Source organism: Alishewanella sp. HH-ZS (assembly GCF_001704375.1).
Classification (GTDB): Bacteria; Pseudomonadota; Gammaproteobacteria; order Enterobacterales; family Alteromonadaceae; genus Alishewanella; species Alishewanella aestuarii.
Genome location: NZ_LZEJ01000026.1, coordinates 1 through 44,480, shown reverse-complemented (window position 1 = coordinate 44,480; position 44,480 = coordinate 1). Strand labels below are relative to the sequence as shown.

The following is a 44,480-nucleotide window of genomic DNA, read 5'->3' as shown; positions in this document are numbered from 1 at the left end:
ATGGGCGCATTCTTGGAGGTGCAAATCCTCCCATAAGCTGGCTACAGCGAATGAAGTGAAGCGCAACTGCAGAACGGCGACGGACTGTGGGGAGGAAGCGTGGAGCGAAACTGCGAGCCGATGAACAAGAATCGGATATGAGGCGTGACTGAGCAGGGCGAGCAGGCATAATTCTGCGAAGCTCTTGTAGCCAAAGCTTTGTGACGTAAATCCGGCGGTTGTGCAGTGAAGGAATGCGTTCTTACCTGGGGAGATCTCGCCTCATGCCTGAAAGGGCGACGTAGTGATACGGAGCGAGAAGTCAGCAGAGGCCGTAGTAGTGGATAACACGAAGGGCCGAACGAGAAGGAGTGTGAAACGCGTTGTTGATGAATAACGTCATGCATCAGATGTCCAAAGAGTTGAAGCGAGGTAAGCAAAAGCAAGGTGAAACCTTGTTGATGCCTACCCGTGATGAAACGGTATTCCCGCAACAACAGTTCAAACACACAGGGCAAAGCTTGCTTGAGCAGGCGCTTGCGAGGGAGAACATGCGCTTAGCGTGGCAACGCGTTAAAGCGAACAAAGGTAGCGCCGGAGTAGATGGTCTGACGATAGCACAGACGGCAGAGCACCTTAAGGTGCAGTGGCCGGCTATCAAAGCGCAGCTGCTAAACGGCAGTTATCGTCCACAACCGGTACGCCGGGTCGGTATCCCGAAGAGTGATGGCACCGAGCGCGAGCTGGGTGTCCCAACGGTGACGGACCGACTCATCCAACAAGCGTTACTTCAGGTACTGCAACCGAAACTGGACCCACAGTTCAGTGAGCACAGTTATGGTTTCAGACCTGGCAGACGGGCCCAGGGCCCAGAGCGCGGTATTAGCCGCGCAACGTTATGTGCAGGAAGGCTACCAGATAGTCGTTGATGTTGACTTGTCGAAGTTCTTTGACCGGGTGAACCATGACATTCTGATGGACCGACTGAGCAAACGGCTGGACGATAAAAGCGTACTGCATCTTATCCGGGCTTATCTGAACGCCGGCATCATGGCTAATGGCGTGGTGATAACGCGCCAAGAAGGCACACCACAAGGTGGACCGCTCTCGCCGTTGTTGGCGAATGTGCTACTGGATGAGGTTGATAAAGCCTTAGAGCAACGCGGCTATCGGTTCGCCCGTTATGCAGACGACTGCAATGTGTATGTCCGCAGTCAGAAAGCAGGAGAGCGGGTGATGGCGTGGCTGCGCAGGCTTTATGGGAAGCTGCGTTTGCAAGTGAATGAAAGCAAAAGTGCGGTAGGCAGTGTGTTTGGTCGTAAATTCTTAGGGTACAGCCTGTGGCGAACCCGAAGAGGCGAGGTTAAACGCGCGGTATCTGAAGCGGCACTGATGCGTTTCAAAACACGGGTAAAGCAGTTAACACGCCGACAGACAGGGCGCAGCCTAAGTGAAGTCATTGCTGGGTTACGTCGCTATATGCTGGGATGGAAAGGCTACTTCGGGTTATCCCAAACGCCTTACATCTGGCAGAGGTTAGATGAATGGATAAGACATCGTCTGAGGGCTATACAGCTAAAGCAGTGGCGGCATGGCAAACGCGCCTATGACATGGTGCGCAAGCTTGGCGGCTCAGAGAGTGTCGCCAAACGGATTGCCGGAAACTGCCGCAGCTGGTGGCGAAACAGCCAGATGTTACTCCATACGGTACTGACGATAAGCTACTTCGACAGGCAAGGCTTGGTGCGACTCTCCTGACCTCAACTTCTCGAACCGCCCGGTGCGGACCCGCATGCCGGGTGGTGTGGCAGGGGCCAGTCAGTTACACTGACTGCCCCTATGCCGATTTGCGCTTTATCCTAACAGTTACGCTGTTGTCAGCCTTTGCCGGATTTCATTTGCACAAGCATCGCTGGATTTTCAGGTTAATTTAATCTAAACACTGTGGCTTTTTCATCTTAGTCAGACCGTTTTGTTCATCGCAGCGCTTTAATATGCACAGCAGTTAACAACAAACTTGGTGCCTGCGGAGTCGGGCCTGACTAAAAAGGTAAAACGATGAAAACAGCAAAATTATCATTCTTTACTGCCAGTTTTTTACTGGCCGCCGCAGTGCAGGCGGCACCCGGTTATAAAAACGTCATTACCGAAGCTGAACTGCAGGCCGCACAGCAGGCCTGGGGTGAGGCGCTGATCAGTATTAGTCAGGCTTATCAGCAAGGTGGTCGCGACCAGGCGACCAGTCGGGCTCGCGAGGTACTGGATGCGGCTTATGGCTATAACCTGGGCTCGGTATTGTTTAAACCGACGCTGGCCAGCGGTGAGCAGACTTTCCGCACCAGCTACGATGGCGCCCTGGCATACTTTGTCGGCGGTAACAGCGCCTTTGCTGATGACAGTGGTTTTGCCCTGAAAGGCTGGCAAGGTTATCAGTTCCGCAATGCGGCGGTGCACATTAACGGCGATCTGGCGTTGACGATGGGGCATGTGATGCTGACCAATGCGGCCGGCGAGGTGACCACTGTCGACAAAACCTGGGGTTTTAAAAAAGATGACCAGGGGGCGCTGCGGATCGTGTTACATCATTCCTCCCTGCCTTTTAGCGCAAACTAAAGGCAACAACATCCCCTCCTGAGTTCCCATCATGGCTTTTGGCTGGTAAGGCGCCTCTGCTTACCAGCCTTTTTTCGTCCCAAAAGACCACCGCCCGTGACAGCAAACGTCAACACGCCCTAAGGTTTACTCGGCCTGCAGGCAATAGCCCAGACCGCGCCGGGTGTGTAACAGTTTTTGCGGATGGTGCTCGTCCACTTTTTTGCGCAGCCGGGCCATATACACATCCACGATATTGGTCAGCGGATCTTCGTTCAGCCCCCAAACATTGGTCAGGATCCGCTCGCGGCTGTAAACTTTACCGCTATTGGCCATCAGCAGCTCCAGGATCGCCAGCTCTTTGGCGGTAAGCAGTAAATCACGGCCAGCCCGCTGCACCCGCATAGTGTCTAAATCTAACAATAAATCGGCAACCTGCAGCTGACGGCTTTGTACCGGGCTTAAGCCCCGTTTGGCCAGACTTTCAATCCGGGCTAATAATTCCTCGAAATGAAACGGCTTGCCGAGGTAGTCATCTGCGCCACAGCGTAGACCTTTTACCCGCTCTTCAACTTCCGATAACGCCGATAGCATCAGGATGCGGGCATTAACCTGCTGGCTGCGCAATTGCTGGCACAGGGTCAGGCCATCCACCTGCGGCAGCATGCGATCCAGCACGATAATATCCGGCTCGAACTGACGTACAGCCTCCAACACATCCCGACCATTGGTAATTACCTGCGTCAGATAGCCCTCAGCCTTCAGGCCGCGGGCCAGAAAAGCGGCAACCTTATCATCATCTTCAACGATCAGAATCTTCATCATTCACTCCCGGAAACAGCGGTAAGGTTAGCGTTACGCAGGTACCACGTGGTTGGTTCGCTGACAGGCGGATACTGCCATCATGAGCTTCCATAATATCTTTAGCAATACAAAGGCCGATACCCAGGCCATCCGGCCTGGCCTGTCGGGCGGCAGCGCTGCGGTAGTGACGGGCAAAGACCTGGGCGATTTCATCCGGCTGGATCCCGATACCCTGATCCGCCAGCGTCAGCTGTAACTCGGTCTCAGTAGCACAGAATTTCAGACTCAGCGCCGGACTGTCTTTGGCATATTGCCGGGCGTTATCGACTATGATGCGTAGCACGGCAGAAAACTTTTCGTCATCGACCAACAGGTAAAGTGGGTCGGCCGTACGACCTGAAATATCAGTATGCAGTGGCACAGCGGCGGGTAACCATTGCTGTATCGTGCTGATACTTTGCTGAATAAACTGTGCCAGCGGTTTGGTATGCAGCTGTACCTGACGCAGGCGATCCTCACCGCGTGCCAGCAGCAGTAAGTCGTCAATCCGGCGGCTAAGTTGCTGACTGGCACTGAGGATCCGGCCAAAGGCGTCCTGATAGTCGCTGGTGCTTTTCGGCTGACCGCGTAAGCTGATTTCGGCCTCGCCCTGAATACTGGTCGCCGGTGTTCTCAGCTCATGGCTAATGTCCGCCAGCAGTTGCTTTTGCCGGTACTCGGCCTGATGTAACTGGTCCAGGGCCTGCTGTAACTGACTGGTGCGTTCGGCAACCAGTTGCTCGGCCGCCAGCTGGCTTTGCTTTTCGCGTTTGGCATAGTCCGCAATATAGCCGGACATCAGATTAAACTGGCGCGCCAGTTCAGCAAATTCGCCCGGGCCCTGCTCAGCAATGCGGTATTCAAAATGCCCCTGCTGCAGCTGTTTCGTGCCATCCAGTAACGATTGCAGCGGCCGGCTTAGCGCGCGCGCCAGATAAAAACCCAGCATAATCGCCAGTACCAACCCCAGCAGACTAATTAAAATGGTGGTGCGTTTGACACTTTGTACTGCACTCAGGGCATCGCTTTCGGTGCTTTGGGCCCGCTGGCGTTGTCCGACTATGGCTTGTTGCAGCAATTCTGCCAAATCGGTGTCCTGGATTTTATCAAATAAACTGATTAGCGCTGTCCAACGTTCGGCATCATCTTTGTAGCGGGCAATTTCGCGGGTTTTCAGCGCCTGCTCCAGAGTTTGCAGATTGGTTTGCAACAGTGAAATCACCTTAACCTGTTGCATAGTGTGTTGTAAGTCTGCTTCCTGACTGTGATACAGCTGATCGCGAATGGCCAGCTGCTCCAAAGTGCTCAGTTGCTGCTGCATCCGGTTGAACAGGGTATCGCGAAACTGGGTATTGGCGTCGTCCGTTAGCAGATATTCGGCCAGCCAGACTTTTAGCCGCTGTTTATCTGCCCTCAGCGAAATAAATTCCGCCAGCATCTGGTTGGCAACCCGGTTGCGTTCAGTATGGAACTCGGAATTTTGCTGCGCCCAAAACGCCATGCCTGCCTGCAGCAGGATAATGCTTAGCAGTACACAGAGCGAGACTGCCAACTTTCGTAGAAACATGCTGCGCTGCCTATCTGGTCAAGTGAGCGACCAGTATAGAGCTTTCAGCGAGGCGGATCATGAAAATCAGGTTAACGTGCTCAGTCTTGCCAAACCGGATCCAGTGTCAGTAGCAGGCGTGGTTCAGCCAGTGCCGGCGAGCGATGGCTAATGGCATAGGTGGCCATATTTTCCCAGCCACTGCCTTTAAGCAGTGCAACATCAGCCTGCTGTAGCTGCTGCACCCGGGCGTTGTTGTAACGCCAGATCGGCGATAAAGTCGTCCTTACCCGGCGCATCCTGTAATTGCTGTCGCAGGGCGGCCTGGTCGAGTTGCTGGCCAATAAACACCAGTTCCTGCCGGCAATCGCCAAAGGGATCATGAAATTGCGCCAAAATTGCAGCCTGCGATTCGGCATCGTCCGGCCACTCGTCGCGCGGCACGGCTTGCCAGAACAATCCGGCCATGCCATAGCGGGCAATGCCACCGGCCTGATGCCATTGCCAGGCGTAATCGGGGGTACTGGCTAACCAAAAATAACCTTTGGAGCGCAGTAATTTGCCGGTTGGCCAATCCTGATGTAAAAAATCATAAAAGCGCTGTGGATGAAACGGCCGCCGCGCGACAAAACTAAAGCTACTGATGCCATATTCTTCGGTTTCTGGCGTATGTTCACCGCGTAGCTCCTGCAACCAGCCCGGCGCCTGCGCTGCCTGCTCAAAGTCAAACAAGCCGGTATTGATTATCTCCGACAGCGCTACCTTACCCTGTTCCGCTAGCAATTGTTTGGCTCTGGGGTTGAGCGATTTTAAGATGGCTTGTAATTGTGCCAGCTGCGCCGCATCGACTAAATCGGTTTTACTGATCACCAGCACATCACAAAATTCGACCTGCTCAATCAGCAAATCGGCAATACTGCGCTCATCCTCTTCACCCAGGCTTTCCCCGGCACTGGCCAGATCGCGGGCTTCCTGATAATCCTTTAAAAAGTTAACCGCATCCACCACGGTCACCATGGTATCCAGCCGGGCGATGTCTGACAGCCGGCTGCCGTCTTCATGTTCAAAGGTAAAGGTTTCGGCAATCGGCAGTGGCTCGGAAATCCCGGTCGATTCAATCACCAGATAGTCAAAGCGCCCCTCTTGCGCCAGTTTGCCAATTTCCAGCAATAAATCTTCGCGCAGGGTGCAACAAATACAACCATTGCTCATCTCGACCAGCTTTTCTTCGGCACGGTTCAGGCTGACTTCTTTATTAACCTGGGCGGCATCAATATTGATTTCACTCATATCATTAACGATCACCGCAATGCGCAGACCATCGCGGTTATGCAGAATATGGTTTAGTAACGTGGTTTTACCGGCGCCGAGAAAGCCAGATAATACCGTAACGGGTAAGTGTGACATGCTATGAAAACCTGCAAAATGCTGTAATGTTATAATGTAGCAATTATGGCTCGAATACGAGGTATGTCTACAGCAAATAGATTTCGGGATGACTCTATGCAGTAACGTGTTAACAAAGTCAGAGTAAAGCTATAACGTAATGAATTTTTTTTAGGCAGTAATTAACGGATGGTAACTTATAAAATTGAACATAATGCTTGCATTTTAAGATTACAGGTGTAATCATTTGGTGATTACGGTTGTAATCTATAGGGTCATCTATGTTAGACATCAGCAATGCTGAACTGGCTTTAATGCAGGTTATTTGGCAGCGTTCGCCGTGCTCCGCCGCCGAAATAGTGCAGCAGTTACAGCAACAAAAAGAATGGCATGAAAAAACGGTAAAAACACTGCTTAACCGCCTAGTCAATAAAGGCGCACTGGCCTATGAAACTCAAGGCCGAGCATATTTGTATAGCCCGCTTATTGCAAAAACGGATTATCAACAACAGGCCAGCGGCAACTTTGTACAAAAACTGTTTGCTGGTCGAATCGCTCCGCTGGTTGCTAGTTTTGCCCACAAACATGAGCTAAGCCCAACTGATTTAGCAGAATTAAAACAACTGGTCGCTAGATTAGAGCAAGAAAAGTATGAGGATGAATCATGATGTCCTGGCTTTGGCATAGTAGCTTGTTGCTATTACTGGTGTTACCCCCCTTAATGCTGAGTCATAAATGGTTACTCAATAGATTGGGAGCCCGTAGTTGCTATTTGCTTTGGTTGGTTATACCGGTGGCGCTACTGTTGCCGCTGCTACCAAGTTTTACCTGGCATCAAGCTGCCAGCCTACCCTTGATTGAAACCCTACTAGTAAGTTCACAACATTTACAGCAAAACCTGCAAGTTCCCGGTTGGCTTAGCATGCTTACCTGGTTATGGTTGCTAGGGGTGATATTGGTAACTTTAGGCTTTGGCATTAGTATTTGGCAATTACACAAACAACTGCGGCAATGTCGTCATGTACAACACTCAAATCTAAATTATTATTTTAGTAAGCATCACTTGGGTCCAGCGATATTTGGTGTGCTTAGGCCTAGCCTGATTATACCGTCAGATTTCAAGCAACGTTTCAGTCGCGTCCAACGGCAGCTTATTTTGCAGCACGAACTGGCACATTGGCATCGAGGCGATTTACACGCTAATTTGCTGGCTAGTTTATTACTTTGCTTATTCTGGTTTCATCCGTTGCTATGGCTAGCTTATCGTCGTTACCGTGCTGACCAGGAACTGGCATGTGACGCGTATGTGCTTGAGCGTTACCCAAATTCCACAGCAACTTGCTATGCCAATGCGTTGCTTGCGGCTATGCAGCCGATGCCAAGCTCAGCTGCGGCTCTTCAACCTTTTTGTAATCAATATGGAGCAGTCTACGTTATGAAAGAGCGACTGCAACAACTTAAACAACGGCATAGTTCTAGTAAAATCCCCGCGTTATTAATACTTAGCATCATGTGTGCGGTATCTGTGCTCTGGCAACAGCCCGTTCAAGCGGATACGGCGGGCACGTTATCCAGCAATAGCCCAAGCCCTGTTGTACGTATTTACCCAAGGTACCCAATTCAAGCCGCGCAAGAGCGCATTGAAGGTATGGTACAGCTACGTTTTAATGTAGAAGCGGATGGGTCAACTAGCCAAATCGAGGTGATTCTCTCACAACCTGAGGGTGTTTTTGAAAAAGAGGCGATTCGAGCATTAGCACAATGGCGTTATCAACCTGCTGCTGATGAGCTGCCTAATCAAGGTGTGAAGGTACAATTGGATTTCGTTCTTGATTGAGATCCAGAGGGTTTCACGTTATTAACGTTGAAATGTAGATTGCTGCAACAATTCATCGACTCATCACCATCCTCATATAACTTTTTAGCCAAGGCCGATAATGAACGCAAACGTATGTGCAAAATTACAATGCATCACCCTTTGGCTGCTGCTGATCTTGATAACATTGATGACTGGTTGCGCTACCAACACGATCTATCTTCACACCTATGATATTGAACAGGAAGACATAGACAAAATAGTGACGTCTCTGAAAGAGCAAAAGTTCGAAGTGGAAGTTTTAGATCGTAACCCTCCAATACTAATACTAGGGAGTTTTATTATCTATTCCCGAGATTCAGATGATAATGGACCGCTGGTGAAGATTTTAGACACTATTGGCGAGCATGGTTACCATATTAATCTTATTGCTAAAAACAGAGTGAGGAATCACTACTACACCAAAAAAACGAATATTGGCCTGTATTTGATAAACCCACTCGCTAACTTACTTACCGCTCAACAGCAGCTGGGAATCGATGCAGCGGTTAATCTAACGGATATGGTTTTCTCAAGTGTAAACTGTACTTCACTTTTTTCTTTGGAGTTTAGAAAAGACAATACAGCGGTTATCCGCCAGACTATACCGAACAGTAACGACATGGTGACATTTAAATGGCTACAAGCCGAAGATACAATCTCCATGAATGTTGATGGTAAAGAAATAAAATACAATTTAGAGAAAAACTACAAAAGATCGGGAAATAGAACCGATCTGCTGTTAACGCTTGCTACAGGTAACGCAGTAACCCTAGGCATAACCGAACCATTCGCTTGCAAATATGAAAGCAAGATCCACCTTATTGATTAATAGCCAATGTTAAATCTTGGCACGAGCAGGCGAATAGGTACTGCAAATAATCTCTCGCCAAATGACAGGACATGCTCACCATCATAAAATACCTCTCCGGCAGCAAAGCACTCGCCGTTGGCGTCTTTTAATTTGCTTAAACCTTTGAAGTCACTTTGAGTGATTGTCGCTGCTGATTTAATTTGGCCGTTCAATTGAAAATAGTGGCTTGTCCAAATGAAAATGAAGGCTCGACTATTTGAAAGTGGCGGTGCGTCTATTTGAACGTTATGCTTTGATGTATAAACAATAATCGAATAAGTACTTTGCCAAGGGAACTGGAGCAGCAGATATGAATTAAGTTAGGTGGACTCCGCTTCACACTGTTAGGGACATAACATTGAGCGGTCAGCATTCTGACGGCGATCTTAACCCAATCGCTCTTTCAGCCGAGTCACAATATCCCGGCGTTCATGGATGATACCGATAATCACTGGTTTGGGGGATGCACCCTGTATATAAAAAATATAGTGGTATCGGTATTTTGCCACTAAAAGGTGAGGGAAAGTGCTTGAGAAAGATCTACCTGGTCGCGCTTTGGTAGCAATGGCATGGAAGGCCTCTTTAAGGCCGTCCCGGTACTGTTTCAGCATGTCGCTGCCCCAATGGTCCAGGGTATAGCGTGCCACTTCCAGCAGGTCTTGTTCTGCGTCGGCGGTAAGCACATAGGGCAGCATTGTTGTTAACCCTTTTCCCGTTCAGCCTCGGCAAAAATCTCGTCAACCGTGCGGGTGGCAAACTTACCCTGTTCGGCAGCCTGGATGCGCGGCGCCAGAAAGGTTTCCAGCGCTTTCAGGGCGCTTTCTTCATCACCATTAGGCAGTGTGCGCTCAAGTACATAGTCCTTGATGGATTTGCCTTGCAGGGCTGCGGCGGCTTTCAGGCGCTGATGCTGTGCCGGGGTAACTTCGATGGAAAGGCGCATGGGGAGCTCCTCGTCGCGATAAGGGACTTATGCCAAGTATAGGTTGGCTGTAGCAAATGTTCAATAGTAGACATTTGTTGTTTTGTTGGCAGCCAGATGAATATGGTTATTGTGCTGCCGTAAGATAAATTCAGTGCCCAGTGCTTTAATCCCGCCAACATTGATTTGTATAGCTCTTTGTAATAGCGGGTGAGTAAAGACAGGGTAATTAGATTAGTTATTGAGTCTGTTTGGCTTTTCTTTTAGGTCTGCCTGTTGATGTGATTATTGGTGTGAATGCCAAGGTGTTTGCTCAGGCGCAGGGCGTACCCTTTGTTAATGCAGCAGGTGAAGCCCTGACGCCGGCAACAATGCATTACTATTTTACTTTTGTTTCAACTTTTGTATTGGCTGCCGTTGGCGCCTAGGTGACTAAAATCATCTAATAACTCCGTTTTCTATGGGGTTATGATAGATAGATTTAGCGGTAAAGCACTGCGACAAATTGTCGCAGTGCTGGAACTACTCGGTGTGAGCCGCAGGGGACGTTGAAGGGAAGGTGCTTACTGCCTTGTTTGTCTTAATTGCTGTCCAAGCTGATAAAACTCACTTTGCGTTGACCAATTTGGCCATTGCCCGCTATTGGCTAGATCTTCCAGTACCAAATAATGCAGCTGAGTGTCTTGCAGTAAGGCACCAAAGTCCCAATCCGGGGTAAAGATATCATCCGGCGTATGGTAGCGCGCCTGAGTGGCTTGCAAAGCCGCTTCACCTACCGCTTTTCCACCCTGCAGGCTGTCGGTTCCCGGCCCCATAAAGAGTCCTGGAATACCGACCTGGGCAAAAGCAAACTGATCTGAACGGTAGAAAAAGCCTTTTTCAACTTCAGGATTGCCTATCACCACCCGTTGCTGCTTAGCGGCCTGAAATCTGACAACATCATCCAGCTCGGATTGTCCTAAACCGATGATCCAGATATCACGGGTTTCGGGCACTGGGAGTAGGGCATCGATATTAATGTTAGCGACAATCTGTGCTAATGGCACTGTGGGATTGGCAACATAGTGCTTGGTACCGAGCAAGCCTGATTCTTCCAGCGTGATCACTAAAAACAGCACTGAGCGCTCAAAACCGCCCTGAGCAACGGCTTGCTCTGCGATAGCTAACAAGGCGGCAACCCCACCGGCGTTATCAATGGCGCCATTGTAAATCGCTAGCGCCCCATCCTCTTTTGGAATGGCTCCGAGGTGATCCCAATGCGCGGTTACCACTAACCATTCGTCTGCACGGCTTTTGCCGGGTAAGGCAGCTAACACGTTATTCGAGCGGCCGGTCTGCACATCTAGCTTGATGCTGGCACTCAGCTGATGGCCTTCCAAGGCGACCGCCTGAAAACCTGGTTGGGCGGCACGGGTCTTCAGCGCCTGAAAATCTAAACCGGCGCTGGCGAATAACTGCTCAGCACCTTCAGTAGAGAGCCAGCCGATCACCGGTGTTTTGGCACTTTGATTATTGGCTAAATCAAATTGGGCGCGCTGCATCATATTTTGCACCACATTAAAGCCATAACCGGCAGCTGCGGTATCGTGCACAATTAAACAGGCTGCGGCTTGTTGCCGGGCACATTCTTCATATTTGTAGGTCCAGCGGCCATAGTAGGTCATCTCCTCGCCTTTAAATAAGGCGGGATCTTTACTGGCAAAGCCTGGATCATTTACCAGCACGATAACCGTTTTACCTTTGGCATCCAGTGCCGCGAAATCATGCCATTGATACTCGGGAGCAACCACGCCATAGCCGGCAAACATAATATCGCTGGCACTCAGATTTACCTCTGTTTGCCCGGTACGGGAGCTAACCACGATATCTGTGCCTACCTGCGGTTGCCAGCCATTAGCACTGCCGGTTAAACGGACTTGCGGCTGACCGATATTCGTGACCTGCATATAGGGTACAGCCTGAGTAAAGCTGTCATTATTACCGGCTTGTAAGCCCAGTTGTTGGAATTGTTGTACCAGATAATCGACGGTAAGAGTTTCGCCCTCGGTACCCGGCTGGCGGCCTAAAAAGGCATCACTGGCCAGTTGTTGGATATGCCGGCTTAACTGCTCAGCCTGAAATTCAACCTGTGCTGTACTTTGATGGCCATCGGCATTTTGCGACAGGCTGGGTTCGGGGGCTTTGCCGCAACCGGCAATGATTACAACCGCACTAAGTAGTGGTAGTACAAAATGTTTTTTCATCAAAACTCCTGCTCAAAGGTTTCTGCAAAACGAAAGGCTTGCCCTTGCGGCTGCCCCTGCACCTGATCACTGTGCATCACCAGTTTGCCGTTAATTAGGGTAGCAATAGGCCAGCCGGTTACTCTTGTACCATGATAGGGCGTCCAACCGACTTTACTGGCAATCCAGCTGTTGTCGATCTGACGTTGTGCCGCTAAATCAACCAGCGTTAAATCGGCATCATAGCCCACGGCTAGCCGGCCTTTGCCGATTAAACCAAAGATCCGTGCCGGATTGCTGCTGATTAAATCAACCAATCTTAATAGACTCAGGCGCCCGGCAGCAACGTGATTCAACATTATCGGCAGCAGAGTTTGTACCCCGGTCATACCGCTTGGAGAATCCGGATAGCTTCTGGCTTTCTCTGCCAGTGTATGGGGGGCATGATCGCTACCGAGGATATCGACAGTGCCATCGCTGATCCCCTGCCACAGCGCGGCTTGATGCCAGGCTTCCCGTACCGGCGGATTCATCTGTGCCAGGCTGCCTAATTGCTGATAGCAATCCGGTGCCACCAGTGACAAATGATGAGGCGTGGTCTCCACCGTAAGCCAGTGTTTAAAGGCTGCCAGATACTGCATTTCCTCCGCGGTCGACACATGCAGGATATGCAGCGGGCGCCTGGCTTGCTGGGCCAGTGCCACAATTCGTTGTGTGGCCAGGAAGGCACTTTCGCTATCGCGCCAGACTGTATGATTACGAACATCATTAGCGGTTAACGGCTTGCGTGCTCTTAAGCGCGCTTCATCCTCGGCATGGATCGCTACCCGCCGCTTACCATCCTGTAAAATGCTTAACAAGAGTTCATCTTGCTCTGCCAGTAAGTCGCCAAAGGAGCTCCCCATAAATACCTTAATACCGGCACAGCCCGGTAGCTGCTCTAATTGGGCTAATTGCCCCAAATTTGCGGCGCTGCCACCGATATAAAAGGCATAGTTGCAGTAGCTGTTTTGGGCCGCGATATCGAGTTTCGCTTGCAGGCAAGCGGCAGACAAGGTCAGTGGATTGGTATTCGGCATCTCGAAGAAGCCGGTAACGCCGCCCAACACAGCGCCTTTACTGCCGTGCGCAATATCTTCTTTATGGGTTAAACCCGGTTCACGAAAATGCACCTGCGTATCGATAGCGCCGGGTAATAGGTGCAGACCAGTGGCGTCCAATTGTTCGGTAAAGGTCCAGCCGCTGGCGCCGATAGCGGCTATCTTACCAGCAACCACCGCCAGATCTGCCTGAATGATGCCGGCCGGTGTGACCAGCTGTCCATTCCGAATCAAGAGATCGGCATGTTTTTGCTGTATTTGTTTAAGAAAAGCACTTGCCATCAAATTGCTCCTTAATAGGGAGGGGGAAGCGGCAAACACGCTGTTTCACCGCCTTGGGCTTAAAGCAAAAAGGTTTCTATGGTTCTGGCCAGTGTTTCCCGCTCGATATCATAGGTAATAAATACCAAACGGGTTTGCCGGTCAGCGTCAGGCCAGGCAGTTAAAAAGGCCGCCGGATGAAAGATATGTTGCACCCCATGGATCACCACAGGGCCGGAATGCCCCACGACATTAACAATGCCCTTCACCCTGAGCATATTCGAGCCCATTAACTGCATCAGGATATTAAGCCAGCTATCCAAGCGAGCGGGCGTAATGGCTTGTGGCAGCGTAAAGCAATGCGCCTTGATATGATCATTATGGCGGTTGGGGTCATTCTGGCCAAGCGTGGTACTGGGCGCGCTGAGACTGGCAAGTTGCCCCGGCACAGTGTCACTCAGGCTGGTCAGTGAAAAGGCGGCACTGTTTAGCCATTGCCGCAGCGGGATAGTGCTTTGCTGAGGCTCAATATGGTCAAGACTCAGCAGCGCTTGTGGTTCTAAGTTGCCTTGCTGGATGGTTCTGATCTGAGCGGTCGGATTAAGCTGCTTTAACCGTGCAGTAAGCTGTGCCAGCTCTGGTGTTGGCTCAGCTTGTAAATCGGTTTTAGTCAGTAGCAACAAATCTGCTACTGCCACCTGCTTTTGTGATTCCGGATGCCGGTCCAGGGTTGCGGCAGCATGCAGGGTGTCGAGTGTGGAAATAACACCTTGTAGCCGGTATTTGGAGGCGAGGGTAATATCCGTCATCAGGGTATGCATAATAGGTGCTGGCTCAGCCAGGCCCGTGGTTTCAATAATCACCCTATCGAAACTGCGCTCGCCCTTGCGGGAGAAGCGCCAGTGAATATCACGCAAGGTTTTAGCCAGATCGCCTCGGATGGTGCAGCATAAGCAGCCACTGGCCAATTCGATAATCGTATCGTCACTGGCATGGCTGACCAGTAAATGATCCAGGCTGACAGTGCCAAACTCATTAATAATAATCAGGGTTCTGGCCAGCTCTGGCTGTTTTACCAGCTGGTTTAATAAGGTGGTTTTGCCACTGCCTAAAAAGCCAGTCAGTAAAAATACCGGTAAACGGGTGTTATTCGTCATAAAAATGTTTCTCAGCGCCTTCGTGCAGTAGTTTGATATCGGCGCAGTATTCCGAGACCGGCCTGATAAATAAGCGCGCCAAACCAATAGGCTCACCCGTTTCCAGGCAGTAACCGAATTCCTTGCGGGCGATGCGCGTTAGCGCCTGATCAATTTTTGGTAATAGCTTACGCTCGCGATCCATAATGCGCAGGCTAAGCCTCGACTCTTCTTCATATTGCGCCCGATCAACTTCATCACTAAGCTCTGGTGGGCTACTAAGCTGCTGTTTTAGTTCATCGACATGCAACATAGTGCGTTGTTTTAAATCGAGTAAATACCCTTTAAAAAATTCGAGTTGTTCTTCATTCATATAGTCTTCGTCTGGCGAGGCGAGCAGCCTGGCATGCTGCTCTGCGCGTTGGCTCAGATATTCGGCAGTCATATCTTTACTCCTGTTGCAAGCCGGGCAACTGCATCGTGGGGATGCAAGCTGTCCTGATGCTTGAATTCAATTGAGAACATAGGAAATTGCGTGCTGGGTAAATCAATACCTTGCATACCCACATAATCTAAATCGTTCCCAGGGTTGCTAAGGTGAGCCGAGGTGATCTCAATTAGCGATGAAGGGCTGATTTCAGAGGATAGTTGCAACATAGTACGGTCTGCGAGCTGAACAATAATGTGATATCATCACATTATTGTTCAGGGCCAAGCACTTTGCGCAAATTAGCGCTTACTCCAGCTTGCACGGCTAACAAGCTTATAGCCCTGGTTTTTCTGGTGTTAATCGAACAGAGCTTGCAGCGCATTGCGCTGCACTTTAGTATGCGGCAACTCTTAGAAGGTGAATAAATTGTGATGTTTAGACTAGCCAAAATCTCGTTAGCCGTCGTGACGGTGCTGGCACATAGCCAGGTTGCGTATGCGGAGCAGTCAGAGGCCATTGCTTCAGAGGCTGCTGCTAAAGTGGAACGTATTGAAGTGCGCGCTTCAGGTTTAAAGCGCGAAGTGGTCGAAATGGCCGGTCCGGTTTCGGTATTAAGCGGTGAAGAGCTGCTGCGCCGCACCGACGTCAGTATTGGCGAAACGCTAAAATACGAAGTGGGCGTACATGCCAATTATTATGGCCCGGTGGCCTCGCGGCCGGTAATTCGCGGTCTGGATGGTGCACGGGTGCAGGTGGTGCATAACGGCATGGGCACCGGCGATGTGTCGCGGGAGGGACCGGATCATACTATTACCGCCGATGCAGTAACGGCACAGCAAATCGAAGTACTACGTGGCCCTGCCACTTTGCTCTATGGCAGTGGTGCCATAGGTGGTGTGATTAACGTAGTGGATAATCGTATTCCACAGCAAATTCCGCAACAGAGTGACACTATCCTGCAAACCCGTTTTGGTACTGCCGCCAGTGATCGTAGTTTAAGCTTTGCCCATGATAATGGCGCAGAGCAGTTTGCCTGGCACCTTGATGGCAATGTGCGTAAAGGCAATGACTATCGCGTACCTTTATATCAAAACGATGAGGGGGATAGCAGTAAGCGCTTGCAAAACTCCTGGTCGGAACATCAGGTGCTGAATATCGGCTCCAGCTATATTGCCGAGCAAGGCTTTGTTGGTGTTAGCTATGGCATCATAAAAACGGAATACGGCTTACCGGAAGGCCCTGCTGCAGAAGAGGAAGAAGGTGAATATATTAAGCTTAATCAGCGGCGGGTTGCTCTGGCAGCAGAATACCGACCGCTCAATAGCCTGTGGCAAAGTTTTACTGCTGATATTGCCTTTACCGATTATGACCATGCTGAATTTGAAGAGGGTGAGCCGGGTACTGAGTTTTTAAGTGAAGCTCTGGAGCTACGTACTACAGCAACCTATGAACTGGCAGACAGCTGGCGCGGTATTGTTGGTTATCATGCTAATTTGCGGGATTATCAGGCCTTAGGCGATGAAACCTTTACGCCAAACACTGATACTGACAGCCATGCCCTCTTTATGCTGCATGAAAAACGCTTTGGTGTCATTAAGCTGGAATTTGGTAGCCGCTACGAGCAGCTCACGCATCAGGCCTATGAGCTAACCGACAGCCTGGGCAGCCGTGATCTAAAACAAAAATTTAATTTGTTTAGCTGGTCTTTTGGCGCGGTTTACGATGTTATGCCAAATCAGCAGCTGACCTTATCTTACAGCCAGGCTCAGCGAGCACCTGCCGCCAATGAACTCTACGCTAACGGCATTCATATCGGCACCCGCTCTTACGAGATTGGCGTAGGCTACGAGGTGAGCAATAGTAACGGCGCGACGCAAATTGTGCATAATCCGGCGCTTGCCAGCGCTGAGCAGGCCAATAACATTGATTTAGGTTGGCGCGGGCAATTTGCCAATATCAGCACTAATGTTAATCTATTTTATAATCAAATAGATAATTACGCCTTTTTAGCCAATCTTGGTTTTGAGATTGCTGATTTTGCCGCTTACCAATATCAGCAGCAAGATGCCCGTTTACATGGTATGGAAGCCAGTATTAGCTGGCAAATTACCCCTGAACATCAAGTTACGCTGATCGGTGATACCGTGGTCGCCCGTTTACGCGATGGTGGTTATTTACCACGGGTTCCGTCCTACCGTTTAGGCGCCGAGTATGCTTATCGGGCAGATAGCTGGGGCGGGCAGCTTGGACTGACGCACTATGGTAAGCAAAACCGGCTGGCCGAAAATGAAAGCGCGACCGCGGGCTACACCCTACTGGAAGCGGGCTTGAACTATTACTTCGACTGGCAGCAACAGGAAGTGATGGCCTTTGCCAAGGTACAGAACCTGACCAATCGCCTGGGCTTTGTGCACAGCTCCTTTATTAAGGAAGACGCGCCTCTGCCGGGACGACAGTTGGTACTGGGTTTACGCTTAAGTTTCTAACCACCCCTCCATCCTCGATACACCATTGCCGGACGGCTTGCTGAACGGCAATGGTGCTCCTGCAGCTTAGCGCTGCCGCCCTTGTGACATATTTTCTTACAAATCCGCTACCGCTCAGACTGGCGTGTTATTAGCGTTTTCGTTAGTATCAGGCTACGTATTTTTTACATTTTTTCGGTAGAAGGATCCGCAAAATGAAAAAACTCTTTATTGTCAGTGCAGTAGCTTTAGCTGTAATCACTGGCTGTGCTCAGCAACAACCGGTGTCACAAGGAACCGTTGTCGAGCAACAACAAGCTACCGCGATTCTGGTTAGCCCTAACGATCAACGCCAGTATAAAACCCTGACCCTGCCGAATAAAATTGAGGTGATCCTGGTATCGGATCCAACCACTGAGAATTCAGCGGTGTCGCTGAGTGTCGGTGCCGGCATGTTGCAAGACCCGATGACACAGCAGGGCCTGGCGCATTATCTGGAGCATATGCTGTTTATGGGTACTGAACGCTACCCGGATCCGGCGGAATACAGCAACTTTGTCAGTCAGCACAACGGTGCCGCCAATGCCTATACCTGGCTTGATATCACCAACTATATGCTGCAGATCAACAATCAGGCCTTTGATGAGGCCTTAGATCGTTTTTCTGACTTCTTTAAAAGTCCGAAATTCTATCCTGAGTATTCAGATAAAGAGCGCAACGCCGTCAATGCCGAGCAATCGATGCGCCGTGAACAGGATTTCCTGGCGCAGTTTGAGCTGATGCGCCGGATGTTTGGCGAGCACCCGTCAAACCGTTTTCTGGCGGGCAGCCTGGAAAGTCTGAGCGACAAGCCGGGTAGCAAGCTGCATGATGAAATGCTGGCCTATTTTGATAAGTACTACTCGGCCAATAATATGAAGCTGGCACTGATTAGTAATTTGCCACTGGCTGAGATGGAGCTGCTGGCGCGTAAGCATTTTGGTGAAATCGTTAATAAAGATATTGAGATCCCAAAGGTAACAGCAGAACTGGATAATAGTCTGTTTGGTGCGAAGCGCATTCACTATGTGCCAAATCAGGATGTGAAACAACTGCGGTTAGATTTTACCATCCGTGACAACAGCGATCAGTATGCCGTTAAACCCAATGAATTTATTGCGTATTTATTACGTTCTGAAATGCCGGGTACTGCCGCCGCTCAGCTAAAAGCGGCGGGCCTGGTTTCCAGCTTTAATGTGTCGGTGACCCCGGATCTCTATGGTAACTACGGTACCCTGGCGATAGATATGAACCTGACTGATGCCGGTATGCAGCAGCGGGAAGCCATCACAGCGGTGGTGATGCAGTATCTGGATCTGATTAAGCAGCAGGGTGTCGATAGCAAATACTATAACGAGATCAAAACCAGCCTGGCCAATCAGTTCCAGTTTCTTGAGAAAACCGATGGTTTTGGCTACGTTGCCGGTTTAACCGCCGCGATGTTAAAGCTGCCGGTAAAACATGTGGTGGCAGCGCCCTATATTTACGAACGTTTTGATGCAGAGGCCATCAACGATGTGTTAACCCAGCTGACACCGGCCAATCTGCGGGTGTGGTATATCAGCAAGCAGGAGCCGCATGACAGTGAGCTGATACGCCATGTCGGTAAATATAAAATCGTTGATATCACTGCCGAAGAAAAAGCCGCCTGGCAACAACCGTTGGTGGCGTTGAACCTGCCGATGGTCAACCGCTTACTACCGGAAAGCTTCGCCATCAAAGCCCGTAGCACGCAGCAAAAACCTGAGCTGGTTGTCGAGCAGCAAGGCATTAAGGCCTGGTTATATCCAAGCCAGGCGTTTGCCGACCAACCTAAGGGCCGGCTGGATATCGTGCTGAACAGCCCGGCGGCACAGCAGGATATTAAAGCCCGGGTTGCCTTTGCGCTGTGGCGTGATTTGTATAGCCTGGAGCAAAGTGCACTTCGCACCGAAGCCAGTGCTGCCGGCATGGATGTTTGGTTAAATGATGGTAATGGTCTGATTTTAAACCTGGACGGCTTTACCGATAAGCAGCCGCTGTTGCTGGAGCAGTTATTAGCCGGTTTAACACCGAAGATCACGGCGGACGGCTATGCGCAGGCGGTTGACCGCTATGTGCGTGGCCTGGCAAACCAAACCCGGCAGGTACCATTCCGTCAGGCATTCTGGGCCTTTAACAGCCTGTATCGTGGCGGCAGCTATAATCCGGAGCAGTTAATTGCGACAGCTCAGGCGATGACGGCGGCAGATCTGCAGCAATTTATCGCCAGTACACTGCAGCAAAATCAGGTACGGGTGTTTGCTTTTGGTAATTACGATAAGCAGGATGTGCAAACTCTGGTCAGTAAGTTACAGGCCGCCTTACCGGCTGATCGTACCGTAACGCCTTACACGCAAAGCCCGTTCTGGTTACCCAAGCCGGGTGATGTGATTACACTGCAGCGTGATATTGATGTCACAGACGTGGCCTTAGTGGATATGCATGTGCATCCGGTTAAAGGGATGGCAAGCCGGGCAGCGGCCAGTGTGCTGGCTTCGCACTTCTCCAATCAGGCGTTTGACAAACTTCGTACCGAAGAGCAATTAGCTTACGCTGTGGGTGGTACGGCGATTGATCTGAACGATTACACCGGTTTTGGTTTGTATATTCAGACCCCGGTCAAGGGCCCGGCTGATATGCAGCAGCGCTTTGAGGAATTTAAACAGCAGTATTGGCAAACCCTGCAACAGGTTACGCCGGAGCAATTTGCCACCTTAAAGCAAAGCTTGCTGATTAGTCTGAACGAGCCACCAAAAAATCTGCAGGAAGAAATGGGACCTTTAGTCAGTGACTGGTATCGCGAGCGCTTTGACTTCGATTCCAAGCAGCAACTGATTGCGGCTGTGGAGCAGGTAACCTTAAAAGATGTGCAGGATTTCTACCAGCAAACGCTGCTTAACCCGCAGGCCGCCCGCTTATCGGTGCAAATGCGTGGTACCAGCTTCCGGGAGCAGCCGTTCGCAACACTACCGAATCAGCAAGTCGTGACCGATATCGCAGAGTTCCAGCGCAAGATGGCTAAGCAATAGTCACGGTTAACACAGCACAAGATCCCTCCGGCAGACACTGCGGGGGGATTTTTTTATGGCCGCCCGGCCACTTCAGTTAGGCTGCTAACTGATATAAAAAGCAGGGTAAATGTCGTGTCAGTTCGGCTAGCGGGCCAAACAAAGGCAGGCGCCAGCCCTGTTAATGCCGGCGCACTAGCGCATGGTCATCAATTACTATTTAGAATCATATCTGGAAAAACTCTGGAAAGCCTTTGTAATTAAGACTAACAGAGCTTTTTCAGAAAAAGAAAAAAATTGTGGAAAAACGACAAAAATACATTGTCTGGAAAAATTATTTTCCAGAGTTTATTTTAAGCGGCGCTAGTGCGTCTGATGCAGTTGCTTGGTCAAGAAAGTGGTCAAAGTTCTGTTTCAGTTAAAAGGGCATTAAAATGGCTTGTAATGAAGGGACTGGTTGTTCAGGCAGGAAAACTAAGAAGCCCTAGCTGGGGTCTAACCGAAGAAGGGCGTAAACTTTATAACAGTGGAATAACATCTTGTGATTAAGTGCAATTAACCAAATACCCCAAAATTCTGGGAAATTAAAACTCAGAGGAGCACCTCAGAATATAGAAAAGACCTGTTGCCGGTATTGACCAATTAACTGAAATGGAACCCAGGACGCAGGAGGACTTTTTTCATTTTGTTCAGTTTTTGTAAAATGCCAGTTCGTTTCTGAGATTGTACCGTCTGCTTTGGCATCGCCTTTAGTTTCTGATTTCGTTCCTGCTGATGGTGTTTCGGATGCAGATTTTCTCTCAAATTTATCAAACTTTACAATCATTTGAGGCACATCTTCCTTCAATCGTTTGGTGAACTCGGTCAAGGCGGGCTCCGCAAAAGTAATAAGATAGGCTTGCTGATTTTTGATATTGGCCATCAACCTCAAAATGCGACCAAGCACTTGACGATAGAACAACTCAGTCCGAACAGTGCTTAAATGAGCGCATACTCTCAGCCTGGGAATATCTGTACCTTCACTCACCATGGCAACACTGACAATCCACTGCGTATTGGATGTTCTAAAATTATCAATAATTTCTTGAGGGTTAGTTTCTTTATAAGAGACTAATACTGATGATTGACCAAACTCACTGATTAATAGTGCTTGGATACGGATCGCTGCATCAACAGAGCTCGCCACCACCAGTCCACCTGCTTCTGGGTGTTCCTGCCTGACGTCAGCCAATTTCTTTACGGCGATGGACAACGTATAACGCAACGCCTCCGTGTCGTTAAGGATGCGGCTATATTGCAGATCCGCTTCAGTCATCGCCATGCAAAGTGAGCTGTAGTTTTTTTGATTTACGGACAGGTTATCGTTATCAATTAATGTAATTTCAGGCAGACGACAGACATTATCTTGAATCGCCTCAGTCAAACCATAGACATAATCCAGCTGGATGGCGAAATCTGGCTTTATGTAACGCGCTAATGATATTGGTGCTTGATCTGTGCGCCATGGGGTGCCTGTCATAGCTAATATGTAATTAACGTTATCGCTAATATTAGTCAATATTTCCCTTCCCCAGGAATTTGATAACTCGGTATCATGACCACCACAATGGTGAATTTCATCGAAAACGGCAAACACACGGCTGCTTTGTAAAAATGACCAATCCGCACTTTTACTGGTGGTCAAAAATTGATAGGTGAATACGCCACCGGCTGCGCCTAACTTTCCATGCATTGGCCTGCCCAAGATTTTGGCAAAAGTAGATTCTATGCTTTTTTGAACGGCTACGGAGGGGGCAAAGCAGACTACGTAGTCAATCATATTTTCAGAAAACAGATATTTAGCAAGTGTAGCAGCCATAATCGTTTTACCGGCCGCAGGAGTTGCTAATGCCATGAAATGTTTTTGACCGGTTTTAAAGGCTTTAAACGCCTGAGTTGAGCACTCTTCTTGCCAGTGTCTTAATCTCATTGATGCTGACTCTTCATGATATTTTCAACCGCAAGGAGTCGACCACGTAATTGAAATGCACGTTCTTTGGCTGCCTGAAAATTCCGATTTAACTTTGCGCCTTGCTCTGGGAATGCATTTAATAGTTCTTGATACTCTTGGATTTCTGCGCTGGTTGTGGCCAATTCTGAGCTGTAAGCGTTTAGCCGTTTATTTAATGACTCAAGAAAAGCAATGGGTTCGGGATGCAGGGAGCTTGTATGACTTTCCTCTGGCATTTGAAGATACTGTTTTTGCATTAATGGGGTGACGACGTAAACATTTTCTTTTGGATCTTTTGCTTTCACCAGCTCAAGCATGCCGCTCTTCTTCAGATTCCAAATATTTTTATAAAGCCCCTTAGCAATATTCACTGAAGTTTCTGTTACTCCTTGAGTAGCATAGAGTTTTCGTAGTTCGTCCAAAGTAAATGAATGTAGCTCATTTGCTTTGATGGTATCGATAATAAAGCTTTTAACTGACATACCGCTTGCTCCGGTTTTTTTTGGATATCGAGGAATAGATAAATCCAAAGGATTCCTTAGTATAAGGGGGGATGAAAACCTAAGACAATCTTTGGATTCGAATTTTGATATGAATTTTCACACTTGGCATACGAATCGTGCTTTCCTTCTAGGCTTAAGGCTGCGAGGAAGAAAAAGGCTATCAGCCAGACAGAGCTTGGACGTCGTATTGGTCTTGATTCACAGTCGGCCAGCGCAAGGATGAATAACTATGAAAAAGGGCGTCATCAGCCTGATTTTAATATGGCTAAAAACATCGCCGAGCAACTAGACGTTCCGGTCGCTTACTTATATTGTGAATGCGATGAGATGGCTGAGCTGATTTTAGCTTTTCATAAGTTGGCATCTGAGCAGCGAAAGCGCCTATTACTTGACTTTTTAGAACTGCAGGGAACAACCCAAGAGGGTTAAAATCCTGTAGGTAGTCGCTTGAATAGTTTCCTCGATTTACTTACCAGCCAATCAAGAACGTCAAGATAGCAGCGAAATGACTACTCATATGTACTCAGCTGTCTTATCGATGCTGATGACGCTGATATGAATGCCTTTTGAGGTGTGATTTATCCGAGGTAGCGTGATTCACCAGGTTGATTTGTTCGAACCTGAGCCTCCCACTTACCAGAGCAAAGCACTGATGACAGTCATTGATACCATCAATACCAAAACAGGCGGCAAAGTCTAGATTGCGAGCCAGGGTATATCGCAAGCATGGATTTTGAAGCACGCGATGCTATCGCCGCAATACACAACGAAATGGACGGATTTACCGGTAGCCAAGTAAGTTCTAAAAAGTCACACATAATTGATCTAAGGCGTAATTGCGCATAGTATTTCAGCTGAGGGTCCTGGCATATCACTGCAACCTGCAGACCACCGGGAACACGGGAATGGCCAGTCGAATTGATTGGCCTTTTTCTTGGTCAAACTATGCCAATCGAGCTACCTAAAGCAAACCGCGAGTGCTTTATACACATAAGGGACGCCATGAGTTATACCGTTGAAATTACCAAGGACAACCTTATCCGAATTCCTGATATTCTCAGTGCTGAGCTAGGATTTTCCTTAGGGGACATTTTGGTTTGTGTAATGTATAAAGATCGCCCTGAAATCAGCATGGCAAAGCATAGTGACCAGACATTAACTGACGAGCAGATTTCTGCTGCAGGAAATTTAACTCGTGTGGTAAGCATTGAAGCTGCCGAGTGATTACGGATGCAATACGCTCCCTCAGAGCATTATTAGGTAACAAGATGACAATCAACACAGCTATAAAAAACGACCAAGAATATGAAGCTGCATTAGAAGCCATTGAGCAAATTCTTGAGGCTGTGCCTGGCACGCCTGAAGGTGATAAGTTTGATAGCTTGGCAAAGATGATCGCAGAATATGACGATATTCATCACAAGCTAAACGAGTAATTCAGTACCAAGTTGTTCTTTGAATCGTCACTAAGTGCCAAAAGCAGACATTAAGATTTGTTGCAGCAACTGCTTCCTTCTTGAATAGGAGGGCATTTAACGGTCCCGTAAGAACAATATACGCAACAGTCACCTTTTAACGGCTTGAGCAGCGCTTTGCATCCTTCACATTCGTAATACCACTGGCAAGCGTTTGTTGGCATGGTCTCGACCTTACTAAACCCGCATTCGGGACAAGTAATCTTAGACTCTAATTCTATACCTTGCATACGGGTTCCTTAACAGGCTTGACGATATCCAACACTGACATAAATACCATCCATGTGATCCCAAAGTAAAATAAGTAAGTGCTCCAATCGTATTGCCACAACGGATAAAGGGTCAGTAATACAGCAATTGGGCCAATAACACTTAATATGCCTCTTGCCACATGCTTATGTTGATACCAATTGTACGAGTTGACCAATAAAGCGAGCGCAGCAAATAACGGTAATAAAGTGTTAACCGCTATTCCTTCAAAATGTGACAGGAAACCTAGCCCTAGAGCTGATGCTAGAGAGCCTAAAGCGGGAAAGCAACCTGTACAACTAAGTGCCGCTAACCATACTCCACCGGAGCCTACTTTATCTAGAATTTTATTAATCATAATTACCTCTACTTTTGAGGTAGTTTAAACTCCGTATATGGGTACGGAGTCAACAGCTAATTGAGCGAATTTATTATTGGACAGGAATTGGGGTCTTGATTGGCTTTGCAAGAATTTGTCATATCTTGAATCACTTGTTCTAGCCGTTGCAAATCGGCAATTTTTTCTCGGATCAGCTCAAGCTTGTGTAACCCCATCGATTCGACATCAGCGCAGTTTCCACTCATAGACATGAGTGAAGCGATTTCATCAAGTGTAAAGCCCAAAGCTTTAGCTTTTAATATGAATTTAAGTTGATTGATGTGAGTTTTGTCATATATACGATAACCATTATCAGGTCTTGGTGGCTGCACGATAATCCCTTTACGTTCATAGAATCGGACTGTTTCTACGTTAATGTCTAGTTCTTTAGCCAGCTTTCCAATGGTTTTCATAAGTAGATTCTCTTAAACAACTAGCATCATTTTAACATTATTAGACAAAAGCTGAACTTCCGATAATCGCTCAAAGTGAAGATCGTATCTGAGCCAAAAGCAGACATTACCTATGAAAACTGTAATGACGGCTTATAGTGAAAATCGACCCTGCGCCATTAGCCGACATTCGTGCCATTTAGCTTTTACTGAGCCACAAAAGATTAAGAGTGCAGAACTTTACTTAGGTATTGACGTTCAGGACGCCCTTGCAGCATCAGAAAATTTAGATATTTTAAGTGCAATAAGTGCCTTCCTAGTAAAACACTTGCGATATCAACGTTATTTAACTACGTTTAATATAAATAGCGTTCCTTGCTGAGTTTGTTATGGATATCCGGTTTGTCAATGAGTCGCAGTTCAAACAGCAGCTATTAAGATGGCGCGATGCTGGCCCTTCACTACTATTATTACCAAGGGTTGGCCGAGTGGGCCAGCAATATCGAATTTCTATCGTGGATATTAATAACGATGGAGAGTATGCACTTGAGCAATCTTTTTCATGTTATCAACAACTACTAGCCTGGTATGGTGCCATGCTGGATGAAATTTCTTAGGCTAGCTGCAATAGTGAGCAGAGCTAAAAACTTTGTTTTCTTTCACAATGGATAATTAACTGAGGATTGCCCCGTGTTGTTCGAAATCCTTATATCACTGGTATTTGCAGCAGTAATTCTTTATCTATTTCATACCTTAAATACATGGCGTGCTGACCGGCAGTTCTACGAGAATTTGAAATCTCAATCATACAAGTTTTTGAGTGAAGAGGCGTTAGCTCAAGCTCTGCGTGAAGCGGACGAGGTTGGATTGGGTAAGAGTTTTCGGGATTACATAGTCGGCATACTTAAGCATACTGGTGAGGAAAAAATAAGAGTTGGTCATCTACTTTGGATTTTTGATCAATTAGAGGCAGGGATTGTGTTTGCTGATTGTGGCGTGATTCCGAAATTTACCGTGCATGATAACGTTTCATTTAAATAAAGTGTGCCATCAGGCTAGCGACTTATGTCAGACGCATTAGACGGACTTCTCTACACAATATTATTTCACACTCACTTTTCGACATATTCAAGCGTTTCCAGTATGATTAATCTCTGAATTTGTTATTTTTTTAACCTTAACATCAAAATTATAGACAGGATTTATTAGCACATGGAATGGAAGGAACAACCTAAAGCATTCAAAATTTATTTGTATTCGATGCTAGCTATTGTTTTCTTGTTAGGTACGAGTATCTGTTACTTGGCTAATACCCGCATAGCACCGCGGTGAGTTTAACCGACGTCACGCCAGTTTAAGCCTGATGCTAAAGCGGGTAGAGCGCGCATCTGATTCGACGCTTAACTGGCCCTGATGAGCATCGACTATGGCTTTGGTAATGGCTAGGCCCAAACCCGAGCCTTCTATCTGGCGTTGGCGCGAGGCGTCAGCACGATAGAAGCGATCGAATAAAAACGGCAAATGCTGTGGCGGGATCGGCTGGCCCGGGTTTTCTACCGTGATGGTGGTGCTGTCGGCTGCTGCGGTGGTGCTGACGGTAATGGTTTCGCCGGGCGGGGTATACCTAAGCGCATTGGATAATAAATTGGTCAGGGCGTGGCGCAGCAAGGTGCGATCTGCCTGCACAATAATATTGGCACCGTGATAGCTAAGGCCAACCTGACTTTCTGCCGCCCAGGCTTCGAAAAAGTTGAAAATTGCGGCCACTTCCTGCTTTAGCTCCAGCGGCTGCTTTTGCAGTGTTAACAGGCCATTGTCACTTTTGGCCAGCCACAGCATATCGCTAATCATTTTATTCAGCCGCTCCAGCTCTTCCAGATTGGAGAACAGCAGATTCTGGTACTCGTCGGCGCTGCGCGCGCGCGATAAGCTGACCTGCGTTTGCGTGATCATATTGGTCAGCGGCGTGCGCAGCTCGTGGGCGATGTCGGCACTAAAGTGCGACAGCTTGGTAAACCCCTGCTCCAGCCGATCTAACATCAGATTAAAAGACTGCACCATGTGGCGCAGTTCGGTCGGGACCTCGCCCGGGGACAAGCGAATATCCAGTTTACTGGTTTGAATATCACGCATTTGTTCGCTAAGGCCTCTGAGTGGATTCAACCCCTGATGCACCGCCAGCCAGGCCGCCAGCAAGGTGAGCAGTGCAGAGCCGAGTAAAATCAGTCCCAGGCTGCGCTGTAACTGCGCCAAGAAATGGGTATGAAAACTGATATCAATAGCGGCAATCACCTGATACTGTTGATCTGTCGTAGCAAGGCGGCTGAACACGCCGCGATAGGCTTTGCCGTCCAGCTGCCAATTGTGGATGGCTTTGGCATTATAGTCGGTGTTCGCTGGGGTATTGGCTGCCAGCAGGCTTAAGTCAATGTCGGCGTTACGGTAGACTAAGCGGTTCTGGCTATCCATCACCTGATAGTAGACACCGTGATGGCCCGATACCGCTTTTGCCAGTGTCTGTGTCGGCTGTTGCTGGCCGTTCTGCCCGGCTGTCAGCGTGTGCTCAACCGCGTGCAGGATCACGGCTAACTCGTCGGCATCCTGTTCGATAAAGTGATGTTCGACGGAGCTAAGCAGCAATTGCTGCACGAAGAACAGGCAGATCGAAATAGTCAGCGCGACGAAAAGGACCACGCGAACGGTGATCGACAGGGGGCGTGTGCCAGCTTTATGCATCAGTTTGCTCATCGTCCAGTTTATAGCCCATACCGCGCACGGTATGGATCAGTTTTGCCGCAAAGCCGTCATCAATTTTGCCGCGCAAGCGGCGAATAGCAACGTCAATCACATTGGTGTCGCTGTCAAAATTCATATCCCACACCTGCGAGGCGATTAACGAGCGCGGCAGAACTTCACCACGGCGGCGCATCAGCAGTTCAAGCAAGCTAAGTTCCTGATTACTCAGCGCTATTTTGGCACCGCTACGACTAGCTTTACGCTTAGCAATATCCAGTTGTAAATCGGCAACTTGTAATAATTCTGACTGCGGTGCGGCCTGACCACGGCGTAGCAGGGTTCTGACCCTTGCCAGCACCTCTGAGAAAGCAAAGGGTTTGATCAGGTAGTCGTCGGCGCCAAGCTCCAGGCCTTTCACCCTGTCGTCGACGCTGTCGCGGGCCGACAGAAATAGTACCGGCGTATGGTTATGATTTTCTCTTAGCGCCTGAACAATACGTAAGCCGCTGACGTCCGGCAGCATCACATCCAGCATGATTAAATCGAAATCTTCTGTCATCGCCAGATGATGGCCATCCAGGCCATTTCTGACCAGTGACACCTGAAAACCGGCTTCGCTCAGGCCTTGCTTTAAATAGTCACCGGTTTTTTGTTCATCTTCTACAATCAGCAAACGCACCTTGTTCTCCCCAAACATGGATCTGGCATAGCTCTGGCAGTATTACGCCATAAAGCAGCAAACAGCAACATGACGCTAAGATTACAACTTTGTCATGTTCAGGTCATGCTGCTGACAGTTTCGCACACTACACTGCTTAGCATACAAAATGCATTGGAGGTTCCAAATGACAAAAGCCAAAACCATGATGCCGTTATCTGTTTCACGGCGCCGTTTTGTTCAGGGGCTGGCGGTGGGCGGCGTGCTGGCCACTTTTCCGCATATCGTCAGGGCGGGTAGCGCCTTTAAAGATAATGCCTTTACCGGCTATGCCACTGAGCTCAGCGGTAACGTGATTGATTTAACCATCGGCGAAGCGCTGGTAAATTTTACCGGCGTGGTCCGTAAAGCCACCACCATCAACGGTTCGATACCGGCACCGACCTTACGCTTGCGAGAAGGCGATGACGTGACCATACGGGTAACCAATACCTTGTCGGTGCCCAGCTCAATTCACTGGCACGGTATTATTTTACCCTACCAGATGGACGGCGTACCCGGCATGAGCTTCAGAGGCATTATGCCCGGCGAAACCTTTGTCTATCGTTTTACGTTAAAGCAAAGCGGCACGTACTGGTATCACTCGCACAGTGGCTTTCAGGAAATGACCGGCATGTATGGCGCGCTGATCATTGAACCCAAAGCGCAGGATGTAATTGCCGCCGATCGCGAATATGTGGTGCAGCTGTCAGACTGGACCGATGAAGATCCACATACGGTGTTTCGCAAATTAAAAGTGCAAAGTGATTTGTACAATTTTAATCAGCCAACAGTGCAGGACATGCTGCGCGATATCACTGACAGAGGGCTGGACGCGGCGCTGGCGAAACGGCAGATGTGGCAGCAAATGCGGATGAACCCCACCGATCTGGCGGATATCTCCGCGGCCACTTTTACGTATTTAATGAATGGCAGTTCGCCGCTGGCAAACTGGCGCGGCCTATTTAAGCGCGGTGAGCGTGTGCGGCTGCGTTTTATCAATGGCTCCAGCAACAGCTTTTTTGATGTGCGTATTCCCGAGCTGAAAATGACTGTGGTGCAGGCTGACGGCCAGAATGTACACCCGGTAACGGTAGATGAGTTCCGCTTTGGCCCGGGCGAAACCTATGATGTTGTCGTCTCGCCGCAAAATGATGCCTACACCATTTTTGCCCAGAGCATGGACCGCAGTGGCTATGCCCGCGGTACCCTGGCCGTGGCCGAGAGCTTAAATGCACCGGTGCCTGCGCTGGATCCGGTGGAATGGCTGACGATGGCTGACATGATGGGCAATATGAACCATGGCGCAAGCGACAGCCACAGCCACGGCCACAGCGCGATGGCGCACGGCAATGGCGCGGAAGATCATAGCCAGCATGGTGCTATGGCTATCGATCACAGTCAGCATGGCCCGGCGGTGCCTTATGCCAAAGCCAGTTCAACTGTGCGTCATGCCAGCACCGAGTATGGCCCGTCGGTGGATATGCGGGTGGATATGCCAAGAACCAACCTGGACGATCCGGGCATTGGTTTGCGCAATACCGGGCGGCGCGCGCTGACCCTGGCCGATTTACATTCGCTGGACGGTATTATTGAGCCGGGCGGCCCGGAGGCGGAAATTGAGCTGCATCTGACCGGCAATATGGAGCGCTACACCTGGTCATTCGATGGCTTAGAGTTTAGTAAAAGCACACCGGTGCATATGAAGCACAATCAGCGTATCCGGGTGATCTTGCAAAACGACACCATGATGACCCACCCGATGCATTTACACGGTATGTGGAGTGATCTGGAAAGTGACAACGGTGCCGTACAGGTACGCCGCCATACCATTCCGGTGCAACCGGCGCAGCGCATCAGCTTTTTAACCACGCCGCATGATGTCGGGCGCTGGGCCTGGCATTGTCATTTATTGTTCCATATGGATGCGGGTATGTTCAGAGAAGTGGTGGTGTCATGAAAACAGCCAACGTAACGCTAACCTTGTCGCTGCTGGCGCTGGCCTGTACTGTGGCGCTCAGCCCTGGCGTGGCAGCGCAGAACGCCACTGAGAAACCGCCGGTACCAACGCACAGTGGCATGGACCACAGCAAAATGGACCACGGCAAAATGGATCATAGCAAGATGAACCACGCTGAGCAGGCGGTTGACCATAGCCAGACGAACCCTAGTGACATGGATCACAGTCAGATGGATCATAGCGGCATGGACCACAGTAAAATGGGCCACGCTGAGCAGGCCGTGGATCACAGCAGTATGGATCACAGCACGATGAACCATGCCGATATGCAGATGCAAGGCGGTAAGGCGCCGGCTAATGCCCGCGATCCACATGCCTACTCCAACGGCTACACCCTGACTGACGGGCCCTATGGCATGGCCGATTCACGCCATTTAAAGCACGGCGTTGAACATCCACAGTGGTCCGTGCTGGGCGATCGGCTGGAATACAATGCCGACAGTGAAGCTGGCGAACTGGAGCTGCAAGCCTGGTATGGTACGACCTATGATCGGTTGGTGCTGAAAACCGAAGCTGAAGTCAGTGACGGCAAGCTGGAAGAGAGCAGCACCGAGCTGTTATGGAGCCACGCGATAGCAGCCTATTGGGATGGTCAGCTTGGGCTGCGCCTGGATCAGGTTGCCGATGGCACCAACCGGCAGTGGTTAGCATTGGGTGTGCAGGGTTTGGCGCCGTACTGGTTTGAAGTGGATGTCACGGCTTATCTGGGCACTGGTGGTCGCACCGCGTTAAGTGCCGAAGCGGAATATGAGCTGCTGTTAACGCAGCGCCTGATCCTGCAGGCCCGGGCGGAGCTGACAGCCTATGGCAAAGACGATGAGGTCAATCAGCTGGGTAAAGGCCTGTCTTCACTGGGCGCCGGGCTTCGGCTACGCTATGAATTCTCCCGCCAGTTCGCACCCTATGTCGGGGTAGAGTGGCATAACAAATATGGTAACACGGCAGATTTTGCCCGCCTGCAGGATGCATCGACAGCAGAAACATCCTGGGTTGCCGGTGTGCGGTTCTGGTTTTAATAGATCAGGGTTTTAATCAATTTGGATGTTAATAAATAAGGTGATCAACATGAAAAAATTAATCCCGCTGCTTACTCTGCTCTGTTTGGCGTTTGCCGGGCCTGTGCTGGCGCATGTTAAACAAAGCGGCTCGGTGCCGGCGGATAACGCCATGCTAATGCAGGCACCGGATGTACTCAGTATCAGCTTTAGTGGCCCGATCCGGCTGACGAAAGTCACGCTGTTGCACGATAACGGTAACACTGTCGATTTTGGCTTTACGCCCACCGCTGTCGCCACGCAGTTTAGCTGGCCGTTGCCAGTGCTGGAGATCGGTAGTTATCAGGTTAACTGGGTAGGTTTGGGCGAAGACGGTCATAAAATGAAAGGTGATTTCAGTTTTATGCTCCACGCCAGCGCTGACGCCGGGGGGAAAGCTGATAGCGCGCACGCGCATCAGCACTAGATGGCTGGAGATTGGCGATGTTTAGCGATACCTGGGTATTAGCCTTATTCGCCCACAAGCTGCTGAGTTATTTAGCGGTTAGCGGCAGTATTGGTGCGGCGTTTTTGCTGCAGTTGCCGGCGCTGGCTCAGCCACAGTCTGATAGCCTTGCCTTTCGGCTGTGGTTAAAACGCCTTGTACTGGGGTGGTCGGCCGCAGGTATGGTGCTGGCGTTACTGTATCTGCCGCTGCAGGCTGGTGCGCTGGCCGAAACAGGCGTAGCTGGCATGGCCGACAGGCTGATGCTACAGATGGTTTGGCAATCGGCAATGCGCACCCAGCTGCTTTTATGGTTATGCGGTTATGCAGCGCTGTGGCTTTGGGCCTGGCGCGTTAAACACAGCGGCAAAGCGGTAGTGAGCATTGCGGTAGTTAGCCTGGCTGCGTTTTTGCTGGCCGCCAGTTTCAGCCAAACCGGCCATGTTGCCAGTTTGGCAGGCCTGTGGCCACTGTTACTGACGCTGCATGTGCTGGCAATTTCGGCCTGGGTAGGCGCGTTGCTGCCGCTATGGCAAAGCTGTTATCGCTTAGCACCAGACAGGCTGGTGGCGCTGATGGGGCAGTTTGGCCAGGTTGCGCTCTACCTGCTGGTACTGCTTATCAGCTGTGGCGTGTTGATCTTACTGCAGCTACTCGATTCGCCTGCAGCGCTGTTTGTCACCGACTATGGCCGCTTAATGTTGTTTAAGTTGATGTTGGTAGCGGTCATGTTACTGCTGGCTGCCTGGCACAAATTTAGTCTGGTCAAAGCGCTGGCGCAACATCAGAACAGCCGGTTGCTGGCACGGTCTATTTTTATCGAAATGCTGTTAGCGCTATTGGTACTGGCAACCAGTAGCAGCTTTACCACTGTGGTGGGCTTAGCCCATTAAGCCCGCTTTATTCTAATAATTACAACAGGATACCTAATATGTTTCGCAATAAAATTCAAACGCTGTCTGCCATCAGCCTGGGCCTGGCGTTGCTATGCCCCGTTAGTGTGCAGGCGCACGGCAATGAAAAGCATGCCGCCCCGGCCTTGTTCGTCGGCGAAAGCACCGCTGCCGCTCAGGCGGTAAAAGCGTTTCATCAGGCGTTACGCGCTGGCGATGCCAAAGCGGTGCGCGCCATGCTGGCAGATGACGTGCTGATTGTCGAAGGTAATGGCGTAGAGCGCTCGGCTGACGAGTATGCCAGCCACCATATGCTGGCTGATATGAAATTTATGGCGGCGGTACAGGTAGAAGCGCTGGAGCATCAGACCAAGGTGCTGGGCAAGGTGGCCTATTCGGTTAGCCGTAGCCAACTGACTGGCGACTATAAAGGCAAGCCGGTTGACGTTATCAGTAAAGAAACGCTGGTGCTGGTAGATACAGGCGCCGGTTGGAAGATCGTGCATGTGCACTGGTCGCACTAAGACAACAGCAGGAGATCACTATGAAGCTAACTCTGGCAGCGGTTGTGTTGGTAGCTACTGCGTTACTGGCCGGCTGTAAAGACGCCGGCCCGGCTAAACCGGAAACTACAGCTGTGCCCGACAGTGCAGCAGCACTAACCCTCACGGTATACAAAACGCCAAGCTGCGGTTGCTGTAAAAAGTGGGTATCGCACCTTGAACAGCAGGGAGTGGTTGCACAGACGAAAGACTATGATGATCTAAGCGGCATAAAAGAGCGCTATGGCATCACGCCACAGTATTATTCCTGTCACACCGCCGTATCGGAGCAGGGATATGCCTTTGAAGGCCATATCCCTGCTAAATACATCCGGAAATTTCTTGCTGAGTCGCACCCGGATGCAATTGGCCTGAGTGTACCGGCGATGCCGCTTGGATCACCGGGTATGGAAGTGGAAGGCCGCTTTATGCCGTACGACATTCTGCTGCTGCATAAAGATGGCAGCGCCAGCGTTTACGCTCACATCAGTGATGCTGCCATGCAGTAAGTAGTGTAGTGTCAATCCTTGCTGCTACGCGGTGCTGTAATGACAACTAAATCACTGTTTTAGCTAAATTAGTACTATGAGCAGTGCGGTCAGGCTTGCAACCTGCCGCACGGCTTACCACAGCGAAATGTTAGTCCGCCATTTTTGCTGACTTGCAGCTCATTTCAGCATTGCAACACGACGCTACTGACGCTGCCGGCGAGCTGGGCACCTGTTCTCCTGAGATACCCTGAAATTCCCTCCTGAAAATACACTGCTATGTGCTTGAACTTACTTTAGTCACTATCTGCTGTTCAGCAGCGCTCAGAGCTTATCTGTGTTGCAGAAGTGTAAAGTTTAGCTAAAGTAGTGACAGTAGTATCGAAATTAACTATGTTAGTGACAAGGTATGCACTTTGTCGCAGATCCAGCTAAAAATCTGCACTTTAATGCACATTAAAGTGCAGAATAGAATCTATGTCTTATCATTATCTAATGTATGTAGTCTCTAAAGAGTACACTTAAGTTAAGCTTTAATTTAATAATCAGTGATATGCTTCGCGTCTCTTATTTAGCGATCGAGGATTGCTCTTTTCTTTCGCAGACTCATTATCTTAGTGATAGTAAATGAATAAAAAAATTAAACATGAGTACCAAATCAGTATGCGCTCAGCCATGGAGGCTGAACAAGTCAATGATTTAGACAATGCGTTTAAGTCTCTTGAAAGAGCGCATATTTTAGGGCAGAGATATTTTATACCGCACATAGCGACGCACTGGCAGATGTTACGAATTGGGCTTAAACGCAATGATAATCGCGAGGTTATTGGTCAGATCGTCCGTTTGATAGCAACGGTTCCGGGTTTTATATTTGGTTGGGTTCCAAGGGGAAATCCTGGAGGCGCGAATATCTCTGCTTTAAAGCCAGTGCCCTTGCCAGCTGACTTGCAACCCTTGCTAGCTGACAGCCCCATTTGGCGGGACGTCTTAATACGCCTGACTATTTACGCGGTTATCGTTTTAATCGTATTAGCATAAACACCCATACTATTGCCAAAACGTTCTTCGCTGCAGCCCAATGCTGCAGCGAAGCAGGTTAATGATTATTCCGTTTGCTGTTTGCGGTTATCGTTTTTGTGCACCCAATGATATAACACGGGCAATACCAACAATGTCAGCAAGGTTGACGAAATAATACCGCCAATCACCACTGTCGCCAGCGGGCGCTGCACTTCAGCACCGGTGCCAATATTAATCGCCATCGGCACAAAACCGAGGCTCGCGACCAAAGCGGTCATTAGCACAGGGCGCAACCGGGTAAGCGCGCCTTCCGTTATCGCAAGCAGCAAGTCACCTTTTTCACGCCAGAGATCGCGAATAAAGCTCAGCATCACCAGGCCGTTCAGCACCGCCACACCTGATAAGGCGATAAAGCCAATGCCGGCAGAGATTGATAAAGGCATACCCCTCAAGTACAACGCCAGTACGCCACCGGTGAGCGCCAACGGCACGCCGCTGAAGATAATCAGCGCATCTTTTAATGACGCAAAAGCCATCACCAGAATACCTAAGATCAGCAGCAATGTAACAGGCACCACGATGCTTAGGCGCTGACTGGCGGACTCCAATTGCTCAAAAGTACCGCCATAATCCAGCCAGTAACCGGCTGGTAATGCAACGTCGCGGTTGATTTGGGCCTTTACCTCTTCTACAAAACTACCAAGGTCTCGCCCACGCACATTCGCGGTTACCACTACCCGGCGTTTGCCATTTTCACGACTAATTTGTGCTGGCGCAGGCGATAAATCTAAGGTAGCCACTTCCTGCAACGGCACAAAGTCCCCATTTGGCAATGGCACCGGTAACACTGCCAGTTTGTCCAGATCGCGACGCAGGGTTTCCGGCAAGCGCACTATCAGCTCAAAGCGTCTGTCACCTTCATACAGAATACCGGCCGACGTACCACCAATTGCCGCCGATACCCAGTCCTGTAGTTCAACCACATTCAAGCCGTAACGGGCAAGCGCGGTTCGGTTGGGGATCACCGACAAGGTTGGCAAACCAGTGACTTGTTCCACTTTAGTATCCGCAGCACCTTGCACCTTGTTGACCGCTTGCAGAATTTGATTAGCGCTTGTAACCAGCTGATCTAAATCATCACCAAATACCTTAATACCCAGATCAGCTCGTACACCGGAAATCAGTTCATTAAAACGCATCTGAATAGGTTGGGTAAATTCATAGTTATTGCCAGGCAATGTCGCCAAAGCAGCCTCCATTTCAGCGACCAATTGGGCTTTGGTTTTATCCGGATTGGGCCATTCACTGCGCGGTTTTAATATCACAAAGGTGTCAGCCACATTGGGTGGCATCGGATCGGTCGCCACTTCTGCGGTACCAATTCTGGCAAACACTTTATCAACCTCAGCAAAGGTTTTGATCTTCTGCTCCAGAATTTCCTGCATTGCAACGGCTTGTTCTAAGCCGGTGCCCGGAATACGCATGGCATGTAAAGCGATATCGCCCTCATCAAGCTGAGGCACAAACTCCGATCCCAGGGTGGTGGCCAGCCACAGACACACACCAACCAGAGCACTGGCCAAACCAATCACCAGCCAGCGAAATTTGAGTGCCAGCGCTAATAGCGGTGCGTACAGGGTTTTAGCGCCTCTTATGACCGCACTTTCTTTTTCACTGATTTTACCATTTAAGAACACCGCCACAGCGGCAGGCACAATGGTCACCGACAACACCATAGCGGATAACAGGGCCATCATCACAGTCGCTGCCATAGGATGAAACATTTTACCTTCGACACCGGTCAGCGAAAAAATAGGAATATACACGATAGTAATAATGGCCACACCGAACAAACTGGGCCGGATAACCTCTGCAGTTGCCAGATACACCGTATTTAAGCGCTCTTTTAGCGGTTGGATACGGCCGTTGTGCTGTGCCTGCGCCAGGCGGCGAACCGCATTCTCGACAATAATCACCGTACCATCAACAATTAAGCCAAAATCCAGCGCACCCAGGCTCATCAGGTTGGCAGAAACGCCGGCTTGTACCATGCCGGTAATGGTCATCAGCATTGATAGCGGGATCACCGCCGCAGTGATTAACGCCGCCCGCAGGTTGCCCAGCAGGATAAACAACACTACGATCACCAGTAATGCGCCTTCCAGCAGGTTTTTACTGACGGTTGCAATGGCTTTATCCACTAAGGTGGTGCGATCATATACGGCTTCAGCAATAATACCCTCTGGCAGAGAGCTTTTGATCTGCTCCAGCTTTTGCGCGACATCGCGTGCCACTGTGCGTGAGTTTTCATCAATTAACATCATGGCTGTACCCAGCACAGCTTCTTTACCATCCTGAGTTGCCGCACCGGTTCGCAGCTCTTTGCCAATGGCAACATCGGCAACGTCACTCAGCTTTACCGGTATTGTGTCGTATTGCGTAATAATGACATTAGCAATGTCATCCAGAGAGGTTAACTGACCGGGCGAGCGTACCAGCAGTTGCATGCCCTCACGTTCAATATAACCGGCACCCCGGTTGTCATTGTTGGCTTGCAGGGCCAGTACAACATCCTTAATACTCAGGCCATAATTAAGCAGTTTCAGTGGGTCGGGTAACACATGGTATTGCTTGTTGTAGCCACCAATACTGTTTACCTCCACCACACCTTTAACCTGTGCCAGCTGAGGTTTTATTATCCAGTCCTGGATTTCCCGCAGTGCCATGGCATCGTAAGGTGAACCATTTTGTTGCAGCGCGCCCGGCTTGGCCTGCACCGTATACATAAAGATTTCACCAAGACCGGTTGAAATAGGGCCCATTTCAGGCTCTATGCCCTCAGGCAACATATCCTTGATAGCGCCTAACCGGGTGTTGATTAAATTGCGGGCAAAGTAGATGTCCGTGCCTTCTTCAAACACCACCGTTACCTGTGACAAGCCATAGCGTGACAATGAGCGGGTATAACTTAAATTGGGTAAGCCATACAGGGCAGTTTCTACCGGATAGGTAATACGCTGCTCTGCTTCAAGTGGCGAATAACCCGGTGCCGCCGTGTTTATTTGTACCTGAACGTTAGTAATATCCGGCACTGCATCAATCGGTAACTGTTGGTAGCTCCAGCTACCAATGGCAATAATCAACAGTGTCAGCATTAAAAATAGATACCGCCTCGCAATAGCCAGGCGCAACATGGATTCAATCATAGTGCCCCCTTAATGCGCGTGCTCGGCTTCAGATTTCTCAATATCCGCTTTTAACAGATAGCTATTTGTAGTGACATACAACTGGCCGGGCTTTAAACCGGCAATCACTTCGACATAATCCATGTCGCTACGGCCAAGCTGTAATGGGGTAAAGGCATATTCGCTATTGTTTTTTACGAAGACTCCGCTTTTATTGTCCAGTATTTGAATGGCCGACTTTTTAACGGCAAGCTCAACGTTGAATTCACCGCTTATCACAGCACCTTCGATCAATTGCCCGGACGACAGTTTACCGTCACGGTTATCCAGCTTAACTCTGGCCAGTTGATAGGGCTGGGTTAATGATGGGATGATATGCGCAATTACGCCGTTAATCTCAGTGTCAGCGGCCATAATGACCACTTTTTGTCCTGTCGCGACAGCATCTTGTTGTGACGGGTACACGCGAAAATCGGCCCACAGGCTGCCAAAATCAGCAATGCTGAACAGCGTCTGCTGCTGTGCGACTTCACCAACATTGGCGCTGCGCTGAATAACAACGCCGTCAATTGGTGCTTTAATGGCATAGGTATTTAAGCTCTCATTTGACTCGACAACGGCCAGTACATCGCCTGCTTTTACGCTGTCACCCAGTGAGAATTTCACCGAGGTAAGAATACCGGGAAAACGGGCATTAACATGGCTGATGCGGTTTGGATCAGCGCTAAGCTTGCCATAAACCACCTGATGTTGGCGTAATCGCTGGCTGTCAGCACGGTCTGTGACAATATTAACCGCCGTAGCCATATCATCACTAATGCGGCTGCTTAGGGTTTCGTTGTGTTCATGCTCGTCGTTTTCGTCGTGCCCTTCATGCTCATTGTGTTCTTCATGTTCTTCGTGCTCTTCATTTTTCTTAGTGTCAGATTGCGGCTTTACCGCTTGTTCTTTGGCATGGACGTGAGCTTGTTCTTGCTCATTGGCGGCCATTACATGCATCGGCATCAGCCAGGCTGCAATAAACATTGCCAGTGTTACATGTGGTTTCATAATGCTATCTTCCTGTATGTTCTGTTTGCCACGTCGCACAGTTAATGAAGTGCGGCAGCGGGGCAATAATCTTGTCAGTTACTGCGTTACCGGCTCGGCGGTAAGCTGTTCAATCGTCACCTGGCTCAATAGCACCGCAGTGGCGGTTTCCAGTAAGTGTCTTTTTGCCTGCAACAATTCTTGCTGGGCATTAAGCCAATCCTGATAATTTGAGCGCCCGCGCTGGTATGCATCACGCGTAAGATCCAGCGCTTGTTCCAGGTTGGGGATCACGTACTGCGCCAACTGTTGGTGACTGGTAATAAATTGCTGTCGTTGCGAGTACGCATCAAACAAGCGTTCATGCAGGATCAGTAAGCTATCCTGCTGTCGATACTCGACATTGTTTCGCTCTGCCAGCGCAGCTTCGATGGCTGCACTATTGCGACGTTCAGCAAATAACGGCACTGAGATACCAAAGGTAAGGCCTGTATCATCACTGGCCTGATAGCGTCTTACCCCTACCTGCCAACTCAGATCGGCGCGATTCTGGCTTTGTGCCAGTCGCACTTCAGCGTCTTTTAACCGACGTTCAGAGGCAAAAATGGTTAACGCCGGCGATTGTTGCAGCCGCTGATACAGCTCAGCAAAAGGGCGGCTTTGGCCAAAAGCAAACAAGTTACCTGCCACAACGTTAAAGTTGGCGCTGGTATCACCCCAAAAACGTGCTATGGCTATTTTTTGCCGCTCAATGCGCTGCAACAGGGCGTCCCGCCCGATCTGAACCTGAGCCAGTTGCGCCTTTGCCCGCATGATTTCAGCATCTGACAAGGCACCGCTGGCGGCACGTTTTTCAGCGCTTTGCAGCAGGGCTTCTGAGAGCGCTACGGCCTCTTCTGTCAGTGTCAATTCCTGCTGGCTGGCCAGCAGATTAATATAATTGCGGGTAAGCTCTGCCAGCACATCCAGGGTTTGCGCCTGTTGCTGCCATTCAAGAGTATTGAGCCTGGCGTCTACTACCGCAGCGCGCCACTGAGCTTTATTATCCAGCTCTATCACGGAAGATAAGGCGACTGTCAGCTCAGCACCGGCCAGCCCTCTGGCCTCTCCGGTGCCCGCAACATTCTCAAGCTCTACACCGAGTTGATAACCGGGTTTAAGGCTTTGCAAATCACGCTCTGCAAACAGACGCTGTTGCGTAAATTTATACTGATGCAGCTGAGGGTTGTGTTGCAGCGTTTTATCTATTGCCTGTTGTAATGTCAGTGCTTGCGGCTCTGCACGTAGCGGAAGCGCGCAAAATACCGCCGCCAGTATTGCTGGCAGCATTAGTGTCATACGCATGGGTATGCTCCTGAAAGTTAATCGTTAATAAAAAAAGATAAACAAGCAGGATCAGATATTTGGCGGCGGCACCGGTGGGCGATAGCTAATGAGGTTTAACCCTGGTTGGGTAGCGGCTATAACGCTGTCACGGAAGTTAAGCACCTCCATGCCCTGAAAAAAAGCGATATAGCAGGTGACATGAGCATGATTACTGTGTTCGTCGGTATCATGCTCAGAGTTATGTTCAACGTTATGTGCAGTGACTTGCTCACTGCTTACGTCGAAAAGGGTATCTGAGTGGCAGTGTTCATGTTGCAGGTCAGTGTAGGTATGGGCATGATCGGGCAAATGCATAACTAACGCATCACAGGCCATCACGGCATGATTCAGCATAGTCAGCAACAGTAATAATAAGCCTGATGTACGACCTAACATAAATCCCTCAGTAAGTTAGCGCTATGGTAGCGCTATTGCGACTTAACAACAAGCTACGCTTTTAGCTGTAAAATCCTGCGCGCACCATTGAGTACAACTAATCCAATGATGAACCCTATTACCAGATCCGGATAGCGTGACCCGGTCCAGGTGACTAATAATCCGGCCAAAATCACCCCTGCATTTGCGATAACGTCATTTGCAGAAAAAATCCAACTGGCTTTCATATGCGCGCCGCATTCCTCGCAGGCGATGGGATCGGGCACGTCCACCTGGAAGTGCATTTCGTCGTCGGTTGATTTGCAGCCCAGTACTTGGTATTGCGGCAGGTGAAGGATGTTGTCGGGAAGTTCGGTCATGGTGTTGTATAGGCGTAGGTGTCAGTCAGATCCATCCGACTCGGCATTGGTGTTTGCTTTTTTACCCAACAAGCTGCTGGAAACTAAAAGTAAGGCACCGAGGACAATTGCAATATCAGCCAGGTTGAAGGCCGGCCAATGCCAGTCTCGCCAATAGAAATCAAAGGAATCCACAACATAGCCGCGAAAGACCCGGTCAATCAGGTTGCCCATGGCGCCACCGAGGATAAGACTGTAAGCGATGGCTTCTCCTTTATGACGATTTTCAAGGATCAGCTTGATCAGAAAAATCGAGACCACTACCGCGATTCCGATAAAAAAGTAGCGCTGCCAGCCTCCACCATTCGCAAAAAGACTGAATGCGGCACCGGTATTCCATACGTGTACCCAGTTAAAGAATGAGGTCACTGAAATAGACTCGCCATATGCCATTGATTGTTGCACCAGCCATTTTACGGCCTGATCAGACGCTGCCAGCAGGCCGGAGATGGACAACAGAGCGTACGGTGACAGATGTTTGCCAAAAATGGACATTGCTTAATCCTTGAGCGCCAGAATGCGTCTAGCACCGTTAAGTACAATTACCCCCGCGATGGTGCCGATAATCAGATCCGGATAATTGGACCCGGTCCACGCGACCAGAGCGCCGGCGGTGATGACCCCCAGGTTGATCACCACGTCGTTGGCCGAGAATATCCAGCTTGCCTTCATGTGCGCCCCGCCCTCCCGATGTTTGGATATGAGCAGCAGACAACTGGTATTGGCAATCAATGCGACGAATGCGATAGCCATCATCACCAGCGATTCAGGCTCACTACCGAATACAAAGCGTCTCACCACCTCTATGAGTACGCCCACAGCCAAGATCAGTTGCAGTACACCAGCAAGATGCGCGGCACGTACCTGCATTTTCACGCTATGTCCAACCGCATAAAGGGCAAGCCCGTACACCGCCGCATCGGCAAAATTGTCCAGGGATTCTCCAATCAGGCCGGTGGACCGGGCGATCAGACCGGCAGTCATTTCCACCACGAACAGAAGTGCATTGATGCCGAGCAACCAGCGCAGGGTCCCGGATTCTTGCTTAGCAGAAGCTGCCGAAAACTCGGCGGCCTTGATGGTCTCCGGATTTGCAGCGACGGTTTCCTGAAGCGAGGCGCCTAGCCCCAAGGTCTTCAGTTTCGAGGTGACGGGCTCGACCTCGCCGTCATGCACGACCTTCAGCCGGCGGTTCGACAAGTCGAAGGACAGCGCCCGAATCCCCTCAACGCCGTTCAGGGCCAGGCGAATCATGCGCTCTTCTGATGGACAGTCCATCTTCGGCACGGCATAAACACTGACCCATTCCCCCGACGCATCGGAGGAGGCCTGCATATCGGTATCCGCCGCAGGCCTTGCATGGTCGCCACAGGGGCCTCCGCAGTTTTTACTCATGATATGACTCCACTTGAATGTGATCGGGTTTTCATTTAAAACTATATAGTAGCTATAATGTCAATAGCGTAGAGAATCCGTTGCGGAGGAACCCGATGCGTATTGGTCAGTTGGCACAGTCAGTAGGGGTAGATACACAGACGATCCGCTTCTACGAACGGCAGGGCTTGTTGCCGCCGCCTGGTCGGCAGGAGAACGGTTACCGTGTCTATACCGAGAAACACGTTGAGCGGCTGGCCTTTATTCGTCGCTGCCGCATCCTGGATCTGTCACTGGCAGAAATTCACGAACTAAAGCGCTATCAGGACGACCCTCATCAGTCCTGTACCGCTGTCAATGCCTTGCTCGATGATCACATCTCTCATGTGCGCTCGCAGATAACCGCTCTACAGGCGCTTGAGAAACAACTCGTTTCACTAAGAGCGCGTTGCAACGATGACCGGGAAGTTAAGGCGTGTGGGGTTCTTGCTGGAATTAGCGAGGGAAGCATGCATCAGCAGTAGGTTGGAGTGCCAACCAGATAATCCGATGAGATGCCGGTTTGCCTCACTCTCATGCAAAGGTAAGATCAACCATTTAATCCGCTTACCCAAAAATTAATGTAGTGATTTTGAAACACCACCGCAGTTATTAAAAATTCGTCATTGCATTTATCCTGCACTGCCTCTCTACCAGCACTACGAGTTTAAACGCCTCTCAGCTAAAAACGACTGAGTACTATTGTACTCATTCAATAGCCTATTAAAATCGTTATTTTTATAACGCTTTTGTCTGATTGCGGTTTTAAGTTTTTGTATCTCCTCTGTTGGTATAGTGCTTTTAACTATACCTTCAATATCGACACATATACGGTCTATGGCATCAATAAAATCCTGATCCTTTTTTTCCATTAATGCTGTTTCTAACAGGATGGCTGATTCATAGAGCTTTATCCTGTTACGACTCTTATAGAGTGGAATATCTAACTGAAATGCACGCTTGGACTGTGAAAGTAAGATCAAATACTGAATTACGAAGTCTAAGTCAGCAACGCTAATTTTTGTTGTAAGTGTTCGACTCATACACGCCTCTTTTAAGCGTTATTTTAATAACGATTAACGTAGCGTATAAAATTTAATCATGCAAGGTTAGGCCTAAAATAGGCGATTAGAAAACACTCGTTTATTTTACCTGAGGGATCCCCACAAATTG

At 49.5% G+C, this 44,480-nt stretch carries 48 protein-coding genes and 1 pseudogene; 23 read left to right on the top strand and 26 right to left on the bottom strand.

Annotation, left to right across the window (positions count from 1 at the left end):
- Positions 1-368: 368 nt before the first annotated feature.
- From A9165_RS17135 to A9165_RS11395, 3 genes are all read left to right on the top strand, one after another.
- Positions 369-908 (top strand): hypothetical protein, encoded by a 540-nt coding sequence (locus tag A9165_RS17135; protein WP_255365707.1) that lies wholly within the window; start codon positions 369-371, stop codon positions 906-908.
- Positions 817-1,737: a reverse transcriptase domain-containing protein gene (locus tag A9165_RS11400; RefSeq protein ID WP_255365706.1), complete on the top strand. Its 921-nt coding sequence runs from the start codon at positions 817-819 to the stop codon at positions 1,735-1,737. Before A9165_RS17135 ends, A9165_RS11400 begins: the two co-directional genes overlap by 92 nt.
- Positions 1,738-2,037: 300 nt before the next feature.
- Positions 2,038-2,592, top strand: coding sequence for a phosphoribosyl-AMP cyclohydrolase (locus tag A9165_RS11395; RefSeq protein ID WP_065955955.1), 555 nt, complete (start codon positions 2,038-2,040; stop codon positions 2,590-2,592).
- A 126-nt stretch (positions 2,593-2,718) separates the two neighbouring features.
- Here A9165_RS11395 and A9165_RS11390 read toward each other — a convergent pair whose 3' ends face one another.
- The 4 genes from A9165_RS11390 to zigA all read right to left on the bottom strand — a co-directional run bounded on the left by A9165_RS11390 (position 2,719) and on the right by zigA (position 6,367).
- Positions 2,719-3,393 (bottom strand): response regulator transcription factor, encoded by a 675-nt coding sequence (locus A9165_RS11390; protein WP_008606651.1) that lies wholly within the window; start codon positions 3,391-3,393, stop codon positions 2,719-2,721.
- Positions 3,374-4,981 carry a HAMP domain-containing sensor histidine kinase gene (locus A9165_RS11385; protein ID WP_065955954.1) on the bottom strand — a complete coding sequence of 536 codons (1,608 nt, stop codon included), beginning with the start codon at positions 4,979-4,981 and terminating at the stop codon, positions 3,374-3,376. Before A9165_RS11385 ends, A9165_RS11390 begins: the two co-directional genes overlap by 20 nt.
- An 80-nt stretch (positions 4,982-5,061) precedes the next feature.
- The gene (locus A9165_RS16615; RefSeq protein WP_008950318.1) at positions 5,062-5,205 is read right to left on the bottom strand and encodes a DUF1826 domain-containing protein; all 144 of its coding nucleotides are present in this window, start codon (positions 5,203-5,205) and stop codon (positions 5,062-5,064) included.
- Positions 5,183-6,367 (bottom strand): zinc metallochaperone GTPase ZigA, encoded by a 1,185-nt coding sequence (gene zigA / locus A9165_RS11380; RefSeq protein ID WP_065955953.1) that lies wholly within the window; start codon positions 6,365-6,367, stop codon positions 5,183-5,185. The genes A9165_RS16615 and zigA overlap by 23 nt, the downstream gene beginning before the upstream one ends.
- 260 nt (positions 6,368-6,627) lie before the next feature.
- Between zigA and A9165_RS11375 the strand changes: the two genes are divergently transcribed.
- The 3 genes from A9165_RS11375 (at position 6,628) to A9165_RS11365 (ending at position 9,033) form a co-directional block, all read left to right on the top strand.
- Positions 6,628-7,014 carry a BlaI/MecI/CopY family transcriptional regulator gene (locus A9165_RS11375; RefSeq protein WP_065955952.1) on the top strand — a complete coding sequence of 129 codons (387 nt, stop codon included), beginning with the start codon at positions 6,628-6,630 and terminating at the stop codon, positions 7,012-7,014.
- Positions 7,011-8,183: a M56 family metallopeptidase gene (locus tag A9165_RS11370; protein WP_065955951.1), complete on the top strand. Its 1,173-nt coding sequence runs from the start codon at positions 7,011-7,013 to the stop codon at positions 8,181-8,183. The genes A9165_RS11375 and A9165_RS11370 overlap by 4 nt, the downstream gene beginning before the upstream one ends.
- 100 nt (positions 8,184-8,283) lie before the next feature.
- The gene (locus A9165_RS11365; protein ID WP_065955950.1) at positions 8,284-9,033 is read left to right on the top strand and encodes a hypothetical protein; all 750 of its coding nucleotides are present in this window, start codon (positions 8,284-8,286) and stop codon (positions 9,031-9,033) included.
- Positions 9,034-9,440: 407 nt separating this feature from the next.
- Here the strand turns inward: A9165_RS11365 and A9165_RS11355 are convergent, their stop codons facing one another.
- Together A9165_RS11355 and A9165_RS11350 are read right to left on the bottom strand one after the other, a co-directional pair.
- Entirely contained in the window at positions 9,441-9,749 is a 309-nt protein-coding gene (locus tag A9165_RS11355; protein ID WP_065955948.1) for a type II toxin-antitoxin system RelE/ParE family toxin, read from the bottom strand.
- A 5-nt stretch (positions 9,750-9,754) separates the two neighbouring features.
- A complete protein-coding gene (locus tag A9165_RS11350; protein ID WP_008606656.1) occupies positions 9,755-9,997 on the bottom strand; it encodes a DUF1778 domain-containing protein in 243 nt (80 codons plus the stop codon).
- A 230-nt stretch (positions 9,998-10,227) separates the two neighbouring features.
- Here A9165_RS11350 and A9165_RS11345 point away from each other — a divergent pair, with 230 nt between their 5' ends.
- Positions 10,228-10,404, top strand: coding sequence for a hypothetical protein (locus A9165_RS11345; RefSeq protein ID WP_008606657.1), 177 nt, complete (start codon positions 10,228-10,230; stop codon positions 10,402-10,404).
- A 135-nt stretch (positions 10,405-10,539) separates the two neighbouring features.
- Here the strand turns inward: A9165_RS11345 and A9165_RS11340 are convergent, their stop codons facing one another.
- The 5 genes from A9165_RS11340 to A9165_RS16800 are packed head-to-tail and all read right to left on the bottom strand — an operon-like array spanning position 10,540 to position 15,352.
- A complete protein-coding gene (locus A9165_RS11340) occupies positions 10,540-12,219 on the bottom strand; it encodes a M28 family peptidase (protein ID WP_008950314.1) in 1,680 nt (559 codons plus the stop codon).
- Positions 12,219-13,580: a dihydroorotase gene (locus tag A9165_RS11335; protein WP_065955947.1), complete on the bottom strand. Its 1,362-nt coding sequence runs from the start codon at positions 13,578-13,580 to the stop codon at positions 12,219-12,221. The genes A9165_RS11340 and A9165_RS11335 overlap by 1 nt, the downstream gene beginning before the upstream one ends.
- A 59-nt stretch (positions 13,581-13,639) precedes the next feature.
- Positions 13,640-14,716, bottom strand: coding sequence for a GTP-binding protein (locus A9165_RS11330; RefSeq protein WP_065955946.1), 1,077 nt, complete (start codon positions 14,714-14,716; stop codon positions 13,640-13,642).
- Positions 14,706-15,140, bottom strand: a complete 435-nt coding sequence (locus A9165_RS11325) for a TraR/DksA C4-type zinc finger protein (protein ID WP_065955945.1) — start codon at positions 15,138-15,140, stop codon at positions 14,706-14,708. The genes A9165_RS11330 and A9165_RS11325 overlap by 11 nt, the downstream gene beginning before the upstream one ends.
- The gene (locus tag A9165_RS16800) at positions 15,137-15,352 is read right to left on the bottom strand and encodes a hypothetical protein (protein ID WP_138984207.1); all 216 of its coding nucleotides are present in this window, start codon (positions 15,350-15,352) and stop codon (positions 15,137-15,139) included. Before A9165_RS16800 ends, A9165_RS11325 begins: the two co-directional genes overlap by 4 nt.
- Before the next feature lie 204 nt (positions 15,353-15,556).
- On the opposite strand from A9165_RS16800, the gene A9165_RS11320 reads away from it, so the two are divergent.
- Entirely contained in the window at positions 15,557-17,611 is a 2,055-nt protein-coding gene (locus A9165_RS11320; protein WP_065955944.1) for a TonB-dependent receptor, read from the top strand.
- 194 nt (positions 17,612-17,805) lie between these two features.
- Positions 17,806-20,679, top strand: coding sequence for an insulinase family protein (locus tag A9165_RS11315; protein WP_065955943.1), 2,874 nt, complete (start codon positions 17,806-17,808; stop codon positions 20,677-20,679).
- A 583-nt stretch (positions 20,680-21,262) separates the two neighbouring features.
- Here the strand turns inward: A9165_RS11315 and A9165_RS11310 are convergent.
- Positions 21,263-22,627 carry a DEAD/DEAH box helicase gene (locus A9165_RS11310; RefSeq protein ID WP_065955942.1) on the bottom strand — a complete coding sequence of 455 codons (1,365 nt, stop codon included), beginning with the start codon at positions 22,625-22,627 and terminating at the stop codon, positions 21,263-21,265.
- The gene (locus tag A9165_RS11305) at positions 22,624-23,178 is read right to left on the bottom strand and encodes a hypothetical protein (RefSeq protein ID WP_141686156.1); all 555 of its coding nucleotides are present in this window, start codon (positions 23,176-23,178) and stop codon (positions 22,624-22,626) included. The genes A9165_RS11310 and A9165_RS11305 overlap by 4 nt, the downstream gene beginning before the upstream one ends.
- A gap of 75 nt (positions 23,179-23,253) precedes the next feature.
- Here A9165_RS11305 and A9165_RS11300 point away from each other — a divergent pair, with 75 nt between their 5' ends.
- From A9165_RS11300 to A9165_RS16925, 4 genes are all read left to right on the top strand, one after another.
- Complete coding sequence (locus A9165_RS11300) at positions 23,254-23,580, top strand: helix-turn-helix domain-containing protein (RefSeq protein WP_065955940.1); 327 nt, start codon at positions 23,254-23,256, stop codon at positions 23,578-23,580.
- 271 nt (positions 23,581-23,851) lie between these two features.
- Positions 23,852-23,950 (top strand): DUF4113 domain-containing protein, encoded by a 99-nt coding sequence (locus A9165_RS17130; protein ID WP_304440047.1) that lies wholly within the window; start codon positions 23,852-23,854, stop codon positions 23,948-23,950.
- A 203-nt stretch (positions 23,951-24,153) separates the two neighbouring features.
- Entirely contained in the window at positions 24,154-24,375 is a 222-nt protein-coding gene (locus A9165_RS11295) for a hypothetical protein (protein WP_141686155.1), read from the top strand.
- Positions 24,376-24,419: 44 nt separating this feature from the next.
- On the top strand, positions 24,420-24,587 hold the full coding sequence (locus A9165_RS16925; RefSeq protein WP_176714621.1) for a hypothetical protein: 168 nt from the start codon (positions 24,420-24,422) through the stop codon (positions 24,585-24,587).
- Positions 24,588-24,637: 50 nt separating this feature from the next.
- On the opposite strand, the gene A9165_RS17125 is transcribed toward A9165_RS16925, so the two are convergent.
- Genes A9165_RS17125 through A9165_RS11280 form a run of 3 tightly spaced genes read right to left on the bottom strand, consistent with a single transcriptional unit; the run spans position 24,638 to position 25,667 of the window.
- On the bottom strand, positions 24,638-24,856 hold the full coding sequence (locus A9165_RS17125; protein WP_082389681.1) for a GDCCVxC domain-containing (seleno)protein: 219 nt from the start codon (positions 24,854-24,856) through the stop codon (positions 24,638-24,640).
- Positions 24,844-25,233 (bottom strand): organomercurial transporter MerC, encoded by a 390-nt coding sequence (merC, locus tag A9165_RS11285; protein ID WP_055648498.1) that lies wholly within the window; start codon positions 25,231-25,233, stop codon positions 24,844-24,846. The genes A9165_RS17125 and merC overlap by 13 nt, the downstream gene beginning before the upstream one ends.
- A 56-nt stretch (positions 25,234-25,289) precedes the next feature.
- Positions 25,290-25,667, bottom strand: coding sequence for a MerR family transcriptional regulator (locus A9165_RS11280; protein ID WP_055648499.1), 378 nt, complete (start codon positions 25,665-25,667; stop codon positions 25,290-25,292).
- A 368-nt stretch (positions 25,668-26,035) separates the two neighbouring features.
- Here A9165_RS11280 and A9165_RS11275 point away from each other — a divergent pair, with 368 nt between their 5' ends.
- Positions 26,036-26,263, top strand: a complete 228-nt coding sequence (locus A9165_RS11275; RefSeq protein WP_065955937.1) for a hypothetical protein — start codon at positions 26,036-26,038, stop codon at positions 26,261-26,263.
- Between the two features lie 73 nt (positions 26,264-26,336).
- Positions 26,337-26,687 (top strand): hypothetical protein, encoded by a 351-nt coding sequence (locus A9165_RS11270; protein WP_083216269.1) that lies wholly within the window; start codon positions 26,337-26,339, stop codon positions 26,685-26,687.
- A 303-nt stretch (positions 26,688-26,990) separates the two neighbouring features.
- On the opposite strand, the gene A9165_RS11265 is transcribed toward A9165_RS11270, so the two are convergent.
- The gene (locus tag A9165_RS11265; RefSeq protein ID WP_065955936.1) at positions 26,991-28,382 is read right to left on the bottom strand and encodes a Cu(+)/Ag(+) sensor histidine kinase; all 1,392 of its coding nucleotides are present in this window, start codon (positions 28,380-28,382) and stop codon (positions 26,991-26,993) included.
- Positions 28,375-29,061, bottom strand: coding sequence for a heavy metal response regulator transcription factor (locus A9165_RS11260; RefSeq protein ID WP_065955957.1), 687 nt, complete (start codon positions 29,059-29,061; stop codon positions 28,375-28,377). The genes A9165_RS11265 and A9165_RS11260 overlap by 8 nt, the downstream gene beginning before the upstream one ends.
- A 166-nt stretch (positions 29,062-29,227) precedes the next feature.
- Between A9165_RS11260 and A9165_RS11255 the strand changes: the two genes are divergently transcribed.
- The 7 genes from A9165_RS11255 to A9165_RS11225 all read left to right on the top strand — a co-directional run bounded on the left by A9165_RS11255 (position 29,228) and on the right by A9165_RS11225 (position 35,539).
- Positions 29,228-31,039, top strand: coding sequence for a copper resistance system multicopper oxidase (locus A9165_RS11255; protein WP_304440046.1), 1,812 nt, complete (start codon positions 29,228-29,230; stop codon positions 31,037-31,039).
- Positions 31,036-32,115: a copper resistance protein B gene (locus A9165_RS11250; RefSeq protein WP_065955935.1), complete on the top strand. Its 1,080-nt coding sequence runs from the start codon at positions 31,036-31,038 to the stop codon at positions 32,113-32,115. Before A9165_RS11255 ends, A9165_RS11250 begins: the two co-directional genes overlap by 4 nt.
- A gap of 49 nt (positions 32,116-32,164) precedes the next feature.
- Complete coding sequence (locus A9165_RS11245) at positions 32,165-32,560, top strand: copper resistance CopC family protein (RefSeq protein ID WP_057788395.1); 396 nt, start codon at positions 32,165-32,167, stop codon at positions 32,558-32,560.
- 17 nt (positions 32,561-32,577) lie between these two features.
- Positions 32,578-33,471 (top strand): CopD family protein, encoded by an 894-nt coding sequence (locus A9165_RS11240; protein ID WP_065955934.1) that lies wholly within the window; start codon positions 32,578-32,580, stop codon positions 33,469-33,471.
- A 38-nt stretch (positions 33,472-33,509) separates the two neighbouring features.
- The gene (locus A9165_RS11235; RefSeq protein ID WP_065955933.1) at positions 33,510-33,995 is read left to right on the top strand and encodes a nuclear transport factor 2 family protein; all 486 of its coding nucleotides are present in this window, start codon (positions 33,510-33,512) and stop codon (positions 33,993-33,995) included.
- Between the two features lie 20 nt (positions 33,996-34,015).
- The gene (locus A9165_RS11230; RefSeq protein ID WP_008985536.1) at positions 34,016-34,522 is read left to right on the top strand and encodes a DUF411 domain-containing protein; all 507 of its coding nucleotides are present in this window, start codon (positions 34,016-34,018) and stop codon (positions 34,520-34,522) included.
- Between the two features lie 606 nt (positions 34,523-35,128).
- Positions 35,129-35,539 carry a DUF3703 domain-containing protein gene (locus A9165_RS11225; protein ID WP_008985542.1) on the top strand — a complete coding sequence of 137 codons (411 nt, stop codon included), beginning with the start codon at positions 35,129-35,131 and terminating at the stop codon, positions 35,537-35,539.
- A gap of 65 nt (positions 35,540-35,604) precedes the next feature.
- Here the strand turns inward: A9165_RS11225 and A9165_RS11220 are convergent, their stop codons facing one another.
- The 7 genes and pseudogenes from A9165_RS11220 to A9165_RS11190 all read right to left on the bottom strand — a co-directional run bounded on the left by A9165_RS11220 (position 35,605) and on the right by A9165_RS11190 (position 43,289).
- Positions 35,605-38,727: an efflux RND transporter permease subunit gene (locus A9165_RS11220; RefSeq protein ID WP_065955932.1), complete on the bottom strand. Its 3,123-nt coding sequence runs from the start codon at positions 38,725-38,727 to the stop codon at positions 35,605-35,607.
- A gap of 9 nt (positions 38,728-38,736) precedes the next feature.
- A complete protein-coding gene (locus A9165_RS11215) occupies positions 38,737-39,756 on the bottom strand; it encodes an efflux RND transporter periplasmic adaptor subunit (RefSeq protein WP_046556399.1) in 1,020 nt (339 codons plus the stop codon).
- A gap of 78 nt (positions 39,757-39,834) precedes the next feature.
- Positions 39,835-41,079: a TolC family protein gene (locus tag A9165_RS11210; protein WP_046556398.1), complete on the bottom strand. Its 1,245-nt coding sequence runs from the start codon at positions 41,077-41,079 to the stop codon at positions 39,835-39,837.
- Between the two features lie 51 nt (positions 41,080-41,130).
- Positions 41,131-41,496 carry a hypothetical protein gene (locus A9165_RS11205; RefSeq protein ID WP_008224341.1) on the bottom strand — a complete coding sequence of 122 codons (366 nt, stop codon included), beginning with the start codon at positions 41,494-41,496 and terminating at the stop codon, positions 41,131-41,133.
- A gap of 53 nt (positions 41,497-41,549) precedes the next feature.
- Positions 41,550-41,738: pseudogene (locus A9165_RS17215) on the bottom strand (cation transporter); the annotation flags it as partial.
- A 138-nt stretch (positions 41,739-41,876) separates the two neighbouring features.
- The gene (lspA, locus tag A9165_RS11195; protein WP_004813174.1) at positions 41,877-42,389 is read right to left on the bottom strand and encodes a signal peptidase II; all 513 of its coding nucleotides are present in this window, start codon (positions 42,387-42,389) and stop codon (positions 41,877-41,879) included.
- Between the two features lie 3 nt (positions 42,390-42,392).
- Positions 42,393-43,289 carry a cation transporter gene (locus A9165_RS11190; protein ID WP_004781121.1) on the bottom strand — a complete coding sequence of 299 codons (897 nt, stop codon included), beginning with the start codon at positions 43,287-43,289 and terminating at the stop codon, positions 42,393-42,395.
- 95 nt (positions 43,290-43,384) lie between these two features.
- Between A9165_RS11190 and cadR the strand changes: the two genes are divergently transcribed.
- Positions 43,385-43,792 (top strand): Cd(II)/Pb(II)-responsive transcriptional regulator, encoded by a 408-nt coding sequence (gene cadR, locus A9165_RS11185; protein WP_001219642.1) that lies wholly within the window; start codon positions 43,385-43,387, stop codon positions 43,790-43,792.
- A 174-nt stretch (positions 43,793-43,966) separates the two neighbouring features.
- Here cadR and A9165_RS11180 read toward each other — a convergent pair whose 3' ends face one another.
- Positions 43,967-44,350 (bottom strand): hypothetical protein, encoded by a 384-nt coding sequence (locus A9165_RS11180; protein WP_065955930.1) that lies wholly within the window; start codon positions 44,348-44,350, stop codon positions 43,967-43,969.
- Positions 44,351-44,480 lie beyond the last annotated feature (130 nt).

What these genes read in the sequence shown, in the direction of transcription:
- A9165_RS17135 (WP_255365707.1), top strand. Translation starts at nt 369, where the DNA reads ATGAATAACGTCATGCATCAGATGTCCAAAGAGTTGAAGCGAGGTAAG.
- A9165_RS11400 (WP_255365706.1), top strand. Translation starts at nt 817, where the DNA reads ATGGTTTCAGACCTGGCAGACGGGCCCAGGGCCCAGAGCGCGGTATTA.
- A9165_RS11395 (WP_065955955.1), top strand. Translation starts at nt 2,038, where the DNA reads ATGAAAACAGCAAAATTATCATTCTTTACTGCCAGTTTTTTACTGGCC.
- A9165_RS11390 (WP_008606651.1), bottom strand. Translation starts at nt 3,393, where the DNA reads ATGAAGATTCTGATCGTTGAAGATGATGATAAGGTTGCCGCTTTTCTG.
- A9165_RS11385 (WP_065955954.1), bottom strand. Translation starts at nt 4,981, where the DNA reads ATGTTTCTACGAAAGTTGGCAGTCTCGCTCTGTGTACTGCTAAGCATT.
- zigA (WP_065955953.1), bottom strand. Translation starts at nt 6,367, where the DNA reads ATGTCACACTTACCCGTTACGGTATTATCTGGCTTTCTCGGCGCCGGT.
- A9165_RS11375 (WP_065955952.1), top strand. Translation starts at nt 6,628, where the DNA reads ATGTTAGACATCAGCAATGCTGAACTGGCTTTAATGCAGGTTATTTGG.
- A9165_RS11370 (WP_065955951.1), top strand. Translation starts at nt 7,011, where the DNA reads ATGATGTCCTGGCTTTGGCATAGTAGCTTGTTGCTATTACTGGTGTTA.
- A9165_RS11365 (WP_065955950.1), top strand. Translation starts at nt 8,284, where the DNA reads ATGAACGCAAACGTATGTGCAAAATTACAATGCATCACCCTTTGGCTG.
- A9165_RS11355 (WP_065955948.1), bottom strand. Translation starts at nt 9,749, where the DNA reads ATGCTGCCCTATGTGCTTACCGCCGACGCAGAACAAGACCTGCTGGAA.
- A9165_RS11350 (WP_008606656.1), bottom strand. Translation starts at nt 9,997, where the DNA reads ATGCGCCTTTCCATCGAAGTTACCCCGGCACAGCATCAGCGCCTGAAA.
- A9165_RS11340 (WP_008950314.1), bottom strand. Translation starts at nt 12,219, where the DNA reads ATGAAAAAACATTTTGTACTACCACTACTTAGTGCGGTTGTAATCATT.
- A9165_RS11335 (WP_065955947.1), bottom strand. Translation starts at nt 13,580, where the DNA reads ATGGCAAGTGCTTTTCTTAAACAAATACAGCAAAAACATGCCGATCTC.
- A9165_RS11330 (WP_065955946.1), bottom strand. Translation starts at nt 14,716, where the DNA reads ATGACGAATAACACCCGTTTACCGGTATTTTTACTGACTGGCTTTTTA.
- A9165_RS11325 (WP_065955945.1), bottom strand. Translation starts at nt 15,140, where the DNA reads ATGACTGCCGAATATCTGAGCCAACGCGCAGAGCAGCATGCCAGGCTG.
- A9165_RS16800 (WP_138984207.1), bottom strand. Translation starts at nt 15,352, where the DNA reads ATGTTGCAACTATCCTCTGAAATCAGCCCTTCATCGCTAATTGAGATC.
- A9165_RS11320 (WP_065955944.1), top strand. Translation starts at nt 15,557, where the DNA reads ATGTTTAGACTAGCCAAAATCTCGTTAGCCGTCGTGACGGTGCTGGCA.
- A9165_RS11315 (WP_065955943.1), top strand. Translation starts at nt 17,806, where the DNA reads ATGAAAAAACTCTTTATTGTCAGTGCAGTAGCTTTAGCTGTAATCACT.
- A9165_RS11310 (WP_065955942.1), bottom strand. Translation starts at nt 22,627, where the DNA reads ATGAGATTAAGACACTGGCAAGAAGAGTGCTCAACTCAGGCGTTTAAA.
- A9165_RS11295 (WP_141686155.1), top strand. Translation starts at nt 24,154, where the DNA reads ATGAGTTATACCGTTGAAATTACCAAGGACAACCTTATCCGAATTCCT.
- A9165_RS16925 (WP_176714621.1), top strand. Translation starts at nt 24,420, where the DNA reads ATGACAATCAACACAGCTATAAAAAACGACCAAGAATATGAAGCTGCA.
- A9165_RS17125 (WP_082389681.1), bottom strand. Translation starts at nt 24,856, where the DNA reads ATGCAAGGTATAGAATTAGAGTCTAAGATTACTTGTCCCGAATGCGGG.
- merC (WP_055648498.1), bottom strand. Translation starts at nt 25,233, where the DNA reads ATGATTAATAAAATTCTAGATAAAGTAGGCTCCGGTGGAGTATGGTTA.
- A9165_RS11280 (WP_055648499.1), bottom strand. Translation starts at nt 25,667, where the DNA reads ATGAAAACCATTGGAAAGCTGGCTAAAGAACTAGACATTAACGTAGAA.
- A9165_RS11275 (WP_065955937.1), top strand. Translation starts at nt 26,036, where the DNA reads ATGGATATCCGGTTTGTCAATGAGTCGCAGTTCAAACAGCAGCTATTA.
- A9165_RS11265 (WP_065955936.1), bottom strand. Translation starts at nt 28,382, where the DNA reads ATGCATAAAGCTGGCACACGCCCCCTGTCGATCACCGTTCGCGTGGTC.
- A9165_RS11255 (WP_304440046.1), top strand. Translation starts at nt 29,228, where the DNA reads ATGACAAAAGCCAAAACCATGATGCCGTTATCTGTTTCACGGCGCCGT.
- A9165_RS11250 (WP_065955935.1), top strand. Translation starts at nt 31,036, where the DNA reads ATGAAAACAGCCAACGTAACGCTAACCTTGTCGCTGCTGGCGCTGGCC.
- A9165_RS11245 (WP_057788395.1), top strand. Translation starts at nt 32,165, where the DNA reads ATGAAAAAATTAATCCCGCTGCTTACTCTGCTCTGTTTGGCGTTTGCC.
- A9165_RS11240 (WP_065955934.1), top strand. Translation starts at nt 32,578, where the DNA reads ATGTTTAGCGATACCTGGGTATTAGCCTTATTCGCCCACAAGCTGCTG.
- A9165_RS11235 (WP_065955933.1), top strand. Translation starts at nt 33,510, where the DNA reads ATGTTTCGCAATAAAATTCAAACGCTGTCTGCCATCAGCCTGGGCCTG.
- A9165_RS11230 (WP_008985536.1), top strand. Translation starts at nt 34,016, where the DNA reads ATGAAGCTAACTCTGGCAGCGGTTGTGTTGGTAGCTACTGCGTTACTG.
- A9165_RS11225 (WP_008985542.1), top strand. Translation starts at nt 35,129, where the DNA reads ATGAATAAAAAAATTAAACATGAGTACCAAATCAGTATGCGCTCAGCC.
- A9165_RS11220 (WP_065955932.1), bottom strand. Translation starts at nt 38,727, where the DNA reads ATGATTGAATCCATGTTGCGCCTGGCTATTGCGAGGCGGTATCTATTT.
- A9165_RS11215 (WP_046556399.1), bottom strand. Translation starts at nt 39,756, where the DNA reads ATGAAACCACATGTAACACTGGCAATGTTTATTGCAGCCTGGCTGATG.
- A9165_RS11210 (WP_046556398.1), bottom strand. Translation starts at nt 41,079, where the DNA reads ATGCGTATGACACTAATGCTGCCAGCAATACTGGCGGCGGTATTTTGC.
- A9165_RS11205 (WP_008224341.1), bottom strand. Translation starts at nt 41,496, where the DNA reads ATGTTAGGTCGTACATCAGGCTTATTATTACTGTTGCTGACTATGCTG.
- lspA (WP_004813174.1), bottom strand. Translation starts at nt 42,389, where the DNA reads ATGTCCATTTTTGGCAAACATCTGTCACCGTACGCTCTGTTGTCCATC.
- A9165_RS11190 (WP_004781121.1), bottom strand. Translation starts at nt 43,289, where the DNA reads ATGAGTAAAAACTGCGGAGGCCCCTGTGGCGACCATGCAAGGCCTGCG.
- cadR (WP_001219642.1), top strand. Translation starts at nt 43,385, where the DNA reads ATGCGTATTGGTCAGTTGGCACAGTCAGTAGGGGTAGATACACAGACG.
- A9165_RS11180 (WP_065955930.1), bottom strand. Translation starts at nt 44,350, where the DNA reads ATGAGTCGAACACTTACAACAAAAATTAGCGTTGCTGACTTAGACTTC.